The following is a 57,671-nucleotide window of genomic DNA, read 5'->3' as shown; positions in this document are numbered from 1 at the left end:
GTCACAGTCGACGGCGATGCCGCCATGCTGCGCGACAAAATCGTCGAGCACGTCGCGGTTGCGGCCACCGACGGCGACCGTGGCGCCTTCGGCCTGAAATCGGCGCGCTATGGCCTGCCCCATATTGTCGCGGCCCGCAGCGCCCACGATCAAAGCCCGCTTGCCTTCCAGCCGTCCCGCCATCCGCTCTCTCCTGTTGCTCGAACGCGCAGGATAGGGCGGCGATGCTTGCTGCCAAACTCGGTTTTCTGTCAGGTCAGTCCTTCGCCCCCAGCCCCAGGAACCCGGCGGCGAAGAAGGGCACCATCCGATCCATCATTGCGTCGAGATCCGACGATCGCAGGGCGCCGCCCGACTGCCGGTCCAGCATGCCGCTCTCGACCAGGATATGCGTGGTTGCCGCCTGAAAGAAGAAAAACCCCCATTGCACGTCCGGTCGCGGCATTTCGGGGTGAAGGGTGGCCAGCGCATCGACGAAATCGTGGATCACATGATCATAATGGATGCGGAAGGGGGAGACATATTCCTCCTCCTGCGGGTGATTGGCGACGAAGGCGAGCAGGCGGACATAGTTTTTCCAGCCTGGCCCCCCACGCATCACGCGATCGACGATGGGGGCGATCAGGCCGCGCAGGATCGCGGCGCGCCGTTCCGCCCGTTCGCCCTGCTGTGCCTGCGCCTTGACCAGTGCCGCCTCGATACCGGCGGCATGTTCCTGCGCCCGGCGTTCGATCACCGCGCCGAAAAGATTTTCCTTCGATCCGAAATGATAATGGGTCAGGGCCAGTTTGACGCCTGCTTCCGCCGCAATTTCCCGGAGCGACACGCCATAGAAGCCGCGCCAGGAAAACAGCATTTCCGCCGCGTCCAAAATCCGCGCCCCGGTTTCGGGCGCGCGGCGGCGATCGACCTTGGGCCGCTCCCGGGCCGCCCCTGTCATTTCCGATAGGTTTGTTTTCATCAGGGCATCGGGTGTGGCGCAGTTGTTGACACGTCGCAAGCCAGTGGTAAATTTTGGTCGATCGTTCAAGCAAATTGAGCCGGGAGAGGGCCATGACGGTAGAAGCGCTGATGGGTCGGCAAATTGCGGACTATGATCCGCCGGTGCGGGGCGACCCGATCACGGGCGAACGCTATTATGCGCAGCGATGGGCGGACGCGGAATGGGCGCATGTCTGGACGAAGGTGTGGCATGTCGGCGGCATGGCGGCCGACCTCATGGATGCGGGCGATTTCCTGACCCACAATCTGGGCCGCGAATCGGTCGTCATGGTGAAGCAGGCGGACGGATCGGTCCGCGCTTTCTACAATGCCTGCCTGCACCGCGGCTATCGCCTGGCCTGGGCCGAAGTAGGCGGCGCGCCGCAGCTCGTGTGCGGCTATCATGGCTGGCGCTACGATCCCGACGGGACGCTCGCCCATGTGCAGGACCCCGATGATTTTCCCGGCGGCAATCCTTGCGGCAAGCACAAGCTGTCGGAAATCCGGTGCGAGGTCTGGGGCGGTTTTGTCTGGTTCAACATGGACACAGACGCGGCATCGCTGCGCAACTGGCTGGGCGCGCAGGTCCACGATCATCTGGCGCAATGGGGCATGGAAAAGATGACCCGCGTCTATGCGGTGACGTCGGACGTGCCGTGCAACTGGAAGATCGTGCGCGACAATTTCAACGAGAGCTATCATCTGCCGACGCTCCATCCCGAAATCGCGACCGTCATCAACGACCGGGTGGAGGATTGCGAATTCCGGATCTATCCCGACACCGGCCATAACATGATGCGGATGCCCGGCCTTCAGCCATCGGCGCGCTATCCCACCCATCAAGTCCTCGACCTGCCGCTGGCGCAGGCGCTGGAATATTGGGAACTCGATCCCAAGGCTTATGAGGGCAATGCGATGGCGGCGCGGGACGCGATCGCGCAGCAAAAGCGCAAGCTGGGCGCGGCCAAGGGCTACAGCCATTATGACCATATGGGCGACACGGAGATTGTCGACTATTTCCACTTCACCCTCTGGCCCAACATCACCTTCACCATGTGGCCGGACGGCGTGCAATTGCTTCGGTCGGAACCGCATCCGACCGACCCGGAGCGCTGCATCTTCGACCACTGGTTCATGGCCCATCGCATCGGCGATACGGACGAGGTGATCGGCCCGAACGGCCCCACGCCCCTGGAGCCGGTCGATCGCGAACGCATCGTCTTTGGCGAAAAGACGCTGGGCGTGGTGGCGGACCAGGACCTGTCGGTCGCGATCGGCCAGCAGCTTGGCCTCCATTCCAAAGGGTTTCGCGGCGGCATTCTGGCCAACCAGGAAAAGCGCGTTCAGTTCTTCCATGAAAAGCTGAACGACGTGTGCGGCATCCACGATTGATCGGCGGGGCCGGGCGTTAGGACGTCCGGCCGGCCACCCAATGGAGCGCGTTGCGGATCAGCCGGCGATAGTCGGGCTGGTCATAGGCCGCAGGGCCATCGCCGGGTTGCAGATAGACCAGCCGCGCATTGAGCGCTTTTTTCGCCCAGCCAATAAGGTCGCTGCCCGCCGGATGGAGCCACCCGTCATTGCACTGCATCCGCCCGGCGAGTGCATGCTGCGGGCTGTAGAAGCGTTCCGCTGTAAAGCTGGCCGATGCGCGCAGCAGCGGCGTGACATCCTCCTCAAAAATTTCGGCGAGATACAGCTCGTCACGCATGGCAAAGCCGGCCGGGACGCCCGCCATCACCGGATGATCCGGCGCGACGTTCCTGGCCTCATAGGGAATGTCATGCGCATAGCCGCTATCGAGCCGCGACATACCGCGCACCATCGTCGGCTTGTAGAGGAAGCGGCCGCCCAGCCAGTCGCCATATTCTTCCCAGTCGGGCCAGCCGGCCAGGGCATGATGCAGGGCGACCACGCCGGTCCCCTGCTCCAGCAAGGCGCGAAAGCCGGCTTTGAGATCGGCTGATGGTGCGACGATGCCGGGGCGATCGGTCGGATGTTCGAAATCAAGGCCGGGCATGTCGTACAGCAGCAGCGCGTCGAAACCCCGCATACCATCGGGGTTCATCAACCGGGCGGCGGCGGGCTGGTCGACCATCGTCGCGCTGACGCCGGGCATATCCTGAAAGATCGCATCGAACGCCGTGCGATCGAAGGGATGGCCCCGCACGGACACCAATATGGTGAGGTCGGCATGATGATGGATGATCGGCATGGCGCTCGCGTCCTCTTTCCCTGTTCACCGCCTCTTCTTTTCGCCAGTGTGCAGCCGGGGCGTTTCGCGGCCAACTGCGACCAGTGACAGGAGAGGACAGGATGACGGTCAATCGACGCTTCACGCTGGCGGCCCGGCCCCAGGGACTGCCCAAGGACAGCGACTTCCTGCTGACGCAGGACATTGTGCCGCCGTTGCAGGAGGGGGAGTTCCTGATTCGCAACCATTATGCCTCGATTGACCCCGCCATTCGCGGCTGGCTGGAACCGGGGGGCAATTATATGCCCCCAGTGCCGATCGGCGATGCGGTGCGCGCATCCACCATCGGCGTGGTCGAACTGAGCCGCCATCCGGATTTTACCGCCGGCCAATGGGTGATGGGCCTCAACAAGATCGAGGATTATTCGATCGGGCGCGGCGATGGCTTCACCCAGCCCATCGACGTCGACGCCGTCCCCTCCCCCACCGCCTATCTGTCCGTTGCCGGCGCGGTAGGGCTGACGGCGTGGTTCGGGGTCGAGGATGTGATGCAGCCCGCAGCGGGGCAGACGGTGCTGGTGAGCGGCGCGGCCGGTGCGGTCGGATCGCTGGTCGGGCAATTGGCGAAACGGCGCGGCGCGCGCGTGGTCGGCATTGCAGGCGGCGCGGAAAAATGCGCGCGGCTGATTGACCGATACGGCTTTGATCAGGCGATCGACTATCGCGGCAAGGATGTAGAGGCCCTTTCGGCGGACATCGCTGCCGCCTGCCCCGATGGCGTTCATTTCGTCTATGAAAATGTCGGCGGCGCCTGCCTTGACGCGGCGCTGCTCAATCTGGCGCAAGGGGCGCTGGTGGTGATTTGCGGGCTGATATCGGAATATAACAGCGCACCGCAGGGCGCGCGCAACATCTGGCAATTGCTGGTCAAGACAGCGACGATGCGCGGCTATCTGATCAGCCAGTATCTGGACCGCTTCCCCGAAGGCGTCACCGCCATGGCAAAGCTCGCCGGCGAAGGGGCCATCGTCTATGACGAGCATGTGGAGGACGGGATCGACAATGCCTTGCCCGCGATGCTGCGCCTGTTCGACGGCAGCAATCAGGGCAAGATGATCCTGAAACTGATCTGAGGGCGCCGCTTCACGGCCGTAGGATAGGCTTGCTTCGGTTCGCGTCGGCGAACAATCGCATCAAGACGGCCGGGGCATTTACGAACCCCTGAACGAGATAGTGCCGGGCGTTCCGTGCAGAATCACGGTCCGCCGATCGCTGCTGCCCATGTCAGTCCTTTCGCTTGCGATACGGTCTTTGAGAGCCGCCGATTTTTCACCTACCCTGTGTAAAATCACAGCTAACGAAATCTGCGAAATCGACGAAAGTGACGGCGTGAGAGGACGCCCATCAGAACGCGTCCAGCCGCCGAGGGGAGAATGCCATGAACAGACGAATTGCGTTCGCGTCCACCATATTGTCGAGCGGCCTTGCGCTCTGCTTTGGCAGCCCCGCCCTCGCGCAGGATACCGAACCCCAGGCCGCAGCCGAACAGCCCGTCGGCGCAGGTGAAATCATCGTCACCGCCCGGCGTCGCGAGGAACGGTTGCAGGATACGCCTGTGGCGGTCACGGCCGTGAATGCCGCAATGCTGGAAAACAAGGCGGCAGTGAATATCGGCGACCTGACCGGGTCCGCGCCCAACTTGCTCATCACCAATCAGAATTCGGGCGCGGCGGCGGCCAATCTGGCCATTCGCGGCCTCACCTATGCCGACGTTGAAAAATCCGCCGAACCGACCGTGGGCGTCGTCGTCGATGGCGTGTTCATCGGGACCAGCACCGGACAGTTTTTCGACTTTTTCGATATCGAACAGATTGAAGTGCTGCGCGGTCCGCAGGGCACGCTGTTCGGGCGCAACACGATCGGCGGCGTCATCAACATTCGCCGGTCCAAGCCGACCGGTGAATTTGGCGGCAAGGTCGAGGTGTCCTATGGCAAGTTCGACACGCTGGCGACCCGCGCCGTGATCAACGCGCCGCTGTCGAGCGACGGCAGCGTGGGCATCAAGGGCTTCTATTTCCACAACGAAACCGATGGCTGGTACAAGCAGGCGCAGGACGGCAGCCCGCGCGGCTTTTCCAATAATGAGAATTTCGGCGCGGCCCTGCGCGTCGCGCCTGCTGGCAGCGGCTTTGAAGGCATATTGACCGTCGAAAAGCAGGTGCAAAAATATGATCCCGTGGTCGCCAGCCTGACGCGCACGGGCGAAGTCTTCTGCGGCCTCATCCCCGCCGAACAGTGCAACCGCAACAACACCACCGATCTCTACACCGTTTTCGGGCAGGCGAATGTCGGCCGCTACAGCGCGCCGGCGGCAACGTTGGAAATGAATTATGATACGGGCGACATCACGCTGACGTCGATCACCGGCTGGCGCAAGTCGAAGGAAAACCAGACGCAGGATTTCGACGGATCGTCGGTCGACCTTTATTATGTCCGCCGGCTCCAGGATTATGAACAGTGGAGCCAGGAATTCCGCGCCGCCGGCAAGATCGGCGACAGCCTGGATTATGTCGTCGGCCTCTATTATTTCAAATCAGACTATTATCTGGCGCAATATAGCCGCGTTTTCGCCTTTTCGCCCGATATCGACCCTCTGATATTCGATACCAACCCGCAGGAGGTCAATGGGCGCACTCGCTCCATCGCGGCCTTTGGCGACTTCAACTGGGCGTTCGCGGACCGCTGGCGCCTGTCTTTTGGCGGCCGGTTCACGCGCGACAAAAAGTCGCTCGACAACAGCTTTGGCGGCAACCTGATCGGCGCGGGGTCGGACACGTTCAAGAAGTTCACGCCTAAGGTCGGCGTCGACTTCCGCCCGAACGAAGAAACGATGATCTACGCCAGCTGGTCGCAGGGCTTCCGGTCGGGCGGCTTCTCCCCGCGCGCGGGAACGGCGGCCAGCGCCAGCCAGTCCTACCGTCCCGAAGTGGTCGACAGTTTCGAGATCGGCAGCAAGCTGGAATTGTTCGACCGCAAATTGCAGTTCAACGTCGCGGCCTTCTATTCCAAATACAAGAATTTGCAGCAGAACAACACGCTCAATTGCCCCAGCTGCGCCACCGGCAATGAAACGATCACGTCGAACGTGGGTTCGGCCAAGATCAAGGGCCTGGAGTTCGATTTCACCGCCCGCCCGACCACGCAGCTGACGATCACGGGATCGCTTGGCCTGCTTGATTCCAAGTTCAAGGATTTCATCGTCGGCGGCATTTCTCCAGTCAGTGGCGCGGTCGTGCCCTATGATTATTCCAAGAACGACCTGATCTATAATCCCGACATGACGGCATCGCTGGCGGCCGACTATACGGTCCCCACCAGCTTTGGCGAAATCATCGCCAACCTCACCTATCGCTATATCGGTCGCTATGATCAGCAGATTTCGCTGGGTCCGATCAGCGGCGACCTGGTGAACGGGCCGATCATCGTCAACGGCAATGATCCGCGTGTGCGCACGGACAAGCAGGGCCTGGTCGATGCGAGCCTGTCGACCAACTTCACGCTGGCGGGGAAAGAGGCGAAGCTGACGATCTTTGGCCGCAACCTCGCCAATGATCGGGGGCCGACCCACGGGTTCACCGTGGGGGGCTTGTGGGCCTTTGGCACCGCCCGCGAACCGCGCACCTATGGCGCAACCCTTGGCTTCAAATTCTGATCGCGCCTCCCCTTTCACAGAGCGCACGACCAGCAGCCGGGGCAGCGATGCCCCGGCTGTTTTCATGACAGGAGAATGTCTTGACCGACCATGCTGCAACGCTGGACATGCTCGCCGCCCGGGCGGCGATCCATGAGCTGGTGATGGCCTATTGCCGGGGCGTCGACCGCGCCGACGCTGCCCTGCTCGCCTCCATCTTCTGGGATGACGCGACGATGATATCCGGCCCGGTCAACGGTCCGGCCCATCAGTTCGCCCAGGACATCACGGCCTATTGCCGCAACACGATGGATCATTGCTCTCACACGGTCGCCAACCAGTGGGTCGAGGTCCAGGGGGACAAGGCGGTCGGCGAACATTATGTGACCGCGCAGGTGCGTGCTGACGGCCAGGATATGCTTACCGGCGGGCGCTATCTCGATCGCTATGAGCGACGCGACGGCGTGTGGAAAATCGCGCATCGCTGCTTCGTTGCCGACTGGACCATGAGCCAGCCGGCCGGCGCGCCGCTCGATACGTCCTATGAACCGGGGCGCACGCGCGGCGGCTGGGGGGACGCCGATCCCGTCTACGCCCATTGGGCAAGCCTGTAGCAGGGGCAAAAGGTAGGGCGCTGGTCCTGGGAGAGGCCGGACCAGCGCCCTTCGACGACCGCGCCAGGGCGATCAGAAGCGGGTCGTGATCTGCGCCATGACGGTACGCGGCACATTGCCAAAGCCCAGCTGGTCTGCGGGCGCGGCCACCAGCCCGCCCGATGCGCCGCCCGTCGACGGGCCATCGACGACGCCGGTGACATAGAAGCGGTTGGTCAGATTCTTCCCGATCAGCGCAAATTCCCAGCGATCATCGTCCGACCCGATGCGCACGCCGGCGTCCAGCGTCGCATAGCGCCCCTGACGCGACAGCGGATTGCCGAAGCCCGAGGCGAGATAGGAGGAGGAATAGCGCAGGTCCGCGTTCAACCCGATCTTCAGGCCATTGCCCAGGCTGCTGTCGTAGGCCGCGCCGATCGTCCCGGTCCAGCGAGGCGCGACCGACAAAGGCTTGCCCTCCAGATTCTGCCGCACGCCGCCATCGGCAAGGACGATGCTGCACCCCTGCGCAATGCTTTGCCCGGCATAGCAGGGCGCCTGCGGGAAGTCGGTATAGCGTGCGCGATTATAGTTGATCGACCCGTGCAGGTTCAGCCCCTCGACCGACCGGGGCGCATATTCGAACTCCAGCTCCACGCCCTTCGTCCGCGCGTCGGCCGTCAGCGTCTGGAAGGCGAAAATGGGGGAATTGAAGAAGTCGACCTGCAAATCCTTGTAGAGATAGGAATAGGCGCCGAGATTGAGGCGCAGTTGATTGTCCGCCAACGTCGTCTTGATGCCCGCTTCGAAACCGGCTGCCCGTTCAGGATCAAAGGTCAGGTCGTCGAAGGGGTTGGTCGACAGCTTCGAATTGATGCCGCCATTGGAAAAACCACCCGATTTGTAGGCGGTCTTATATGCGCCATAGACCAGAATATCGGACGTCGGCTTCCACGTCAGCGACACTTCGGGCGACCAATTGCGGAAAGTCTGGTCCGCATTGATGACGCCCAGGCCATCGGGGTCGTCCTGCGGCCGGAAAATCGCGGTGACACCGGGGTTATTATAGGGCTGGGTGAAGAAACTGTCCTTGGTTTCATGCGTGTAGCGCACGCCGCCCGCGAGTTCGAGCGTCGGCACGATCTTCCATGTCGCCTGGCCGAACAGTGCGATCGTCTCGCCATCGGTGAAGCTGGTCTTGCGCGTGGCGAGATACTGGTCTTCGGGCGCGGCCGCGCTGTTCACCAGTCCCGACAGGATGATATACTGGTCGAAATCCCGCTTCGTTTTCTGATACAGCCCGCCCAGCATCAGGTTGACCGGGCTGTCGAACGTCGTGAGCGCACGAAATTCCGATGAGAAGGCGTGATAGGTGGAATTTTCCGTCGCCCAGTTCGATGCCGGGCTGGACTGGAAATCGCAGGCGCACGCCCAGCGGTTGTTGTTCCAGTTGTAATTGGTGACGGACGTCAGCGTCACATTGTCGAGTTCATAATTGACGTTGGCCGTGACCGCCCAGCTCTTGTAGCGATTATAGAGGTCGCCATCGTCGTTGACGAACGGGGTCGGGCCGGCGAACGCGGCGGGAATGCGGTTCTGATGCGTCACGAAATCGCGGGCACAGGCATAGCCGTTGAGCTGGCTGACGCCGCCATTGGGGCAGTTGAAGGCGACATAGTTCCAGCTGTTATTATTGGTCTTGTTATAGGTGCCGGATGCCTTGAGCGTCGCGGTCAGGCGATCGGTGGGTTCCCACTTCAGCGTGACGCGGCCCAGAAACTCCCGCTCGCCCGGCTGGTCCACGGGCGCGGGGTTGGCCAGTGCCGTCCCGGTCGCGCCGGTCGCCACGTCGATGGTGGGATAATCGAAGGGCGCGGCGACGTTGCGATAATAGCCGCCCCACATTTTCGAGCCGCGCACGGCGACACGCAGGCCCAGCGTATCGGTCAGCGGGCCTGAGCCGACAAATTCCAGCTGCGCCTGCTGCGCCTTGAACTCGTAACCGGCCCGCGCCTTGAACTCAGGCGTCAATGTCGGGTCGGCGCTGGTGAGCGAGATGACCCCTGCCGTCGCGTTCTTGCCGAAGAACAGCGCTTGCGGCCCCTTCAAAATCTCGACGCGCGCCAGATCGAAAAAGCCTTCGTTGATGATGCGCCCCTGCCCGTAATAGACGCCATCGACGACAACAGCGACCGACTGTTCGATCCCGATGGACGTGGACGAGGACCCGATGCCCCGCAGCGTCAGCTGCGCGCCCGAACCGTTGGACGCGCGCCCGACGTTGAGGTTTGGCGTGCGCGCGGCGATCTTCTCGATCGAGGTCAGATCCTGGCGCTGCACCAATTCGGCGGAAATGGCGGTGACCGCAACAGGCACGTCCTGCACGCTTTCCTGACGCTTGCGGGCCGTGACGATGATATCCTCCAGACCGCCGGCCGTCGCATTGTCGGCCACCGCCGCGTCCTGCGCCATTGCGGGCATGGTCCAAAGCGCGGCGCTGACGGCAACGCCTGCCAGCAAAGATGATGTATTGCGGATCATGATCCTCCCTTTCGTCCCGACGGCGCGCGGCCATGGATGCTGTTCTACGGGTCGCGGCAGCGCCCGATTTCCCCTGCGAAATTGCGGGCTTGGGCATGATGATCCTACTGTGACAAGCCGCAGGTTGGACGGCGGGACGGGCGTTCCTGTCATTTGTCATAGTGTCGGCGCTTGCATTGGAACGGGACAAGTCCTGCCAGTGGCTATGCAATGGGAGAGCGGCATGGAACTGGAGCGGGAATTGCGCGACCTCATCGCGCGGCGCGATATCATCAAGGCGATCCACGCCTATATGCGCGGGCAGGATCGACTGGACCGCGACCTGCAACTGTCATCCTTTCACGCCGACGCCGATGTCGACTGCGGCCTGCTACGCGGCGGTCCGGAAGCCTATACCGATTTCGCGCAGGGCTTCCTGGCTGACCTGCACGGCAGCCAGCATATCATCGGGCAGATCGACATTGACGTCGATATCGACGCGGGCACGGCCAGCGGAGAGGTGTATTTCTTTGCCTGGCACCGTACGCGCAACGCGGACGGGACGGAAAAGGACCTGTTGATGGCGGGGCGCTATGTCGATGACTATGCGTATAAGGATGGACGCTGGGCGATCCAGCGGCGGCGCGAACTGATCGACTGGGCGCGGCATGACCGCGCGACCGACGCGATCCTGCACGAACAGGTCACGATCCACCTGGCCGGCCCGCGCGGCGCGGACTTTTCGCAGACGCGCGACTGGCATTCGGGAACGTCGGGAAGGGATTGAAGCCCCTCCCCGCGCCTGCCGTCACAGCTGGCCGTTCACATATTTCATCAGCGTGTTCTGGAACTGGCGGATCTGGATTTCCTGGTAATTGGCCAGCTCGACGCGATTGTTGGGGCTGGATTTGAGGCCCACCTGCACGAACGGCAGGTTCTCCATATCCTGTTCGAACACGTCGCCCAATATGCCCAGTTCCGGCGCTTCGGTCCATTTCTGGTCGAGCGACAGGAATTTCATCTTCGGCGCCTTGGGCGGGGTTTCGCCGGGCGGCACGCGGGTGATGATGCGCACCTCCATCAGGCAATGGTCGACATCATGCCAGGGACGCCAGCGATAGACGATATTGGGCTGAAACCCGCCCCACGGCGACCAGTTGGGAAAGACATTGTAGAGGATGGCGTCCATCATCTCGGCGTCCGACGCATGGCTGACGTCATGGCCGAACATCTTCGTCGTGGTCGCGCGCAGGCTTTCGCCCAGCGCCTCACGCGCGGTCTTCCCCTCGGGCACCTTAACATTATAGCCGCCCTCGGGCGACGCATCGCCTTCATAATTGTCCGAAGACCGGCCATTATATTTGACGAATTCATCGACGATCCACTGCTGCGACTTGCCCTGGGGATCGATATGCGGCGACATGGTGCCAAAGGGCGTGACCGTCAAATTCACATGGTCGCCATAGATATTGTACATCGAATTGGCGTCGCCGGTGAACGGCAGCAATTGGGGGTGCGTGACCACGGTGTGCCAGCTTTCCATGAAAGCCTCCATCACCACCTTCCAGTTTGCCTTGCACACTTTACCCACCCAGATGGCGGTCGCACATTCCTCATGCCGCCAGCGTTTGAAATGCTCGGGCATGGGGGCCAGAAATTCCTCCAGCGTGGGGCCATCCTTCGCCTCGCGCAGGAAGACATAACCGCCCCATCGGCCGACCGACACTTCGGCCAGATGCATCGCATCGTCATTCAGATGCGAAAAATCCCAGCGGCAGGGAATAGTCTTGACGCTGCCATCATTATTCCAGGTGAAGCCGTGAAACGGGCATTGCAGCTGGGCCGACCAGCCATCCTTCGTCTTCAACTGTCGCCCGCGATGCAGGCAGACATTGTAAAACCCCTTGATCGATCCATCCTGCTGCCGGACCAGCAGGAAGCTTTTGCCGGCATTGTCGTAGACGACATGATCGCCCGGCTCGGGCAGTTCCTCTTCCCGCGCGGCGAATTGCCAGATGCGCGGCCACATTTTCTCCTTTTCCAGTTCGAAAAAGGCGGGGTCGGTATAGCGGCTGGCCGGAATCGGCTCCGACCCCAAATTCTCATATTCGTCGGTGTAGAGAAATTCGGGCACCGGATTGGTGTCCGCCGCCATAAGGTCGCGCACCGATGGGCCGGGGCACCGGGCCAGGGGTTCGCCTTTGATGCGCGGATCGCTCTCGGCCATGTCTTGCTCTCTCCTGTGACGGCTTTCGCGCCATGCTAGGCTTTATGGCGAGCCGATTGACCTATGGTTAGCATCAGGTCGCGGTGCGGCGAAGGTCCTTCATTGCGCGACCATGCCGCCATCGACCACGAACTCCGCGCCGGTGATATAGGCCGCCTCGTCCGAAGCGAGGAAGGCGACCATATTGCCGATATCCTTGGGCTCGCCCAGCTTGCGCATCGGGATCGCGGCGACCAGCTGGTCATAGACGTCCTTGTTATCAGCGATCGCGACCTTTTGCATGTCGGTCCAGATCATGCCGGGATGGATGCTGTTGATGCGGATATTTTCGGCCGCCACTTCCAGCGCCACGCTCTTGGTAAAAAGGCGCACGCCCCCTTTGGACGCGCTGTAGGCGCCGCAGCCGGGCAGGCCGAACAGGCCGGCGACCGAGGACAGGTTGATGATGGACCCGCCCTGCCCCTGCGCGCGCATCTGTGCCATCGCCATGCGCGTGCCCAGGAATACGCTGTCCAGATTGACCGATATCTGGCGATGCCATTCGGCGGCCGTGATCTCGTTCATATGGCGCAGCACCGCGATGCCGGCATTGTTGACCAGAATGTCGATCTTGCCGAATTCCGCGAGCACTGCGTCGCGCACGCTGTCCCACTGCGCTTCGTCCGTGACGTCCTGCGCCATGGCCGCCGCCTTGTGCCCGGCAGCCCGCAACTCCGCCGCGCGCGCCTCCACGGCCGCTCCGTCAAGATCGGTCAGGAACAGGCTTGCCCCCTGCGCCGCCATGATGCTGGCCCCGGCAAAGCCAAGGCCGCCCGCCGACGCCGCCCCCGTCACCAGCGCCACCTTGCCCGATAGGTCGATCATGCCACTCTCCGTCCGTTTCTGTGAGGCGGAAGGCTAAGATCGCGCGCCGTTCCGGCAACTAGCCATAATCACAGAAAATGCGCCTGACCTATGACTGTCCAGAGTTCCGCCGCCGCGCCCGGCGCGCTAGCCTGCACCTCAAATCAGATCAGGGTAGAGGTGCGCATGGGCTATCATGAAACCATCGGCGACGAAGCCGCCAAGATGCTGGAATATGTCGAAAACGGCACGACCGACAGCGCCGAAACGCCGATGGAGGTGCCCGCGTCCGCCTATACCGATCCGGCCCATTTCGACCGCGAGATGGCGACCATCTTTCACAGGCTGCCCCTGCTGGCCGCGCTGACCGCCGAAATGCCCAATCCTGGCGATTACAAGGCGATGGACCTGATGGGCAAGCCCGTCCTAATCACTCGCCGCACCGACGGCAGCGTGGCCGCGATGCTGAACGTGTGCACCCATCGCGGCATGATCCTGACGCCCGAGGGCCATGGCAACAAGAAACGCTTTTCCTGCCCCTATCACGCCTGGACCTTCGCCAATGACGGCAAGCTCATCGGCGTCGCGGAACCCGGAAAGTTCGGCCCCGTCTGCAAGGAAGAACGCGGCCTCAAGACCCTGCCCTGCGCGGAAGCAGGCGGCATCATCTGGGTCAGCCTGTCGCCAGATGCCGACATGGACATCGAAAAGCATCTGGGCGGAATGCTGGACGACCTCGACGCCTATGACCTGGCCAACTGGCACTATTGCGGGTCGCGGCGCATCCATGGGGCGAACTGGAAAATCGCCTATGACGGCTATCTGGAAGGCTATCATTTCGCCGCCGCGCACCCGGAAACCATCCATCCGCGCACCTTTTCCAACATCATGCACTTCACCGCCTTTGGCCCGCACATGCGCGTTGGTTATCCGCAGGTGTCGATCAAGGAAAAACTGGGGGCCGAGCCGCGCGAACGCTGGGGGCATATCGAAAATAGCGGCTATGATTTCGTGCGGACGATCTTCCCCAACGTGTCGATCTTCTTTGCGCCGGAAATCACGCAGGTGGCGCAACTCATTCCCGGGCCGACCCCCGACCGGAACACCACGAACCTGCTGTTCATCCGGCGCGAACCGCCGCGCGATGCGGAGGACGCGGCGGGCATCGAAACCATGATGGACTGGCTGAGCGATGTCGTCGACCGGGAGGATTATGGCGTGGGGCTGCAAGTGCAGAAGGGGCTGGAATCCGGCGCGCTCTCATCGGTGATCTTTGGCCGGAACGAGCGCGGCAACCAGTATTTCCACAAATATGTCGACTATCTGATCGCAAACGACGCCGACGCCTCGCCGCCGGTTCTGTAACCCGCATCCCATCAAAAACAGGAACTATCCATGAAGAATCGCCGCATCGTTCTGGCATCGCATCCCCATGGCGTTCCTACGCCCGACAATTTCCGTCTGGTCGAAGAGGATATTCGACCCTTGGCCGATGGCGAGGTGCGCACGCGCAATCGGGTCTTTGCGATCGATCCCGCGATCCGCGGCCTGCTGGACGAAGGGGATGGCACCTATCTTCCCTCCGTGCCGCTGGGCGGCCTTATCCCCACGATGGTGCTGGGAGAGGTCGTCGAATCGCGCAACCCGGCCTTTGCCGTAGGCGACCATGCGCGCGGGTTCATCGGCTGGGAGGAACAGAGCATCATCGCGGCGGACAATTTCGCCTGCGAAAATGTGAAGATCGACCCGACGATGCCGCTGACCGCCTATATGGGGGCGCTGGGCTGGTCGGGGATCACCGCCTATGTCGGCCTCAAGCGGATCGGCGAGATGAAGGCGGGCGACACCGTCGTGGTAAGCGCAGCGGCGGGCGCGGTGGGCAGCGTCGCCGGACAGGTGGCGCGTCTGGCCGGGTGTCGCGCCGTCGGCATCGCCAGCACCGACAAGATTGCCGAAGTGACCGGGGATCTGGGCTATGACGCGGCGGTCGACTACAAGACCGCCGATGATCTGGGCGCGGCGGTGCGCGAAGCCTGCGGTGGCAAGGGCGCGGACATTTATTTCGACAATGTGGGCGGCCGCATCCTCGACACGATGCTGATGAACATGGCCGATTTCAGCCGCATCGTCGTGTGCGGCATGGTCGCCAATTACAACAGCCAGAATGATCCCTACCCTATCCGCAATCTGTGGCAGGTGCTGGTCAACCGCATCACCATGAGGGGATTCCTGGCCTATGAGCATCTCGACATGCTGGAGGAGGCCCAGCAGCAACTGGGTGACTGGATCAGGACAGGAGCGTTGCGGGCGACGGAAAATGTCGCGACGGGAATCGAAAGCGCGCCCGACGCCTTCATCCGGCTGATGTCGGGGCAGACGCGCGGCAAGACGATCGTGCGGCTGGACCCCGACGTCACGACGCTGGATGGCTTCGCCCCCGTTTGACTGGGGGCCAAGGCCGGCGCCTCAGGCGCCGCTCAGCCAATCGTCGATCACGGGCTTCAAGTCCGTCGACACCAGTTCGATCAGCAGCGCGCCGTCCGGGGACAGAAGATAGGCGATGACGCCATAACCCTGATCCGGCGCGGCATTGGCGGCCTTGACGCTCCATCCGGCCTCGACCAGACGGTCGGCATCACCCTTCAAATCCTGCGTCCACACGCCGACATGACGGGCATGGGTGGCGTTTGCAGGGTCGTAGAACGGCCCCTGCCCCTGCACCAGTTCCAGGTGCGGCGCCTGCCCCACCGAATAGGTCGCCCGCACGCGCAGCGTGTGCGCGCCCGCCTCCGGCGTCCAGAATGGCAGCGGATCGAAATCACGCACCGGCGCGAATTTCAGCCCAAGGTCTCGGCCATAATCGGCCACCGCCTTGTCGACATCCGCCACCGCAATGCCATTATGATGTATGTTCGTCAGATCGACCATGACCCTCTCCTGTCGCTATAGGGATGATGGCTTGTCACAGGGGCAGGCCGCAAGAGGCAAGCTGGCAGCTTTGGCAGGTGCATGCGCCGCCCCGCGGCGACATGACGAAGCTGGCAGCGAGACCTATCGGGAGAGAAAAGGCATGGAGAGCAGCAGATCGACGCCGGTTCGGCCGCATGGGGCCGCGTTGTGAGCGGGATCGGGCCGGAGCGCACCGCCACCCTTGCCGCAAAGGTCGAGGCTTTCGTGCGCGACACCGTCATTCCCTATGAACGCGATCCGCGCCGCGACCATCATGGCGCACCGACCGAGGAACTGGTCGAGGAACTGAAGGAAAAGGCGCGCGCGGCCGGCGTCCTGACGCCCCATATCCTGCCCGACGGCAGCCATCTGACGCAGCGTGAAACCGCCGTCGTGCTGACCGCTTCGGGCCTGTCCCCGCTCGGCCCACTCGCCTGCAACACGGCTGCGCCCGACGAGGGCAACATGTATCTGCTGGGCAAGGTCGGCAGCCCGGACATTCAGGCGCGTTTCCTCAAGCCCTTGGTCGAAGGGCGCGCGCGATCGGCCTTCTTCATGACCGAACCCGACGGCGGAGCGGGCTCCGACCCGTCGATGATGCAGACCCGTTGCCATCAGGACGGCAATCACTGGGTCATCAACGGACGCAAGACCTTCATCACCGGCGCGCAGGGCGCGAAGGTCGGCATCATCATGGCCAAATCGGACGATGGCGCCTGCATGTTCCTCACTGATTTGCCCCACCCCGCCATCCGCATCGACCGGGTGCCCAACACCATCGACAATTCGATGCCGGGCGGCCATGCGACCATCACCATCGACAATCTGCGCGTGCCCGCCGACCAGATGCTGGGCAACAGCGGCGAAGGCTTCCAATATGCGCAGGTGCGCCTCAGCCCCGCCCGCCTGTCCCACTGCATGCGCTGGCGCGGCGCGTGCATCCGCGCCCATGAAATCGCGATGGATTACGCCAACCGTCGCATGGCGTTCGGCAAGACTCTGATCGACCATGAAGGCGTCGGCTTCATGCTGGCCGAAAACATGATCGACCTCAAACAGTCCGAACTGATGATCGACTGGTGCGCCAGCGTCCTGGATGGCGGATCGCTGGGCACCGCCGAAAGCTCGATGGCGAAGGTTGCGGTGTCCGAAGCGCTGATGCGGGTCGCTGACCGCTGCGTCCAGGTGATGGGCGGCATGGGCGTCACCGCCGACACCATCGTCGAACAGGTGTTTCGCGAAATTCGCGCCTTCCGCATCTATGACGGCCCTACCGAAGTGCATAAGTGGAGCCTGGCGAAGAAGATCAAGCGCGACTGGAAAGCGGCGCAGGCCGGCTCGGGCGTGGCATGAGCGGCACTGGGCAGGACGCCAATGCCGGGACCATCCCCGTGCGCGACGCCCACCGCTTCGATGAGGCGGCTCTGGCGCGCTGGATGGAGAGCCATGTTGCAGGCTTTGCCGGTCCGATCCAGGTCGAACAGTTCAAGGGCGGCCAGTCCAACCCGACCTACAAGCTGACGACGCCGGGGCGAACCTATGTCCTGCGGCGCAAGCCGCCGGGCGAATTGCTCAGGGGCGCACATGCCGTCGAACGCGAAGCGCGCGTGCTGACCGCGCTGGGCCGGGCCGGCTATCCAGTCGCCCATGTCCATGGCCTGTGCACTGACGACGCGGTCATCGGCAGCTGGTTCTATGTCATGGACATGGTCGAAGGGCGCATTTTCTGGGACGCGGCCTTTCCTGAAATCCATGAGGACGAACGCGCGGCCTATTTTGCCGCCATGAACGAGACCTTGGCGCAGCTTCATCGTTTCGATCCCGAAACGGTAGGGCTTGGCGATTATGGCCGTCCGGGCAATTATTTCGAACGGCAGATCGCCCGCTGGTCCAGGCAATATCTGGAGGATAAGGCTGCCGGGCGCGATCCGGGCATGGACAGGCTGATCGAATGGCTCCCCACAGCGATCCCGCCCGGGGATGAAACCAGGATCGTTCATGGCGATTTCCGGTGCGACAATATGATCTTCCACCCGACGCAGCCGCGCGTGCTGGCGGTGCTTGACTGGGAATTGTCGACCCTGGGCCACCCGCTTGCCGATTTTGCCTATCATGCGATGATGTACCGCATGCCGCCCGACATCGTCGCGGGGCTGGGCGGCGCCGATCCGCGTCCCCTCGGCATCCCGACCGAGGAGGAATATCGTGCGGCCTATTGCCGCAATGTGGGCCGCGCGCCGATCCCGGATGCGGACTATGCCTTTTATATCGCTTTCAATTTCTTCCGGATGGCGGCAATCTTCCACGGCATAAAGGGCCGGGTGATCCGCGGCACGGCGGCATCGGTCCACGCGCGTGAGCGGGCCGAGCGCCTGCCGCAGTTGATTGCCCTGGCGGTGGAGATGATGGAGGCGTGCCGATGACCGATGGGTCTGAAACCGATGGGGCTGAACCTGTCCGGTTCCTTGTCGAAAATGGAATTGCCCATATCACGCTCAACCGGCCTGACGCCGGCAATGCCATTGACCTCCCCATGGCCCGCGCGCTGGCCGACATAGCGAACCGGTGCCAGATCGATGCCGCGATCCGCTGCGTCGTGCTGACGGGGTCGGGCCGGCTTTTCTGCGCCGGTGGCGACATTGGCGCGTTCCGCGCTGCGGGCGATGATGTGGAGGCCATGTTGCTGGATCTGGCCGGCACGCTGCATGTCGCCGTGGCCCGCTTCGCCCGCATGGCAAAGCCGCTCCTAACGCTGGTCAATGGCCCGGCGGCCGGCGCCGGCCTGAGCCTCGCCATCGCCGGCGATGTCGTCCTGTGCGGCGCGTCCACCCATTTCACCGCAGCCTATGGCGGGATCGGCCTGACGCCCGATGGCGGGATGAGCTGGCTGCTGCCGCGCCTCATCGGGTTGCGCAAGGCGCAGGAGATGATCCTGACAAACCGGCGCGTCAAAGCGGACGAAGCCGAGCGCATCGGCCTTGTCACCCGCACCGTCGGGGATGACGCGCTCGCCGCCGAAGGGGCGGCCATCGCGCAATCTCTGGCCCGCGCGGCCACCGGCGCTGTCGGCGCCGCCCGCGCCCTGCTCCGCGACACGTTCCAGACCAGCCTTGAGACACAATTGGAAACCGAGGCCCTGTCCATCAGCCGCGCCGGCGCGTCCGCCGAAGGCCGGGAAGGCGTCGCAGCCTATTTCGCCAAGCGTCCACCCGACTTCATCGGGGGCTGAACCGGCCTATAGGTCGGAAGACGCAAGATATCAGATGTCGTGATGTGGAGCGGGTGAGGGGAATCGAACCCCCGTCGTCAGCTTGGGAAGCTGCTGCTCTACCATTGAGCTACACCCGCATTTCAACAGCTTAGCTGAAAACTCGCCGAGTGTTTTACAACCCGTTTTACAGCAGCGTCGGAAAACCCATGGCATAGGCTTGAAAATTGGTCAATCCGCACGCCGTCCTGATGCGCGCAATTGAATCGAGCCCGCATTACCGTGCGATTTTGACATCTGGCCGCGACTTCGCAGCCAGATGGAAGACAAGCGGTCGTCAAAGCGCATCAGCTAGGCAGTCGCGCGAAAGAGTTCACCCCGCGTCCGAAAGCGCACATACTCGTGCAGATTTTTGCAGCGTGAACAGGTCATCTCAAACCCGAATTGCAAATCTGCTGGCCGCAGCCAATTTGTCCACGCCGCCTAGTGTTTTCCGGTTCCGGCTCCCACTTTTATGCAATTCTTACGACCGCCCTATTGAATCCACCGCGCTTCCTCACGGCCTGGCCGCCTACGTGATCGTGATCCAGGAGGTCACTTTCATGTCACTCGAACTTTGGCTCGGCGCTGCCGTCGCGCTTTTTGTGCTCATCTATCTCGTGGCCGTCCTCGTCCGACCCGAACGATATTGAGGAGGCGGCGATGACCTTATCCGGCTGGATGTTGATCCTCGTTTTCATAGGCCTGATTATCGCATGCGCACGCCCTGTCGGCGCAGTCCTTTTCAGGCTCTATGACGACCGTCCACTGCCGCTCGAAGCCGGCCTCTATCACCTCATCGGGGCTGGTCCGCGTGAGCAGAGTTGGATCGGCTATGCCGCAGCGGTGCTGGCGTTCAACGTCGCCGGGATTGCACTGCTTTTCACGATCCTGAAGCTCCAGAACGTGCTGCCTTTGAACCCCCAAGGGTTCGGCGGGATGGATAGCTGGCTCGCTTTCAACACGGCGGTGAGCTTTGTAACCAACACCAACTGGCAGAACTACGGTGGCGAAACGACGCTGTCGCACTTCAGCCAAATGGCCGGCTTGACCGTGCAGAACTTTCTCTCGGCCGCGACCGGCATCGCCGTGGCTTTCGCGTTCATCCGCGCTTTCGCGCGCCAAGGGGGTGGAACTGGCGTGGCGACGATCGGCAACTTCTGGACCGACGTGACTCGGGTGACGCTTTACCTGCTGCTGCCCGCCTGCATGGTCTTAACAATCGCCTATGTCGCGATGGGAGTGCCGCAAACGCTAACGGCGTCGGTAAACGCAACGACGGTGGAAGGCGCCCGGCAGACAATCGCTCTCGGCCCGGTCGCCTCGCAACTTGCCATCAAGATGCTCGGCACCAACGGCGGTGGCTTCTTCAACGTCAATTCCGCCCATCCCTTTGAGAATCCGACTGCGCTGTCGAACCTCCTGCAGATGCTGACGATCTTCGTGCTCGGTGCCGGTTTGACCCTGACTTTCGGAAAGGCAGTGGGCAACCTGCGACAGGGTTGGACGATTCTCGCCGCGATGCTCGCCCTGTTCCTGGTTGGCGTCACCGTGATCTATTGGGCGGAAGCTGCGGGCAACCCCGTCCATCATGCTCTCGGCCTTGCCGGCGGGAATATGGAGGGCAAGGAGGTCCGCTTCGGTCTTGCGGCGACCGCGCTGTTCGCCGCGGTCACCACCGCTGCCTCATGCGGTGCGGTGATTGGCATGCACGACAGTTTGGTGCCCTTGGGCGGACTGGTCACCATGTTCAACATGCAGCTCGGCGAAGTGATCGTCGGCGGCGTCGGAGCGGGATTCTACGGCATCCTCATTTATGCGATCCTTTCGGTTTTCGTCGCCGGGCTGATGGTTGGCCGCACGCCGGAGTATGTTGGCAAGAAGATCGAGGCGCGCGAGATGAAGCTGGCTGTGATCGCCATTGCGATCCTGCCGCTGTTCATTTTGGGGCTGACCGCCATCGCCACTGTCGCTGCACCGGGCCTCGCCGGTCCGCTGGCGAAGGGTCCGCACGGCTTCAGCGAAATCCTCTACGCCTATTCAAGCGCGGTCGCGAACAACGGCTCTGCTTTCGGCGGTTTGACCGGAAATACGCCGTTCTACAACATCACGCTCGCCATCGGCATGTTCGTCGGCCGGTTCGGCGCGATCCTGCCCGCGCTCGCCATTGCCGGTGGTCTGGCTGGCAAAAAGAAGCTGCCCGATGGCCCCGGTTCCTTCCCCACCACCGGGGTGCTGTGGATCGGGCTTTTGGCCGCGATCATCCTGATTGTCGGCGGCCTCACCTTCCTGCCCAGTCTCGCGCTCGGTCCGATTGCCGACCATTTTCAGGTCGCGGCCGGCACGCTCAATTGAAAGCCCCGTAGATGTCCACGCAGCCTTCACTGTTCACCGGACCCATCGTCAAGGCCGCCGCGCGCGATGCCTTCGTCAAACTCAACCCAGGAACCCTGATCCGCAACCCGGTGATGTTCGTCACCGCCATTGTCGCCACACTTTCATCCGTGCTCTGGATCAAGTCACTGGCGACCGGGGAAGGCAATCCCGTCTTCGAAGGCCAGCTCGTCTTCTGGCTGTGGCTGACCGTGCTGTTCGGCAATTTTGCAGAGGCCGTGGCGGAAGGTCGCGGCAAGGCACAGGCGGCAAGCCTGCGCGCCACCAAGGCAGAGCTCAAAGCCAGGCTACTGACAGGTGTTGGCGACATCTGGGAGTGGGTACCTGCGCATCAACTAGAAAAGGGAGACGAAGTACTGGTCGAAACGGGCGATCTGATTCCGGCCGATGGTGAAGTCATCGCAGGCATCGCCAGCGTCAACGAAGCGGCGATCACCGGTGAATCCGCACCGGTCATCCGCGAGGCAGGCGGCGACCGCTCGGCAGTGACCGCGGGCACCCGCGTTATCGCCGACGAGATCAGGGTTCGCGTCACGGCCGCCTCCGGACAGGGCTTCCTCGATCGCATGATCGCACTGGTAGAAGGGGCAAGCCGTCAGAAGACGCCCAACGAGATCGCGCTCACCATCCTGCTCGCCGGCCTCACGCTGATCTTCCTGATAGCGGTCGGGACGCTGCCCGCCTTCGCATCCTATGCGGGCGGCACCATGGCCGTGCCCGTGCTGGTCGCGCTGTTCGTGACACTGATCCCTACAACCATCTCGGGCCTGCTTTCGGCAATCGGCATCGCCGGGATGGATCGGCTCGTGCGGTTCAACGTGCTCGCCAAGTCTGGTCGCGCGGTCGAGGCGGCGGGGGACATCGATACGCTTCTGCTCGACAAGACCGGCACGATCACGATCGGCGACCGCCAAGCGACCGAGTTCAAGCCACTGCCCGGCATCAGTGAGGTCGAACTGATCGCCGCAGCCCGTCTAGCCAGCTTGGCCGACGAGACGCCAGAGGGTCGTTCGATTGTCGTCCTCGCGGACGAAAAGGCGCCTGGTGGCGAAGCGATGCCGACGAGCGCGGAACCGATCGCCTTCACCTCGCAGACCCGCGTTTCTGGCCTGCAGATCGGCGAACGGTCACTGGTTAAAGGCGCGGTCGATGCGGTATTGCGCCGACTGCCGGACGCCGCCGATGCCGAGGCGCTGCGCCGTATCGCAGATGACATCGCCCGCACCGGCGGCACGCCGCTCGCCGTCGCGGATGGCGCACGTCTGCTGGGCGTCGTCCACCTCAAGGACATCGTGAAGGCTGGCATTCGCGAACGCTTCGGTGAGTTGCGCAGGATGGGAATCAAGACGGTGATGATTACCGGGGACAATCCGCTCACCGCCGCCAGCATCGCGGCCGAAAGCGGGGTCGACGATTTCCTCGCCGAGGCGACGCCGGAGGACAAGCTGGCGCTGATCCGGCGCGAGCAGGATGGCGGCAAGCTCGTTGCGATGTGCGGCGATGGCACGAACGACGCTCCGGCGCTGGCGCAGGCCAACGTCGGCGTGGCGATGAACACTGGCACGCAAGCGGCGCGCGAGGCGGGCAATATGGTCGATCTCGACAGCGACCCGACCAAGCTGATCGAGATCGTCGGGTTGGGCAAGCAACTCCTGATGACGCGCGGCGCGCTTACTACCTTTTCGATCTCGAACGATGTCGCGAAGTATTTCGCCATCCTGCCTGCGATCTTCGTAGCGCTCTATCCGGGCCTTGGAGCACTGAACGTGATGGCGCTGACCAGTCCGGAAAGCGCGATCCTTTCGGCGATTATCTTCAACGCGATCATCATCCCGCTGCTGGTGCCGTTGGCGCTCAAGGGTGTGAAATACCGCGCGGCCGACGCCGGGTCACTGTTGGCGCGCAATCTCGGCATCTACGGCCTCGGCGGCCTCATCGCTCCGTTCGTCGGGATCAAGCTCATCGATCTGGCCGTCAGCGGCCTCAACCTCGCCTGAGGGAAAGACCATGCTCACCGAAATCCGCACCGCTATCCGCCCGGCGATCAGCCTGCTGCTGCTCCTCACGCTGATCACTGGGATTGCCTATCCCCTCGCCATGACCGGCGTCGCGCAGGTTCTGATGCCGGCGCAGGCGAACGGCAGCCTGATCCGCGAGGGAGATCGCGTGATCGGTTCCAAGCTGATCGGCCAGAACTTCGCGGCGCCGGGCTATTTCCACCCGCGCCCGTCGGCCGCCGGCGAGAATGGCTACGATGCCAGCGCCTCGGCCGCCTCCAACCTCGCGCCCGGATCGCAGGACCTGCGCAACCGTATCGCAAACGCCATCCCGGCAACGGGATCGACCAGCAACGTTCCTCCTGCTCTGGTCACGACTAGTGCCTCGGGGCTTGACCCCCACATCAGCCCCGAGGCAGCTTTTGCCCAGATCGCACGGGTGGTTCAGGCGCGCGGCATTCCGGGTACGCGTGTCGAAGCGCTGGTACGGGCGGAAACCGAGACGCCGTTGCTTGGCTTTATCGGCGAGCGCCGGGTGAACGTGTTGCTTCTCAATCGACAGCTGGACCGTATATCCGCTAATCCGCCCAGATGAACGCAAGCCCTGTCCGTCCGTCTCCCGATGCGCTCCTGAAGGCAGCGAAGCGGGAAGCGCGCGGGCGACTCAAGATCATCCTTGGCGCCGCACCCGGCGTCGGCAAAACTTATGAGATGCTGCGCGAAGGCGCGGACTTGCTGCGGCAGGGCAAGGATGTCGTCATTGGCATCGTCGAGACGCACGGCCGGGCCGACACGCAGGCACTGACCGCGCCGTTTGAAGCCCTGCCGCGCAAGCTGATCGAGCACGGCGGACACAAGCTATCCGAATTCGACATCGACGGAATGCTCGAGAGACGGCCACAAATCGCGCTGGTCGATGAGTTCGCCCACACCAACGCGCCTGGCAGCCGACACCCTAAGCGCTGGCAGGACGTGGAAGAACTGCGCGACGCTGGGATCGACGTGGTCACCACGCTCAACATCCAGCACCTCGAAAGCCTCAACGACGTCGTGGCGGGCTTTACCCGCGTGCGCGTGCGCGAAACGCTGCCCGATGCATTGCTCGACGATGCCGACATCGAGGTCGTCGACCTCCCGCCCGACGAGCTGATCGAACGACTGAAGGACGGCAAGGTCTACATTCCCGAGGAGGCCACGCGCGCGCTTTCTCACTTTTTTTCAAAGGCCAATCTTTCCGCCTTGCGCGAGCTGGCGCTGCGCCGTGCGGCGCAGACAGTGGATCAGCAGATGCTCGATCACGTTCGCCTGGTCGGTGAGCCGGGAAACTGGGCGGCGGGCGAGCGCATCGTAGTCGCCATTGGCGATCAACCGGGCGGCGAATTTCTTGTGCGAGCGGCCAAGCGATTAGCGGATTCCATGCATGCTCCCTGGACGGCGCTGACCGTCGAGACGCCCCGCAGCGCGCACCTGTCTGCGGCGGCGCAGGAGCGTATCGCTGCCGCGCTCAAACTGGCTGGCAGTCTCGGTGCAACGCTCACGACGGTATCCGCGCCCACCGTGATCGACGGCTTGCGCGGGCATGTCGCAGAAGCCCGCGCCACGGCTGTGGTCATCGGCAAATCGCGGCGCGGCTGGTGGTTCGAGCTGCGCCACGGCTCGATCGTCGATCAGCTGGTGCGCGGGAACGAGGGCATTGCCATCCACGTCATGCCCCTGCCGGTTCACTCCGAGAAAGAAGCGGGCGGCGCGACCTTGCTCAACACCAGGGGCGTCATAGCCGGCCTTGCGATGATCGCGGCGACTACCGCGCTCGGCGTCCTGGTTAATCCCTACCTCGGGATCAACGCGATCGACCTGCTCTACCTGATTCCGGTCGTCGCGACGGGGACGCTGTATGGCATGCGGGCCTCGTTGATCGCCAGCTTGACCGGCGCATTGGCCTATAACTTCTTCTTCCTCCCGCCGATCCACACCTTCACGATCACCAATCCCGAAAACGTCGTCACCTTCGCCATCCTCGCGGGGGTCGGCCTTGTGGCCGCGCAGCTCGCGGGGCGGCTTCGCCGTGAAGCGAACGTCGGTGCAAGGACCTCCATCGAGAACGCGGCCCTTGCGGCGTTCGGCCAGCGTCTCGCGGCGATCTCCGATGAGAAAGGGACGGCATCGGTCACCTGCGCCGAGATCGCCAGCGTTCTCGATGTCCGTACGGTCCTGCTACTGCACAAGGACGGAAGGCCGACGGCGGTCGGAGGCGCACCGGACACCCCTCAGCTCGGGCCCATTGACATGACGGCCGCGGAATGGGCGTTTGATCGCAACGAGCCGGCGGGACGCGACACAGCGACGCTCACCGCCAGCGACTGGCAGTTTCACCCGCTGGCCACGTCGCTCGGCGTCCTCGCCGTTCTTGGCATTAGCCATGACGAGCGTGGCGATCCCCTTCCGGCCGGCAAAAGCGTCCTTTTCGCCACGCTGCTCGGTCAGGCGGCGCTCGCGCACGAGCGCTTGAAGCTAGAGGGCGAGGCGCGCGAGATGGCTGTGCTCAAGCAGCGCGACGATCTTCGCGCGACGCTCGTGTCCTCGCTCGGACACGATCTCAAGACCCCGCTCACTTCCGTGCTGGCGGCAGCTGACGTCGTTGCGAACGAGAACCCGGCTTCGGCGGCGGTCGCAACATTGAAGGCCGAGACGCAGCGCCTCGCCCGACTGTTCGACGATCTCGTCGAAATGACCCGGATCGAGTCCGGCGCCTTGGCGATTAGGCCCGAACCGATCGACCTCACCGACGCCGTCGCCTCTGCGGTCCATGGGCTGGCCGCCGCGCTCGCCAGGCACCCGGTCAAGCTCGACGTACCGGTGTCTCTTCCGCTGGTCATCGCGGACCCGCGAATGCTGCACCACATGCTGATAAACTTGCTCGATAATGCTGCCAAGTTCTCGCCTCAAAACGCGCAAATCACCCTATCCGCACGTCGCGAACCGCAGCGACTGATCCTCTCGGTCATCGACGAGGGACTTGGTTTGCCTGGCGGCTCGGCGGGCGACTTGTTTCAGAAGTTCGCTCGCGGCCAAGGCAGCGATGGCGCCGGCGGGACCGGGCTTGGCCTTGCAATCGTGAAAGGGTTCGCCGATGCGATGGGCCTCGTAGTACGGGCGCTCGACCGGGACGATGGACCGGGCTCACGCTTCGAGATCGAATGGCCTGAGGCGATGATCCGCAGCCTCAAAGCCGAGGTGGAGCCATGACGAGCCCGGCCATCCTGATCGTCGACGACGAATCCGCTATCCGCCGCCTGGTGCGCGGTGCGCTGGATCGCAGCGGCTACGCCTGCGCCGAGGCCGGAAGTGCCGGCGAGGCGCTTGCGATGGCAGGGCGGCCCGGCTGCCAGCTCGTCCTGCTTGATCTTGGCCTTCCGGACCGTGACGGCATCGATTTGATCCCACTCATCAAGGCGATGGACCGAGCCGTGCTGGTCCTCACCGCACGCGACGCGAGCGCGGAAAAGGTCGCCGCGCTCGATCTCGGTGCGGATGACTATGTCACCAAACCCTTTGACACCGACGAATTGCTAGCTCGGGTCAGGGTCGCGATGCGCCACCGGACGGGGACAACGACCGACGGAAAATTGAGGGCCGGCCCGGTTGAAATAGATACCGGGGCGCATCGGGTAGCCAGGAACGGCGCCGCCGTGCACCTGACGCCGAAGGAGTTCTCGCTCTTGCTCGAACTCGTCCGCCATGCCGGAAAGGTTTTGACTCACCGTCATCTTCTTCAGACGGTCTGGGGCGAGGCGCACCTGGGCGATATCGAATACCTTCGTGTGACGATGCGAGGGCTGCGCCAAAAGATCGAAAGTGATCCTGGTCGCCCGACGCTTTTGATCAATGAGCCGGGAATAGGCTATCGATTCGGGGCTTGAGCCGCGCCGAGGCAAGTCGCAACGATCCGAATGCCAATCATCCGCATCGCTATTTCGCGCGCGTCTACAATACTTCCGGAACGGACGATGATCGCGAAACTCGAATGCAAATACGCAGCGTACCGGATCCAATCCAACTGTCGCTCCGTTCCCTACCGCCTACGATGCAGATCTATTCGCACACCGCCCGTAGATGGCCGACCTGGGCGAAAGCCGACATTCAGCTCTACCAACGGAACGACATAGTGGGGTCGGCAGGGGACAGCGTCCAAAGATACACCTTTTCGCCGATGCTGCGATCCAACTCAGCCTTTCGAGCAGACCAGATTGATTGCTGTGCAAATTTCACTGGTCGAAGGTAAGCAACTGAAGACAAGCCGCGCTAGTCAGCTGTGCTTTACAGCTAAGTCCATGGAAAAGTTATCGGGATACTAGTTTGGCAAGCTGCGTCCTTCGCTCTCGCCGCCCGAACAAAAGCATTTACGACACTGCCCATTCGATGGTAGCGCTATCTTAACAGATGCAATCGGGAGAGGATGCACGATGCGCAAATCCATATTGACCTTGGGCGCGGTGGGCGCGCTCGCGCTGACGGCGGGCTGCCAGCAGCAGTCCGACACCAGCGCCAATGCCGCGAACGCCCAGCAGGCGGCGGGGAAGCGTCCGGCCTCAGACTATCTCTCGCAACCGCTGGTGACGGACATTTTCACCGCCGATCCATCCGCCCATGTCTGGAACGGCAAGATCTACGTCTATCCCAGCCATGATATCGACGGCCCGACGCCAGAGGATGATCTGGGCAGTCATTTCGAAATGCGCGACTATCGCGTGCTGCGCATGGACCGCATCGGCGGCCCGGTGACGCTTGGCCCGGTCGCGCTCGACGTTGATGACGTGCCTTGGGCGGAAAAGCAGATGTGGGCGCCCGACGCCGCGAAGAAGGGCGACACCTATTATCTCTACTTCCCCGCGAAGGACAAGGAAGGCGCCTTCCGCATCGGCGTCGCCACATCGAAGGACCCGATGGGTCCGTTCAAGGCACAGCCCCAGCCGATCAAGGGCAGCTATTCGATCGACCCGGCCGTCTTCACCGACGATGACGGGCAAAGCTACATGTATTTCGGCGGCATCTGGGGCGGCCAGCTGCAACGCAATGTCAACGGCACCTATGATCCCAACGGGTCCAAGACCGACCTTGGCCAGGATGACAAGCCTGCGCTCGCCCCGCGCGTCGCAAAGATGACCGGCGACATGCTGGAATTTGCCGAAACGCCCCGCGCCGTCCAGATCGTCGATGACCAGGGCAAGCCGCTGCTGGGCGGCGACCATGACCGCCGTTTCTTCGAGGCGTCGTGGATGCACAAATATAAAGGCAAATATTATTTCAGCTATTCGACCGGCGACACCCATTACCTGGCCTACGGCATAGGCGACAGCCCCTATGGCCCCTTCACCTATAAGGGGCGGATCATGGAGCCGGTGGAAGGCTGGACCACCCATCATTCCATCGTCGAATGGAATGGCAAATGGTGGCTCTTCTATGCCGACACGCAATTGTCGGGGCAGACCCGCCTGCGCAACGTCAAGGTCACGGAACTTCATTATAATCCCGACGGCACGATCCAGACGATCAACCCGTTCGTGACCAAGGCAACGCAGGGCGCCGCCAAGCCCTGATGTGGCTTTTCCCGGTCGCCGGCCTTGCCTCTGCGGGCTGGCGACCATAGAGGGAAGGCGCAAGGCCGATCGTTGGCCTTTTCAGCCGAACCGCGGAGCAGCCAGTGGCCCAGCCCACCCCCCTCGTCGCCCCTTCTTTCCCTTCTGACGGGAAGACTCTCTGGGCATGAGCAACACGGGCCGCCGATGGACGATGCGCCGCGTGCGCGCGCTGATCCGCCACACTGGTCCCACGTCACTCCTCTTTCGCCGCCGCCTCGCGCTGATGGGCGGGGCCATCCTGGTCGGCCTCGCCGCGCTGCTGTTCGCGCGCGCGGCCGACGCCAGCAGCGAAGCCTTCGACCATCTCGCCCGGCAATGGCCCTGGCTGCCGCTGCTGCTGACGCCGCTCGGTTTTGCCGGCATCGCCTGGATCACTCGGCGCTATGCGCCCTTTGCCGGCGGATCGGGTATCCCGCAGGTCATCGCCGCCACCCGCCTGCCCGAACAGATTGGCGGGCGGCTGGTCGACCTGCGCACCGCACTGCTCAAGGTCGCGCTGACGCTGGCGGGCCTGCTGGTGGGCGCATCGGTCGGCCGCGAAGGACCGACGGTCCAGATTTCCGCCGCCATCCTCGCGCGCGTCCATTCGGTGCTTCAGGTGCCCCTGCGCGCATCGGTGATGGTCGCGGGCGGCGCGGCGGGCGTGGCGGCGGCCTTCAACACCCCACTCGCCGGGATCAGCTTCGCGATCGAGGAACTGGCGTCGGCCTATGAACAGCGCATGACGTTGCTCGTCATCACCGCCGTCATCATTTCAGGCATGGTCAGCCTGGGGCTGGCGGGCGATTATGTCTATTTCGGCGTCGTCGCCGCGCATCTGCCGCTCGGGTCAGCCATGGTGGTCGCGCTGTTCGCCGGCGTGCTGGGCGGCCTGTCGGGCGGCCTGTTCGCCCGGCTGGCGCTGGCGGCGGCGACCAGCCGCAATCGCCTGACCGATTTCAGCCGCGCCCATCCGATCCGCTTTGCCGCCTGCTGCGGCGCAGTGGTCGCGCTGATCGGCGTGCTGACGGGCCTTACCTGGGGCACCAGCTACGCGCCAGCCCGCCACCTCATCACCGGGGGCCAGGAACCGCTCTGGTTCGCGCCGGCCAAGTTCGTCAGCACGCTGGCGACCAGCATTTCCGGCATTCCAGGCGGCATCTTCGCGCCGTCGCTGGCGACCGGCGCGGGCTTCGGCAACCTGCTGCGCTGGATGTTCCCGGAACAGCAGGGCAGCGCCGTCGTGCTGCTGGGCATGGTCGCCTATTTCACCGGCGTGGTTCGCGCGCCGCTCACCGCCGTCATCATCATTTCCGAAACCACCGGCAGCCGCGGCTTCATGCTGCCCTTGCTCGGCGCGGCGCTGGTGGCGGACGGCGCGGCGCAGCGCGTGTGCAAGGAACGTCTCTATCACGGTCTGTCGCGCAATTTCCTCGACCGCGCGAAGGCGGCCCCACCCGGCTGAACAAAAGCGGTGCGGCATGTGTTGGCCTCTTTTGCGAAGGAGAGCCCCCATGAGCCATTATGAAGACATGATCCGCGAAGACGGCCTGCCCGGCCATGAGTCAGGGCTTGATCCCAAGCCCGAATGGGAACCGCGCTATCCCGGCTCGGGACGGCTGGAAGGCAAGGTGGCGCTCGTCACCGGCGCGGACAGCGGCATCGGCCGCGCCGTCGCCGCGCTCTACGCCCGCGAAGGCGCCGACGTCGCCATCCTCTATCTGTGCGAACATGACGACGCGCGCAAAACCGCCGACATCGTCGAAGCCGAAGGACGACAGGCGCTCACCATCGCCGGTGACGTCGGCGACAAGGCTTTTTGCGACAGCGCCATCGCCCAGGTCATCGACCGTTTCGGCAAGCTCGACATTCTGGTCAACAATGCCGGCGAACAGCATCCCGATCAGGACATTACCGACATTACCGAGGATCAGCTGCGCCGCACCTTCCAGACCAACATCTTCGGCATGTTCTTCCTGACGCAGGCCGCGCGCCCGCATCTCAAGGACGGCGCGGCGATCGTCAACTGCACGTCCGTCACCATGTATCAGGGCGCGTCCGAGCTGCTCGACTATAGCAGCACCAAGGGCGCGATCACGGCCTTCACCCGCAGCCTGTCAGAAAATCTGATCGACAAGGGCATCCGCGTCAACGCGGTCGCGCCCGGCCCGATCTGGACCCCGCTCAATCCCTGCGGCGGCGCGAGCGAGGAAAAGCTCGAACATTTCGGCGAATCCACCCCCATGGGCCGGCCGGGCCAGCCCAATGAAGTCGCGCCCGCCTTTCTCTTCCTCGCCTGCCAGGACGCCAGCTATATGAGCGGGCAGGTGCTCCACCCCAATGGCGGCATGATCGTCAACGGTTGACGATGCCCTCCTCGCCCAAAGGCGCCACGCACCAGAAAAGGCCCGGATCACCTCCGGGCCTTTTTCCTTGCTGCGCGGGGCACCGCGTCAGTTACCGACGATCGCCCGCCTTTCCTTGAGCGTCTCGCCGCCCGCATCGGCATAGCGTTCGCCGGTTTCGGCGCGGGCGATGGCGGCGGCCATCGGCGCTTCGACATGGGCGATCGCCTTGGACTTGCAGGACAGCGCCGTCATCCGGTCGCTCGAGGAACAGACGCGGGCGGCGGCGCGGGCGATGCGGCTGCGCAGCGTCCTCTGCTGCGCGGCATCGGCCAGGTTCAGGTCGCCATGATAGACCTGGGCGGTGCGGCCATTGGACACAAAATCCTCCGCCTGGGCGGTGCCGGCGGTCAGGGCGAAAGCGGCGATGGCGGGTGCGGCAACCGCGAACATACGGAACATGGGCAAATCTCCTCATATCTCTGTCATGACCCGCGCCGCCTGTTAGGGGGGCGTCGCGGCGCTGGGTGCGACCGGGCGGAGCCTGTCGGGGTCTGGTGGGGTTTGACGGCTCCTCTCCCGTTCGCCTCATCCTTCTAGGCCCGGCATGATCCGGCCGCGCGCCCGCTTCGACCGGGCGCACGCCAGGTCGGCGAACGGCGCTGCCATCGACAAAGGGGGGACAGGCGGGGGACGAACGGTGCGACGAACGACATGGCCCGGGCTGCAAACGACAGGGCACCGTAAGGGAATATCCGAATCGTAACGAAACCGTCCCGCAAAGGAAAACGCCCCCGGCGCAAGGGAAGGCCGGGGGCGTATCCAGGCGCTGTCGGGCACTCCGGATCGGGATAAACTGTCGAAAGGCAGACGACGCTATCAGCGGTGAACCGTGCCTTAACATGATCGATCATAGTGGACGGGCCGTGCATGGCAGCCGTCCTTCGACGATCCGCCGCCCGATCCCGCCCGGCGGCATCCCTCGCCGACCAGGGGGCGGCCAGCGCCGACCAACGACATGGAGGCAGGCGCGCGCCCCCGCAACGGCTTACAGCGGCGGCAACCCCGCCTCGCGCAACGCCCGGGCGACATAGTCGGCGAAGGCCGCGTCCCGCGCCGGCGCACGCTGGCGCATCCAGGCCAGCGCCACCAGCGCTTGCCACGCGATCAGCGCCTCCTTGTCTAGCCCGGTGCGCGCGCGACAGCGCCGCAGATACCAGGCCGCCGCCGCGTCCCGCATCATCGCCTCCCCCCGCGCCACGTCGCCACCCCCGCGCGCCGGGCCAAAGCGCATCACCATTTCGGTGCGCACCAGATCGGTGGCGATCGTCCCGCACGCCGCGCGCGACCAATCGATCACGGCGACCCCCGCCTCTGTCACGATCAGGTTGCCGGGATGCAGGTCGCCATGGGTCAGCCGGTCGCCTTCATTCAGCAGGTCCAGCCGCGCGATCGCCGCCTCCCGCAGCGGCTCGCTTATGTCGGCGGCGGCGATATCCTCCGCCAGCACGCCCTTGCGACTGCGCAGCGTCGGCGCATGGCACTGATGGATACGCGCCTGAAGCTGCGCCATCTGCTCCAGCGCCCAGGCCGCACGGTGCGGATGGCGCGCCATATAAGTCAGCAGATTGGGGCCGCGCATCTCGGCATAGATGATCGCCTGCCGCCCCTCGACCCGCGCTTCGCCGAACACCGTAGGCACCGGCAGGCCGCTCGCCTGCACCACCCGCGCGATCGCATATTCGCGCGCGACGATGGACGGGTCGATCCCGGCATGAAACAGCTTGAGCACCCGCCCGCCGTCGATCCGATACACCTGCGCGCTCGCGCCCGCGGCGATGAAGGCGGAAGGATCAGGCGCACGCATCACCCGCCCCTCTGCCCGCTGCGCGCCCGCTTGGCCAGCCCGTTTGTCGACGGGCTGGCCCCATGCGGCTTTACACCACGACGAAATCCGCGCCGGTCAGCGGCGGATGCCCCGCGACCACGCCGAACAGCACGGCCGCGCCGCCCAGCGACCCGTCCGCGTCGTAGAAGAGCTGCCCGCTGTCCGTGTCATAGATGATGCGCTGATCGGCCGAGGTCGCCGTGCCGCTGGCATTGGCCACGAACGCGCTCGCATCCAGCTTGCCAAGGTTCAGCCCGGCAAACACGGCATCGTCCAGTTCGATGACATCCACGCCCTTTTCAAAATCCAGGATCGTGTCGACATTGGTCGCCGCGTTCAGCACGTCGCCGAAATGGAATCGATCCGCGCCGCCGCCGCCGGTCAGCCTGTCCGATCCCGTCCCGCCATCCAGCAAATCGCCATAGCGCGACCCCAGCAATGTGTCGTCACCGCCATGGCCGAGCAGGCTGATGCTGGCCGACTTGTCGACCCACACCGCGTTCAGCGAGTTGTTGAGGTCATTGCCCTGCGCCACCACGCTCGCCCCTTCGGCCACGCCCACCAGCCTCAGCCCTTCGACATTGGCGCCCAACCGATAGCCGACGCTGCTGGTGATGACGTCATAGCCCTCACCCGCCTGCTCATAGACCAGATCCGTCATGCTATCGACGACATAGCTGTCATTGCCACGCCCGCCGCGCATCGTGTCGCCCCCGGTGCCGCCGTCCAGCAGGTCGTCATAGCGCGATCCCAGCAGCCGGTCGTTGCCACCCCCGCCCAGCAGGCTGATCTTCGCCTGCTGATCGACATATACAGCGTTCAATTCATTGTTGAGGTCGTTGCCCTGCGCCACCACGCTCGCCCCGGCCGCCACGCCGACCAGCCGCAGCGCCTCGACATTGGCGCCCAGTGCATATCCAACGCTGGACGTTATGACGTCATAACCCGCGCCCACCTGTTCGACGACGACATCGCCTGCATTGTCAACGACATAGCTGTCATTGCCGTATCCACCGGCCATCCGGTCCGCGCCGGTCCCGCCATCCAGCAGGTCATCATAACGCGATCCCTGCAGATCGTCATTTCCTCCGTCGCCATAGAGCCGGATTTGCGTGCCAGCAGCCGGCGCGACATTGACCCACACGGCGTTCAGCCAGTTGTTGCCCGCATTGCCGTGCGCGTCGACCGCCCCGGTCACGCCCATCAGGCGCAACGCTTCGACATTATCGCCCAGCCTATAGCTGATGCTGGTATCGACCGTGTCGAACCCCTGGCCCGCCTGCTCGATCACCATGTCGGCGGCGTTGTCGACGATATAGCGGTCATTGCCAGCACCGCCCGTCATGCTGTCGACGCCCGTGCCCCCATCCAGCAGGTCGCCATAGCGCGAACCGAGCAGATTATCGGCGCCGCCCTCGCCATAGAGCCGGATTTGCGTGCCAGCCGCCGGCGCGACATCGACCCATGCTGCATTCAACCAGTTGTTGCCCGCATTGCCATGCCCATCAACGGCGCCCTTTGCCCCGATGAACCGTAACGATTCGACATTGGCGGACAGCGTATAGCTGATGCTGGCATTGACTGTGTCGAAACCTTCGCCGGCAAATTCAATGGCTTGATCGCCCATCGCATCGACAACAAAGGTGTCATTGCCCAAGCCGCCAAACATGCGGTCGGCACCGACACCGCCATCCAACAGGTCATTGCCAGCGCCGGCGAACAGATTGTCGTCGCCACCCAGGCCGCTCAGCCAGTCGTCGCCATCCGACAATATGGAGCTGACGTCATTATCCAGATCATTACCGACACCCCGGAAATTCCCGGAGCCGATAAAATAGAGCTTTTCGAGATTTGCGCCAAGATTGTACGAAGAAGCGTAAGTCGACAGGGTATCGATGCCCTCGCCAGCAGCCTCGATGATGACATCCGTGCCATCGCTATCGAGATACAGGTCGTCGCCCTGTCCCCCGATCAGCGTATCCAGCCCGTCGCCACCATCAAGCACATCGTTCCCGAATCCGCCGTCGAGATAATCTGCCCCCTCGGCCCCGATCAGCGTGTCGTTGCCTTCGCGGCCATAGATTTCGTCATCGCCGGCGCCACCGTTAATCTGGTTGTCGAGTTCATTGCCCGACATTTCGTCATTAAATCGCGATCCATTCAGATTTTCGACATTCTTCAACCAGTCGACGCCAGAGCCGCCACCTCCGAAATAACCCAGCCTGATGACGATACGACTGGCCGCCTGCACATAGCTCACCGTATCGACGCCTTCTCCGCCATCGAACATATCAGGGGACGTGCTGCTGAACAGCAAGTCGTTACCGGCACCGCCCATCACCATGAAGACGTTACCATTGGTAGTGATCACGTCATCGCCCGCGCCAGCATCGATGGTCAGTTGACCGATATTTGCCGTGGCGACGATGGTATCGCCAAATTCGCTGCCACGTAATCGTGACAGATACTCGAAATTCTGAATCGTGCCCCCGCCGATGACGAGCGAAGACGTTTGAAACATCGACGTATTAATGTTGATGGCTTCCTGCGCGCCACCAAAGGAGTAGGACAGATAGTCCTCACCGTCTCCCCCATCCGCGCTATCGCCATAGCCCGCCCAAATCGTGTCCGTACCGTCGCCACCGGAAAGATGATCGACCTCGCGCCCCATGTCGTGGCTAGGTCCGTCCACATTGAGGCTCGCCGAATAGAGAATGTCGGACCCTGCACCGCCAGTCAGTCGATCCGCGCCATCGCCACCGATCAGAGTGCCGCCGTCACTTGCGGCCCTCAGATCATCATTGCCCGCGCCACCATCTGCAAAGCCCCCTCCCCATGAGTAGGAATTCATGACGATCAGGTCGTTGCCGGCGTCACCATATGCTACCGAAGCGCCGTAGATTTGATCATCTCCGTCACCACCATATGCCGTGCCGTCCCGACCCATGCGAATCACGTCATTTCCCGCATCCCCATAAGCATTGCCACCATAGCTGCTCGCCGTTGCGTCGATCAGGTCGTCGCCATTCCCGCCATGCAGACTGCCATTGGCCCAGCCCGAATAATAGGTGCCGACAATGGTGTCGTTGCCATCTCCTCCGAAAATGGCGTCGCCGCTTGGGTAAAATGTATCTAGGCCTACCAGATAGTCGTCGAACGCGCTGCCCAGTATATAGCTGACACTCTGGATATTGGTGATGACGCCGCCGCCGATGGTGATCGAAGTCTCCGTTTGCAGACGGCTGAAATCGGCGACAACACCTGCGGTGGCGCCGGAAAAGTTGATATAAAGGCGATTGCCGTAACTATCCTGCTCGCCGCCATCGACATTGTCGCCATAGCCTGCGAACAGGTAATCGTCGCCCGCCCCTCCACGCAATGTATCGACGTCGGTAAAGCTGTCGTCGGAAACAGCATCATTAAGGTTTGGGAAATAAGGATCGATCAGGTCGCTGGTTCGGCCATGGGAAAACAGAACGTCATTCCCGTCTCCCCCATCCAGAATATCCGCACCCCCGCCGCCCGCGATATTGTCGTTGCCCGTGCCGCCGTTTAGCCAATCGGCACCGTCCGTTCCTGTCAGAACATCATCGGCAACTGTGCCCAGCATATTTTTACGCTGCGGAACGCCTTTAAGTTTAGCCACCCAAACCCCCTGTGAAAAAAGGAGAAATGTAAGGAAATAAAAAGTCCGTCAACAACTATTGCTGGCATCTGAAAAACTGCGCGCAAATAGCATCGCACAGACAACTTTGCAGCTTTGCACCCTCTCCCATTGCGACGTCGCGCCGTGTCCAAACACCCTCCTTTCGCTTCATGGATCGGGCACCTATCTATCGGCTCGACGGCGCGTCAGCGCTTGCCCGAACAGAACAAATCTGGAACAACGCCTTCATGAGCCTTACCCATATCTCCGTCCGCGGCGCGCGCGAGCATAATTTGAAGGGCGTGGACGTCGATCTGCCCCGCGACTCCCTCATCGTCATCACCGGCCTGTCGGGATCGGGGAAGTCGAGCCTCGCCTTCGACACCATCTATGCCGAGGGGCAGCGCCGCTATGTGGAATCGCTCTCCGCCTATGCGCGCCAGTTCCTTGAGATGATGCAGAAGCCCGATGTCGAGCATATCGAAGGCCTCTCCCCCGCTATCTCCATCGAGCAGAAGACGACCAGCCGCAACCCACGCTCGACCGTCGCGACCGTCACCGAAATCTACGACTATATGCGCCTGCTCTGGGCGCGGGTCGGCATCCCCTATTCGCCCGTGACCGGCGAACCCATCAGCGCCCAGACGGTCAGCCAGATGGTCGACCGCGTGATGACGCTGCCAGCGGGCACGCGCTTCTACCTGCTCGCCCCGGTGGTGCGCGGCCGCAAGGGCGAATATCGCAAGGAACTCGCGGAGTGGCAGAAGGCGGGCTACACCCGCGTCCGCATCGACGGCGAAATGTATCTGATCGAAGACGCCCCCGCGCTCGACAAGAAGTACAAGCATGACATCGAAGTCGTCGTCGACCGCCTCGCCGTCGATCCCGACATGGGCACGCGCCTCGCCGACAGTTTCGAGCAGGCGCTGAAACTCGCCGACGGCCTCGCCTATGTCGACCTGGCGGATACTACTGTTGCAGAGGCTCAGAAAAACCAAACTCCGTTCGCTTCGAGCGAAGTCGAGACGCCTTTGGGGCATGGTGTCTCGACTGCGCTCGACACGAACGGCGGCGGTGAAAAAGGCAAGATGAAGGGCGCGGGCGTCCCCGCCAACCGCATCGTCTTCTCCGAAAAATTCGCCTGCCCCGTCAGCGGCTTCACCATCCCCGAGATCGAACCGCGCCTCTTCTCCTTCAACGCCCCCATGGGCGCGTGCCCCGCCTGCGATGGCTTGGGCGAGCGGCAGGAGTTCGACCCCGAACTCGTCGTCCCCAACGAAGCCCTGTCCTTGAAAAAAGGCGCGGTCGTCCCCTGGGCCAAATCCAACCCGCCTTCGCCTTATTATATGCAGGTGCTCGGCTCCCTCGCCAAGGAGTTCGGCTTCTCCCTCGACACCCCCTGGGCCGACCTGCCCGGCGAGGTGAAGCTCATCATCCTCCACGGCACCGGCGGCAAGCCGGTCACGCTGCGTTTCCAGGACGGCCGCAAAAGCTATGAGGTGAAAAAGGCGTTCGAGGGCGTCATCGGCAACCTCAACCGCCGCCTGCTCCAGACCGACAGCGCCTGGATGCGCGAGGAGCTTTCCAAATATCAGCGCGCCCAGCCCTGCGAAACCTGCCACGGCGCGCGCTTGAAGCCCGAGGCGCTGGCCGTGAAGATCGCGGGCGAGGACATCTCCATCTCCACCCGCCGCTCGGTGGTGGACGCCTTGGGCTTCTTCTCCACCCTCCCCGCGCAGCTCAACGACCAGCAGAACCAGATCGCCAAGGCCATCCTCAAGGAAATCGTCGAGCGTTTGGGCTTCCTCAACAATGTCGGCCTCGATTACCTCAACCTCGACCGCACCAGCGGCACCCTGTCGGGCGGCGAAAGCCAGCGCATCCGCCTCGCCAGCCAGATCGGCAGCGGCCTCTCGGGCGTCCTCTACGTCCTCGACGAACCCTCGATCGGCCTGCACCAGCGCGACAATGACCGGCTGCTCGTCACCTTGAAGCGCCTGCGCGACCTCGGCAACAGCGTCATCGTCGTCGAACATGACGAGGATGCGATCCGCGCCGCCGACTATATCGTCGACATGGGGCCGGGCGCGGGCGTTCATGGCGGCACCATCGTCGCGGAGGGCACGCTCAAGCAACTGCTCAAGAACAAGAAGAGCCTCACCGCCGATTATCTCAACGGCACCCGCCGCATCGACGTGCCCGCCACGCGCCGCAAGGGCACCGGCAAGAAGCTCACCGTCCACAATGCCCGCGCCAACAACCTCACCGGCGTCACCGCGTCGATCCCCCTGGGCACCTTCACCTGCATCACCGGCGTGTCAGGCTCCGGCAAGTCCAGCTTCACCATCGACACCCTCTACGCCGCGTCGGCCCGTGCGCTCAATGGCGCGCGCATCATCGCCGGCCCGCATGACAAGGTGACGGGCCTAGACCATTGCGACAAGGTGATCGACATTGACCAGTCGCCCATCGGCCGCACCCCGCGCTCCAACCCCGCCACCTATACCGGCGCCTTCACCAACATCCGCGACTGGTTCGCCGGCCTCCCCGAAGCCCAGGCGCGCGGCTACAAGCCCGGCCGCTTCAGCTTCAACGTCAAGGGCGGCCGCTGCGAAGCCTGTCAGGGCGACGGCGTGCTCAAGATCGAGATGCACTTCCTCCCCGACGTCTATGTCACTTGCGACGTGTGCCACGGCGCGCGCTACAATCGCGAGACGCTGGAGGTGAAGTTCAAGGGCAAGTCCATCGCCGACGTGCTCGACATGACGGTCGAGGATGCGGTCGAATTCTTCAAGGCCGTCCCGCCCATCCGCGACAAGATGGCGATGCTCGCCGAAGTGGGCCTTGGCTATATCAAGGTCGGCCAGCAGGCGACGACCCTCTCGGGCGGCGAGGCCCAGCGCGTCAAGCTCGCCAAGGAACTCTCCCGCCGCGCCACCGGCAACACCCTCTACATATTGGACGAGCCCACCACCGGCCTCCATTTCGAGGACGTCCGCAAGCTCCTCGAAGTCCTCCACGCGCTGGTCGACCAGGGCAACAGCGTGGTCGTGATCGAGCATAATCTCGACGTCATCAAGACGGCGGACTGGATCATCGACATGGGACCGGAGGGCGGCGTGAAGGGCGGCGAGGTGGTCGCTGAAGGCACGCCGGAGAAGGTGGTGAAGGAGCCGCGCAGCTTTACCGGGCGGTATCTGGCGCCATTGTTGGGGCTAGAGGCCGTGGCAGCGGAGTGATCCGCCCCATCAAATTGGCCATTCGAAAGGCTTAAACTTCACCGATGCTGCCCCGCTGTAACCCAGTATGGCCGCCGCCAAAGCCGGCGGCTGTCGATCGGCTAAGTCTTGAGCCTTTTGCGCGTAACCGAGATAAATCTCATGCATTTTGGCATCGATATCTTTGACTGTCTGAATATCGTTACAAAAAATGTAGTGCTGCGCCCAACCCTTAGCCATTCCAGCTATTCTATTTAATGTTTTAGGAATGCTATAATTTTTATCAAAATCCCCAATATTCTCTGAAGATTTTGCCTGCAACAGAGAGGCAGCCGCAGCCTCTCTTGCCCTTTGAACAATAGACTGCCGCGATTTTTTCGTCGGACGCATTAGCCCGTTGGAGAACTCGATACCCAAATATTCGAATTTCTGGATTACTTCTACGGGATGCGCACTTGTTTTATCATCGACAAAATTCATCCCTAGAGCGCCCAGCAATTGCTGTGCTTTTCTAAAGCGCGCAGAAGCTGCCCGACCCGAGGGAGCAAGAATAACCACGTCATCGATGTAGCGAATACATCGGCAATCACCTTCATTCATCTGCTGATCAAATTCAGATAGAATAAGGTTCCCGATAAAAGGAGACAAACAATTTCCTTGGGCGACGCCGATATCACCCACGGGGAATGATGATTTATACTTCCAAATCATTCGCGAGGATTCAAGGTCGACCGAAATAGCCTTTTCAAATAAATCTAGAAATAATCTATCTTTAGTAAATTTTGCTACCTGCGCAATTGCATCTGATTTTTTTAATTTCGTAAAGAAACCCTCAATATCGGCAATCATAACATGGGTTGCCCCATTCCCTATGCTGCACAAAAGGGCTTGAATAGCAGCAGGAACACCAGCCAAGTCCTGTCCGGCTCGCCTCGGTATCCCACCATAGCTATTAGGCTGAAACGCCTTTTCTCTAACGGCGTCGTCACTCATCAATGCGTCCAAGACGCACCTTTGGACCACGCGATCTTCGACATTCGAAATTACAATTGGACGTATTTTATTTGCCTTTCCCGGTTTGGGAATGGCCACACCACGCGCTTTGGAAAATTTATAGCTATTCCTTTGAAGGCGCGTCGATATAGATCTTATTTTTCTCTGCTCTTGACTCAAAAAAGCTGCGGCTTCATCCTGCACGAAAGGTGAGGACGAAGCGCGAGAGTTGGATTTGACCGCTTGCCAAGCTGAATTGAGATTCCCGTGTTTTCTAATGAATCTACTGAAACGGTCTTCCAAGTCTCTGGGCCCCCGCTCTTGTTCTCCCTTCCGACAACGCCTTATCCTCTCGGGCCTCGGCATCGAGCCTAAACCCCGCGATGCGCCGAGTGCTTACACACACAGCCACATCGCCGCTCCGCTCGCTCGTCACACCGAGAGTATCGACTGACAAAGCGGGCCTCGCAAGAGTCAAACACAGCAAAGCGATAAGAATCGCCGCACCGCGCCGCACCCATTTGGCACGTTTTTGCATGCCCCCCAAATACCGCGCCAATTGCCGGAGATTTCGACTTCAGCCCGAAATTCGTCTTGCATGTCCGCGCCCCCTTCCTTGTAAAATATCCTAATAGCTGCCGAGCAGGGTGCCCGATTGGACTGAACAGCAGCATTGTTCTTGTTATTGCCGGAAAGGATCGCCTTATCCTCTCGGGCCTCGGCATCGAGCCTAAACCCCGCGATGCGCCTAGTGCTTACACACACAGCCACATCGCCGCTCCGCTCGCTCGTCACACCGAAATACTCGACTGACAAAGCGGGCCTCGCAAGAGAACGACCTTAATATTGCATGCGAAACCTTGCGTTTCAAGAATTGAGCTGTCGAATCTTGGAGTAACAGCAAAAAAAATCGCACGTTGGCACTGCCGTGCACTGATGATACGTTGTTTAGATGACCAAACTCACCCCCATCGAGTCCGAGTTCGCGACGACCGAGGAAGCGGAAGCCTATGACGCCTGGTTTCGCGCGACCATTGAAGCGCGCATGACCTCGGACAACCCGCGCATCCCACATGATGAAGCGATGGCACGGATGCAGGCGATCATTGACCGGCGCAAGACCGCCTGATGCTGCCGCTCGTCTGGCTGGAAGAGGCGCTGGACGATCTCGAAGGCATCGTCGACTTCATCGAAACGCAGAACCCTGCCGCCGCTGAACGCACCGGTCAGGCTATCCGTCACACCGCCGATTGCCTGACCGATCATCCCTATATGCACCGGACCGGCCGAGTCCCCGGCTCGCGCGAAGCGTTGGTGACGCCCAATTACGTCATCATCTACCGCGTCGGCGCTGACGCCATCGAAATCCTTGCCGTCAAGCACACCCGCCAGCAATATCCCTAGCGCCCATCCCCCACGCCCGCTAACCCCTTGTCCCACGGCCCCGACTCCCGTCGCGCGCCGTAAAGGGGGGACTTTCATGAAATCATTTGCCGCCACTGCCGCGCTTTGCGCCGCCTTGCTGATCGCCGCGCCGGCCGCCCAGGCCGATGACGGCGACGACAACGCCTTCGTCCTCGTCAACAAATCGACCGTCGACGCCATCCAGTTCTTCACCAAGCGCAAGGATGGCACTTGGTCGAAGGACTGGCTCAAAATGCCGGTCAAGCCCGCCACCAGCCGGTCGCTCAAATTCTTCGAAGGGGACGAACGCTGTGAGGTGCAGACCCGCATCGTTTTTGCCGACGCCAGCGAATTTGACAGCCCGGTCGATTATTGCGGCGTCACCAATCTGATCGTCACCGACAAGAATATGTTCACGCAATAATCGCCTGCGATCCTGCCCGGCCCCCGCGATGGGACGCGCCGGGCAGGAAAAGGCGGCATCGCGCCGCCGCCCAAAATCCTATTGCCCTGTCCTACACGCGCCCGATCTGCCTACCCTCATGGCAAAGCCTCATTTCTGGAAACAGGAGCCTTGCCATGACCGCGATTGTGCCGCCGACCGTCCCCTCGCTCCCGCACGACCTGCCCACCCCCGCCGACGCGACCCGTGCCGATGGCTGGACGCCCGCGCGGCAGCGGCGCTTCCTGGAAACGCTCGCCGCCACAGGCGTCATCAAGCTCGCCTGCGAAAGCGTGCGCATCACCCAGCGCAGCGCCTATAACCTCCGCATCCGCCATGACGGCGCGGCCTTTCGCCTGGGGTGGGACGCGGCGATCCTGATCGCGCGCGACAGGCTCGCGACCGATCTGCTCGCCCGCGCGCTCACCGGGCAGGAGGAGGTCATCCGCAAAGATCCCGACAATCACGAAATCCGCCGCCACCGCCATGACAATCGCCTCGCCATGTCGATGCTCTCCCGGCTCGATCGCATGGCCGACGCCCCGGCCGAAGGCTCCGACGCCGCGCTCGCCCGCGTCATCGCGCAGGATTTCACCGCCTATTGCGACATGATCTGCCCCTATGCGGTCATGCTGAACGAAGTGGCGCGCGACGACCTGCCCCTTGCCGGACGGGAGCCGTCCGCCCGCACCAGCGCCGACGCGCAGACCTGGCTGGGCGAACGGCCGAACGATCCCGAACCGGTCGAGGGCGACGCGGCCGCCTTGGTCACGTCCGCCGCCTCCGTCGCCATGTTCATCGCCGTGCGCCGCAACCTACTGTCCACCACCGCGCGGGGCGGCGCGCTCGGACCGGTCGGCCATGGCGAAACCGGGCTGAACCCGCCTGTTTCCGCCGCGCATGAACGGTGTGAACTTCGCTCGGCTGAGGCCTTTCCCCACCTCATGGACCTGCCGCCCGAGGAGGCCGCCGCCGGGCTGCGCGGCGTGTGGTGGGACACGCTCTACAATGCCTGGCGCACCGATTTCCCGCCGCCGCCCGATTTCACCGGCGAGGAATCCGACGAGATGTATGATCCCGACGATTATCAGCGCGAACTGACCATCGACGAGGAACAGGCCGTCGCCCGGCAGCTGGAGGCGGAATATCTGCCCTATAAGGAAGCGGCGATCCGCGCGCGCGACGCCTATTTCGGCTTCGACGCGGCGGCGGCCGATGCCGGTGACGCGCCCGATCCCGCCGACGCGAGCCGCGCGGCCCACGCGGAGGCGCCTCCGACCTGATGCTCGGGGCCATGCCGCCCCGCGCGCCGCCCTCACCGCCCCTGCGATTTGCAATTTCGCGCCCCATGCCCTACATGGGGCAAGCTACAGTCGCAAATCGACGGTCTTCGGCGCTTTGCGGCACCTACTTCCTTCTTTCCCTGCCCCTTTAGCCCTTGGCCCGTTCACTCGGGACGGGCCGCAACGAAAGAAGGACTCATTATGAGCATCACTGGAACCGTCAAATTCTTCAACGCCGACAAGGGCTACGGCTTCATCGCCCCCGATGACGGCAGCCCGGACGCCTTCGTCCACATCACCGCCGTCGAGCGCGCGGGCCTTGCCACGCTGCGCGAAAAGGACCGCGTCTCCTATGATCTGGAGCAGGATCGTCGCGGCAAGATGGCCGCGGTGAACCTCACCCACGCCGAATAAGGCGTCCGGGCGGATCGCGCGCGTCGCTCTCCGCCCGCGCCACTGCGAAAGGCCCCTGCCCGCCGGCGCTCGCGCCGCACGGGCAGCGCGGGCCGGCCGGGCGTCCATCCCATGACGCCCGGCCCTTTTCCGCCCAGGGATGCGAAGGACTATTTTCCGTGGCCAATCCCGACTATCGCGCGCTCGCTGACAAGGCCCAGGCCGAAGCGGACGCCGCCCAGCTCGACAATGTGCGCGACCGCTGCCTGCGCTCGGCCGCCGCCTTCCTCGCCATGGCCCAGCGCCAGGATCTGGGCGATCGCAACCGCGCCCGACGCGAAGCCGAACTCGCCGCCGCCGCCGCCGATACCGATAGCGCGACCCCCGACATCCCGGCCTGACGCCATAAACGACGCGAAATGTAAGAAAATGGTGCCGCTTACGTGACTCGAACACGTGACCCCATCATTACGAAGGCGACTCAGCGCCCGACGGAAAGGCCAAGTTTTCCGCCAAATTTCGGGCCAATCTGGGTGGCACTTTCGCCCTTCCCCACGCCGTACCCAAATGCAACACTGTTCCGGTTTGGGCAGTTCCCTACTGAAAGCACTTTGGTAGGGGACGATGCTGGAATGCGACCTGCGCTATACCCCTCTCAAATCGCATATGCTGCGGACGTTGTTCCCTGATAAGCCGACTTGGCACTAGCCGCTGCATAGATCGCTGCGCTTACATCCGGCTTTTGAAGGTCAAGCACCCGGCATCGGCCTTCAATCTCTGAAACCGCCTCACCCGCCCATACAGATGCCCATTCGCCTCCGCATAGCAGGCAAGGCCGTGAAGCTTGGGCAGAGAGTCGGCTAGGTGATGCCCATGCGGGTCAACAATGTCGGCAACAATGCTCCCATCGGCCTGTCGGCTGAAAAACACGAAGTGGGGCCGGACAATGCGCTTATCGTCCACATCATCATAAACGATGCCCGATGAGTCCTGACTGGCGCGGGCCGGGTTACTATACCATGCTACCCTGCCATCCTTCGCGGCCTCGGCCTCCAGGACCACTCGCTCCCATATGTTCAATTCATCGGGAAACAGCCCGTCCGCGTCGCAAAGCATATGCTTCCCGTAGCGAGCGAGCGGAGTTTCAGTACCGTTGGCTTTGCGTGCCATCGTCGGCTGCAGCCATGCTTTCGGGCGGGCAAGGAACACGTCCAATGGATTGGCGCTCAGTTCCCGGGTTTGGCGATAGGCTTCCTGCCGTTCGTCTGTCAGGGCTGCAATCGCGACTCGATACTCATTCAACCAATGGTTTGAAAGGGCTTCGCCAGCAGCCTCTAGCACGTCCTTGATTTCCGGGATCAGGCCCCATGCCGCAACATCGGTATGGGCGTTGATCAGGGCATCCTCTTCGTCCTCTGCATTCTCATCCTTCGCCGCTAGATGTCGGCTACCTCAACGAAGTCGTTGAACGTCATGCCTTGGCTGGCAACGTCGGCTTTGAGGGTTTGCCCTTCAGCTTTTCATCACGGCGGCGCGCATGGTGGCAATCTGGGCGGCAAGGTCGGTTCGCACCTGATCAAGAACTTTGTGCATTTCGGCATGGGCCTTCTTCCCCGCATCGGGAAGCAAGCCATCGTAGGCTATTTCATGGGCAAGTGCCGTCAACCGCTTGACCGGGCGGGCAAGCCGCTTGGGTAAGGTCTGCGACGGCAACGACAACAGCTTGTCCCATACCGTCTCGGGAATGTCGGGGTTTGGGTGAACCTCAATCGGACGAAGAAGCACACGGCACAGCGGCAAATCTTCCCCCGTCTCGCCAGCCGACATAAGGCAGTGACGACCGCAGTAACCGACTCCTTGTCGAATTTAGGCAACAGGCAACCCACTGCATTCAAGCGATCATTGCCGGCAATGCGTCGGGCAAGCGGGGAACGCACCATGCGCCCCAGCAACTGCGTGATATGCATCCGGTCCGTGGCGGCGCGAAGCGAAACCATCACCTCGGGGCGGGGCAATCCCAACCGATGCTGATCGCGTCCTTCGCTATCAGAATGCGGACCCAATCGGAATCCTGCACCCGCTCCGGCTCGATGTAGGGAACTGAACGACTGCCAAACGTCTCAGTCCTATGTTCGCCCAGTACGTTGGCAATGCAGTCAGGTCGGGCCATTCCGCGTATATCGCGTCCAGCCAAATGCTGATCTCCTTTGGATCGCGCGAGTTGGGCATCTGTAGGCCCATCAAGGGCTTGACCGTATCCGGCTCCCCCTGTTCCTTGGCATAGTTGGCCCATGACGGCCCGTCGGGTTAGTCCCGCCCGAAACTCTTGGGGTCCAGCCGCTGCTTGTCGGCGAACATCTGGTCGCTTTCCGCCGAAAGATAGCTCGGCACAAAGGTGCTGAATGCCCGCCGCGGCTTGGTCAGCAGCACGGCATCTAGGTCGATGGCCTGCAGAAACTGCACGCCCGCCTGCCCGTTCTTCACCCACCGCACCTCGGCATCCAACGGAGCAGCAAGGCCAATATCCAGCGCGATCCGCTCCCCCACCTCCAGGGTCAGGCCAGTCTCGACCATCGCCCCGGTGCGGGACATGTTGCGCAGCCGAACCGCCTGGCTCGCCGACCGCGCCATAATCTGGCCAGTGCGCATGATCCGCCGCCGTTCCGCCCGTTCCCGTCGATGCCCCATGGCCTGCGCGCTCGACTGCCGGCTTCTCTCCAGCGCCGACTGCGGATCGAGCGGGCGGCCGTAAATATACCCCTGAATGAGCGTGCAGCCCAGCGAACGGACCAGAGCCAACTGGTCATCCGTTTCCACCCCTTCCGCCGTGGTGATCATGCCCAGGTCGGCGGCCAGTCCGACAATGGCCTTGATAATTGGCGCATTGTTGTTTCCCGGCAGCGTGGCCCCCTTGATGAAGGACTGGTCAATCTTGATCTTGTCGAAGGGAATGCTTTTGAGATAGCTCAGGCTCGAATAACCGGTGCCAAAATCGTCCAGGGCGATCTTCACCCCAAGACCCTTGAGCGTGCCGATCGCCGCCCGGGTCTTGGCGGTTTCATTGAGCAAGGCTCCCTCGGTAATCTCCAGTTCCAGCCTGTCGGCAGGGAGCCCGGCATAGGCAAGGGCGCTGGCGACGACGGAAGGAAGCGCCTGATGCGCAAACTGGATCGGCGATATGTTGACCGCCACGCTGACGGGAGCGGGCCATTTCGCCGCCTCCATGCAGGCAGTACGCAACACCCACTCGCCGATCTCGGCAATTAGGCCCGCCTCCTCGGCCACCGGGATGAAAATGGCGGGCGACACGGCTCCTCTGGTGGGATGCGTCCAGCGCACAAGCGCTTCAAACCCTGTAAGAGCGCCGCTCACCGTATGCACCACGGGCTGATAGGCGACGTGGAACTCTCCGCGTTCCAGCGCGCGCTGCATGTCCTCCTCTATCTGTTGCCGGACACGCGCCTGCTCATGCATGTCGGGCGCGAAAAAGCGGTAGGTGCCCTTCCCCGCGGCCTTTGCCGCATACAGCGCTAAGTCCGCGTCCCGGACAAGGTCGACCGCCGACCGATCGTCATAGTCGGACGTCGCGATGCCGACCGACGCGCCGATTGACACGAGATGGGACTGAATCAGATAGGGCTGCGAGAGGGCGTGAATGATGTCGCTGGCTATGGCGGACAAAGCGGCACCATCGCATATGTCCGCAAAGACGAGCTGAAATTCGTCCCCGCCCAAGCGACCGACTTTTCCCCTGTCCGCGACGATCTTGACCAGGCGACCGGCTACCTCCTTCAGCAGCTGATCCCCGACAGGATGTCCCAGCGTGTCATTGACCAGCTTGAATCGGTCGAGGTCTAGCATCATCGTCGCGCATCTTTGGCGGCGGTGCATCGACGACACGAGGCTGTTTTCCAACGTTTCCCGCATCGTGTCGCGGTTCGGCAAGGTCGTCAGCGAATCATATCGGGCCAGCTGCAACAGCTTGATTTCCGATTTCTTCTGGTCCGTCAGGTCGAAGGCAAAGCCAACAAAGCCTTTGTACCGCCCGGCATCATCATAGACAGGCTCACCCGTCAGGGACCACCAGAGGTCGTCATGTCCTTGTGCCTTGAGCACAAGTCCCTCAAATGGCAATCGTGAGGTCAGGTAGAAGCTGAGGCTGCGTTCGGATGCTCGCTCGGCCAGGCTCGCGTCATTGTCGATCAGGTCCGGGAGACTGATGGGCATCCGCTCGTGGCGTTCTCTGGCCGACAGGATGTTCGGGCTGACATAGGATAATGAGCCATCGACGCCCGTTTCCCAGAACCAGCCCTTGCCGCTCCCCTCATATTTGGTGAGCAGCCGTCGCGCCTGACCATCAGTCAACGCGGATTCATTGGCAAGGGCAGGTCGGGCTGGTCGCAATATCATGGTCCCGGTTTGGGCAAGGAAAGGAGCTGACGGGATGCCGCGTCAGCCATCCGCCTGGAAACGGTCGCTGATGACCTTGCCGCCAAGATCCTCCGCGCGCGGGATGGGATTGACCGGGGGCGGTAATGCTGCCGGACCGGTGTCGGCGCGGTCCGCGTCGACAGACCAGCCCATACCGGCCGCACTGCTCCCTTGGGGCGCTAGGTTCTGCGGATCATTCTGCCCCGCCTCGGCGACAGTCTCACCGGATTCGCTGTCACCGCCCTGATCGACGGCGGCCACGATCATCACGCCAACGCCTAGGACGAAGAGGAGAGATTTATCCACGAGCCAAGGTCCTTTTCAGCATGTCGAAGGAACGACATTTTCATTATTGTAAATGCCGTTCGTGCCCCCGCCATAATCGCGCTGATCGCGGACAGTCATCGCCGCAACGGCGGAAATCCGGTCCTGCGGAATGAAGATGCGTGCGATCATCGGCTGATAGTCATAGGCGACTTCCACGAACATCAACGCGCCATCATCGGGGGCCGTGGCGGTCTGTCCCTTGACGGTAACGCCCGTCAAATTGGTGTCCCCCGCCTTGCCATGCGAAGAAGGCCAGGATTTGGACCCGCGGCATCTCTGCCACCGGATGCGGTAGCGATTGGTGGGATTGGGATTGGCCACCGGTTCGATGCTGCTCAAAATCACCCTACCGTGCCCATAGACATTCAGCCGCCCGGCCTGCAGGCCAGCGCCGGTCAGAAGGTCATTGATCTGGGCTTCGGTGATCTGCTTGTTCGCCAGGACAGTGCCCGTTCCGATCCGCGCCGCATTGTCCGCGACATGCAACGCCAGCTGGCTGATCCGCATCTTGGTGGTCACGAAATTGGTCAATTCCGCGCCGGTGAGCGCGACCGCCGTCATCAGTGGTAGCGCAAGCCCGAATTCCACGGCGGCCACCGCGCGGCGATCCAGCAGGAAGCGGCGAAAGCGCACGCGCAGGCTCATTTGCAATGTCCCACGGTCGGCGCGCCATATTCGCCCTGTTCGCCAAAGGGCTGATTTTCCAGCACGGTGCGCGCTTCGACCGTCACGTCCTTGGACAAACCGATGAGTTCTGCCATCGGGAACAGCCGGGGATAGGTGATCGTCACCGTGTAGACGACATCGTCCTTCGCGCCGCCTTGCCCCCTGTCGCCTCCATCACGGTCCCATATGGTGTTGTTATTGTTGTCCTGAAACGGCTCGTCATTGTCGCAGCGTCCGTTGCCGTTGATGTCCTGAAAGGCTTCGGCCGTCGCCTGCGCCGCCTTGGTAAAATCCCGGAAGTAGCGGCGAGAAAAATCCACTTTGGAATTGGCCGCCAGATGCTGGACTTTTTTCCGTACAGCGTCATCCAGCAACTGCTGCTGCACTTCGGCCTTGCCGCTTTCAAGCGTGGAATCCCGCGCGCTCTTCTGCACCGCGCCCTGCAGGACCGACTGCATATAGAGACTGTGGGCGAGATCCATGAAGCCAAGCAGGGTGGAAAACAGGACCGTCGAAATAAGTCCGAATTCGACGATCGTCGCGCCGGCCTGGTCAGCCGCCAATGTCTCGCGGGCGCGCTTGTCCCGCCTCATCGGGTAAGCCTCAGCTGCGAAATTTCGTCGGCGATCTGTTGAAAGTTCGAAATCAGCGTGGCGCTGTTGGCCGCGACGTAAAAGCGATTGGGCGACGCACAGGATTGCAGCAATGCCTGCGCGCTGGAACTGACACCCGTGCCAAACGACACCACCCACAAGGTGATGTTTTTCGACTTGATGGCTGAACATAGCGCTTTGGTGCGCTCATTGACGATGCCGTTCAGCAGCGTGTTGCTGGGCCCGGCGTTGCTGCGCGTTTGCCGCCTGTCCCACCAGGCGATGCCATGAGCGGTATAGCCCTGATTGGCGGTGACGGTATCGCCATCCGTCATGAAGACGATATGCCGCTCAATTTCGCCGCCAGCGGGCGTGAAGGCATTTTCCGATGCGAAGAGCCCGGTCGGAGACATCAGGCGCGCGCCCCATAACAGGCCGATGTCGTGATAGGTGTTGCCGTTCGCGACCAGCGTGTTGACGTAGGATTCAAAGGCGTTAGCCGCCGGATAAGCCTTCAGCTTCGACGCGGCGCTAGGGCAGGCATAGGTGTAGTTGCGCGCAAGGTCGGATGTCGTCTTGACCTTCGCCGTGGTCCAGTTGCCAGAAGCATCATAGCGCCCCCAGACAAGATCGGGCAGCAACGGCCTCCAGCGCGAGGCATCGTTGCTCGGCACCATGTCGATATCCATGTCCAAGGCGCTCGCCGGAACAGGCGAGAATTTGCCTACCGGGTCGTCATTTGTCAGCTGGTAGGTCTGCCGTTCCTCGATACAGCCATTCCAAGCCACCGTCGCACTCTGCCCATAGGGACCGACCGGGGCGGTGATGCTGCTGTTCCAGTTGCTACCACCGGCTTTCAGACCCGACACATCGAACGTCAGCTGATCATATTCATATTCCTTGAACCCGCTTGCGTCCGACCGCGTATAGTTTCGTTTGAGATAGCCCGAAATGTAGCGCCGCTGGATCTGGCATTTGCCGCTCACGATCACGCCCTGATAGGTATAATAGCGGCCGTCCTGATTGGTCGACCAGGTCACGACGCGGTTCTGCCCGGTCACGGTCGACTGCTGATTATAGGGCGCGCTTTCGGAGCCGGTCATTTCGATCCCGTCGGCTGGCACCTTGCCGGCACAACTGGTCCCGCTGGCCGCGCCATGATTTTCCCACGCGCTCCAGTTCATGTTGTAGGGAATTTGCTCGCTGGAGGCGACTTCCGCCTTGCCCTCCTTGAAACCATCCACGTCAGTGTTGCCGGTCGTCTTGGCCTTGCGGGACTGGTAAGATGCGCCGCTTACCATCCATTCATTGCGCAGCAGGCGGCCGACATTGACGTTGGACGAATAGGGCACGAAGCCGAAGCGCAGCTGAACATTATTGTTTTGCGCGCCGGACGGGTTGCTGCCGCAATCAGCGGTCGTGTTGATCTTGGCCAAAGCCTCGTAAAAACATTTGACCGCCTTTTTAAGGCCGTTGAGCTTCGTGTCGCTGTCCCCCGGATTGATGGAACCCATGGAACCAGTGGTGTCGAGCACGAACATCACGTCCGTATTGGGGATGCGCATTTCCGCATCGCATGTGACGCCCACGGTTTTGGTCGAATAGCCGAATATGACCATGATCGTCATGGGGATCGTGACGGACGCCGATCCAGTGACTTTCCCTTTCAGTTCCGTGAAGGATTTGGTGAGGTTGCTGGAACCGTAAGAGCCGGGCACATAATTGATATTGAAAATGCCGTCAGCGGTGGTGCGCGCCTTGTTGTTGCTGGCGTTCCACGCGCCGCCACCCATCTGCTTGCGTCCCGCCAGAGCGCCGGCGTCGCAGGCATGTTGCAACCTCGTCTTGACCAGATAGATGCGCGCCATATCGACGCCGCCACCGATAAAGCCGAGAAGCGGAATGAACCCCGCCGCAACGAGGACCAGCACATTGCCCGCCTGATTGTCGCGTAAACGCGCCAGAAAACCCATGAATCACCCCTAAGTTGGGGCTCTTGTGGGACAATCTGATTGATTATGGATTAAGTTAGGCGAACAATCTGCCTGATCCAGATCAACCGAGTTACGAGCACCTATGGACAGGCTTGGAGCAGCAACGGCAATTCTGCTTGGGGTCAAACGCTTGCAAATCGCGAAGTTCCTTTTGACGATCAGGTGACGCTGGAACTGAGCGACGATGGGAAAGGCCGCATCCGGATGCCTCGCGCAATGCTTCCTCCGATCCGTGGCGGCAAGGACGGGTGGTTTGAAGTTAGGGATATAAGGATGGGAGAAAACGAGATTACCGGCACTGTCCAAGTCAATGTCTTTAACTCGCCGAAAATGAGAATTGATCGAATTGCTGGGCATATCAGCCTAAGTGGCAAAGCGGGTGACTATGCAGGGGTATGTCAGCCTTTCGCCCCCTCCACTGTTAAGCGAGCCTTCTAAAAAAAGCTCGCGGTAGGAAGCTTTCATGCGGCACTTTGCTGTAGTCGTTGCTCTATTTCCGCTGGCCTGCAGTCCAGCGATCGCGCATCCAGGCGGCCTGAACGCTCAAGGCTGCCACCATAATCGTAAAACCGGAGACTACCATTGTCACAGACCCCCGGCCGCGAAGACCGGGCAACCAATGACAGCTTCAGGTTCCAGTCGTCCCTTTGCTAACTGCGCTGCCGCTCGGGCGGCCGGTGCAGCTCCTGTTCGTCTTGGCGATCGAGGTTACGGAAGACATCTTGATCGCGACGGTGACGGGATTGGCTGCGAGTAGACTAGCGGCACGGGCAAGTTACTGTATTAGTCAAGAATGCGCTTCTTAGTTTGTCTCTTCGCTGCCCTGCCCTGCATCACCCCCGCGTATGCGTGGGGACCAATCGGTCATCGCATCACCGGCGCGATCGCTGATGAAAACCTGAGCGGCCTTGCCCGCGCCAATGTCAGGCTGCTGTTGGGTGTCGAGGACTTGGCGGAAGCGGCGACATGGCCGGACGACATGAAATCCGATCCTTCGCCTTACTGGCAGAAGCAGGCCAGCCCGTGGCACTATGTCACGGTTCGCGAAGGAGACGAGTACAAGCCGTCGGACGCGCCAGCCGAAGGCGATGCCATGTCCGCCCTATCCAGGTTTACTGCGACCCTGCGCGACCCCAAGGCCTCAATTGAAAATAAGCGCCTAGCCCTCCGGTTCATCGTCCACATCGTCGGTGATTTGCACCAGCCGCTTCATGCCGGTGGTGGCGATGATCGCGGCGGCAATGACTTCAAGGTGACGTGGTTCAACCGATCAACCAATCTACATTCCGTCTGGGACTCCGCCATGATTGAACAGCGGTCCCTTTCCTACTCGGAATATGCTGGATGGCTGTCCAGGGCGATCACCCCGCAGCAGACGATCGCATGGAGTGACGTCAATCCTTCGACATGGGTTCGAGAGAGCATCGCCCTGCGTAAGACGATCTATCCCTCCGATCCTGCCCTCTCGTGGGACTATACGTATCAGCACCGCGCAGAAATGGACGATCGCCTCAAGCGTGCCGGAGTTCGGATCGCAGCCTATTTGAACTGGGTGTTCACCACGCCCGACGACAAGCGCAAGTGACATGCCCAGGGGCACCCATCACGATCTGACGGGCCTGCTGCTGGACGGCACTCCCTATCCGGTCCTGCGGACAGATGATGGCGGGGAATGGCGGTTGGAACTGTTGCAGCGGCATCGGCATCTATTTGGCACCAGAGTCCGGCTAGGCGGAACTCGCAGCGGATTTGACCTCATCGCGGTAGATCGCATCGGCCCCGTATGACGCGGGATCAGGAACTTTGGGGCGTCGCAGGCATGATGCTGAGCCGCTACGGGCAAGATGCTCCAGTGAAGGTTGCAGAGCGGCTCGGCGCGTTAGCGATGGCTGGCGAAGCTGGAGGCGTTGCCATGTGGCAGGACATAGCCAGACGCCTACAGACACTGATGGCCGACCAGCATCACGCCTAAGCGGCCCATCGGTCGAGGTCAGGAAATAGTGGCAACCGTGGCGGCATAGGCGGCTCAATCACATTCGGGTCATAGGCCGATACCGTCACCCACTCCACACGCCAGTCCACAATGATGCTGCGGCCTTCCACCCTTATCAAGCCAGCCCCATAGCGAGCGACCTCCCATTTGCACTCAAGCCGATCATCATATGCGCCTTGAAGCAATGTCCCGTCACTAAGGCCAATCAGAAAGCGGTCATCATCCTCATAGGGAACGGACAGCGTGGTTTCGATGTCGCCGCTGACACGCAGGCGCACGCTTTCCGGCACAGGTTCAATTTTGACGGTCATCGCACAATCACCCTTTCCTACATGAGAACATATAGCGAACATAGCGGCTGAAAAGGAGTCGGCAAAGATGGATATTGATGGATCGCTGCTGGTGGGCGTGTCCGCGCTGATCACCAGTCTTGTGAATGCTTGGCGGACATTTCGCGTCACTACGAACGAAAGTATCGACCAGATGCCTCAGAAGCCCGCTGGGAACGCTCGCCGGAGCAGGACGAGGATTGCCATGCGCAAGCGCGGATCGGCGCTCCTGCATTGGCGCAAACGGCGTCTCGGGACGTCTCGCGCTGGAACCGTCCTTTAGCGGGTCGACATAGGTGGTGCCCCACCCGCATTGTGCGAGAGTGGGGCACTTCTGCTCAGGTCAGAACGCTGTATCGGCAGTCAGGATCAATTTGCCAATCATGGCCTAGCCTCTCTTTAAGCATGATAGCCAGGTGCGAGTGCGTGAAGCCAAGATGTTTCAGGACAGCGACCAAACGGGCACGGGTGTTGACGCCCCGCTCCATGCAGGCGGCGAGCAAAACAATGGCCCGGTCGTTCTTACTGGTGTCATGGCCGCAGGCTTTGTCCAACGCACGGAGATCGTCGAACAGGGTAGGATCATTATCAGACATGGGTTTTTCTTCGAAAAATAAATAGGTGGTGGCCCCCGCCCGCTTTCGCGGGCAGGGAGTAGTTTGATTTAGATGGCCATCTTGCGGGCACCTGCCTCCACAGCGGCCAGCAGAGTGTCATTGGCCAAATGGCTGTACCGCATCGTGCTCTTGTGATCGGCATGCCCCAACACCCGCCCCACAGCGAACAGGTCGATCCCTGCATTGATCATGAACGATGCGGCAGAATGCCGAAGGTCATGGATGCGAAGATCGGGCAGTAATGCCGCCTTCCGCGCCGTCTGCCACCCATGCTTGATCGACACGAAAGGCTTACGGGTTTCCGGGTTCGGCAGGACGTAGGTGCATTTGTCGAACCTCGGCACCGCCCTAAGAATTTCGATCGCGGATGCTGACAGTGGAACATGCCTTGCCCGCCCGGTCTTCGATGTCGGGATCAACCATTGCCGCTTGTCCAGGTCCACATGCCGCCATTCCGCCTTGAGCAGTTCCGACACGCGCGCCCCTGTCAGAAGGAGCAGCGCCACAATATGCTTCAGCTGCGGATTGTTCGAAGCTTCCACGGCCGTGATTAGCCGCTTGGCCTCGGCGGCACTGAGAAAGCGGTCACGCGCGTTGTTGATCGGCTTGCGAGGGATCCCTTTCACCGGATTTTTCACCACACCCGGCATGTTCCAGCGAAGGGCCAGTTCGAAGGACCGATTGAAAAGCACACGGATCTTCTCGACCGTAGCTGGAGCCAGCCCCTCCCCTTGTTTTTCCGCCAGCCACTTAGCGATGGCAGGCTGCGTGATCTCGTCCAGCCGGAGCTTACCCCAGCGAGGAACAAGGTGCAGCCGGATGATGCGTTCCGTGTTTGCCGGGTTCTTCTGGTAGGTTCTTGCATAGTCCAGATGTTGGCCAGCAAGTACCGCGTAGCTGGGAATAGCCCGTTTCTCGGTGCGTTGAGCGGCAGGGTCGCCGCCAAGTACAACTTGGGAACGAAGGCGTTGCGCCTCCTTACGGGCCTTATCAAAGGTGATGTCGCTATAGGCCGCGATCTTATGGGTGCATTGGCGGCCATGTTCGTTTTGATAGCGGAGATAATAGGTCTTCCCCCCGGAGTTTCGGCATTCAAGCACGAAGCCGGTGGTGACGGTGTCATAGTAGTCGGTCTTCTTCTTGCCCGGTTCGCACTGGGCGAGCAGGCAGAATGACGCATCAAGTTTGCACTTTGGCATGAATGTTTCCTTTTCGAATAAAATGGGAGCGTGAGCTTCGCCAGCGCGCAGAAGGCGGCGCGATGGGGACAGGCTCGGGTTGGGGCGATCGGTGCTGTGGGATTACCCAAATCGCCCGGAACGTGCCTCGCCCCCGAACGGGGCGACGTCACTGCAGTAGTCCAAGGGACAGCAGCAAGATTTTGGTGGGGGGAAGGGAGGCAGCACGAGCCACTTTTCCGTGATATATGGTGATCTTCTTTCAGCCATTTTCAGAGGTTTCCCCTACCCCTCCCCCCACCTGAGGGTCAGTATTCGTCTTCTTCGATGATCTTGCTGTTCAGCAGTTTGATCGCTTCGGCATCCAGATCGATGAGGGGCACCCGCCATTTCTCCCGACCGTTAATCCGCCTGGGTGCACCAAGCTTTTCTCGCAACACCGAGCCGCATTCACGGCATTGGTTGTTCGTCGGCTTGTCCAGGCCGACAATCTTGAGCATTTCACTGGCGGTCAGTTGCATGTTTGACTTGTGCCCCAGCCGGTCGAGGTCGATCCATCCCATAACCATGTCGGCAACGGCACTGACTACCTTGTGGCGATCATTCCAGGCTTCGAGTTGCTCTTCCTCTGGCTTGGTCAGCCACCACTGTCCGCCCTCGTTAAGTTCGACGGTGTT

The 57,671-nt window shown here is 62.1% G+C and carries 52 protein-coding genes and 1 tRNA gene (1 of these 53 running past the window's edge); 30 read left to right on the top strand and 23 right to left on the bottom strand.

The genetic code is table 11. The features are described 5' to 3' along the window. Positions 1-183, bottom strand: partial view of an SDR family NAD(P)-dependent oxidoreductase gene (locus SAB01S_RS00260; RefSeq protein ID WP_062731216.1) — the 5' end (the start) only. Its footprint begins 621 nt before the window's first position; only the first 183 of its 804 coding nucleotides appear in the window; the start codon lies at positions 181-183; the stop codon falls past the left edge of the window. Positions 184-256: 73 nt separating this feature from the next. Next, positions 257-961, bottom strand: coding sequence for a TetR/AcrR family transcriptional regulator (locus tag SAB01S_RS00255; protein ID WP_062731215.1), 705 nt, complete (start codon positions 959-961; stop codon positions 257-259). A gap of 92 nt (positions 962-1,053) precedes the next feature. Between SAB01S_RS00255 and SAB01S_RS00250 the strand changes: the two genes are divergently transcribed. Beyond that, the gene (locus SAB01S_RS00250) at positions 1,054-2,373 is read left to right on the top strand and encodes an aromatic ring-hydroxylating oxygenase subunit alpha (RefSeq protein WP_062731214.1); all 1,320 of its coding nucleotides are present in this window, start codon (positions 1,054-1,056) and stop codon (positions 2,371-2,373) included. 16 nt (positions 2,374-2,389) lie between these two features. Here SAB01S_RS00250 and SAB01S_RS00245 read toward each other — a convergent pair whose 3' ends face one another. Then, complete coding sequence (locus tag SAB01S_RS00245) at positions 2,390-3,196, bottom strand: ThuA domain-containing protein (RefSeq protein WP_062731213.1); 807 nt, start codon at positions 3,194-3,196, stop codon at positions 2,390-2,392. Between the two features lie 101 nt (positions 3,197-3,297). Here SAB01S_RS00245 and SAB01S_RS00240 point away from each other — a divergent pair, with 101 nt between their 5' ends. The 3 genes from SAB01S_RS00240 to SAB01S_RS00230 all read left to right on the top strand — a co-directional run bounded on the left by SAB01S_RS00240 (position 3,298) and on the right by SAB01S_RS00230 (position 7,480). Further along, positions 3,298-4,308 carry an NADP-dependent oxidoreductase gene (locus SAB01S_RS00240; protein ID WP_062731212.1) on the top strand — a complete coding sequence of 337 codons (1,011 nt, stop codon included), beginning with the start codon at positions 3,298-3,300 and terminating at the stop codon, positions 4,306-4,308. 305 nt (positions 4,309-4,613) lie between these two features. Then, a complete protein-coding gene (locus SAB01S_RS00235) occupies positions 4,614-6,887 on the top strand; it encodes a TonB-dependent receptor (protein WP_062731211.1) in 2,274 nt (757 codons plus the stop codon). A gap of 80 nt (positions 6,888-6,967) precedes the next feature. Further along, the gene (locus tag SAB01S_RS00230; protein WP_062731210.1) at positions 6,968-7,480 is read left to right on the top strand and encodes a nuclear transport factor 2 family protein; all 513 of its coding nucleotides are present in this window, start codon (positions 6,968-6,970) and stop codon (positions 7,478-7,480) included. Positions 7,481-7,552: 72 nt separating this feature from the next. Here the strand turns inward: SAB01S_RS00230 and SAB01S_RS00225 are convergent, their stop codons facing one another. Further along, positions 7,553-10,000: a TonB-dependent receptor gene (locus SAB01S_RS00225; protein WP_062731209.1), complete on the bottom strand. Its 2,448-nt coding sequence runs from the start codon at positions 9,998-10,000 to the stop codon at positions 7,553-7,555. Positions 10,001-10,205: 205 nt separating this feature from the next. Here SAB01S_RS00225 and SAB01S_RS00220 point away from each other — a divergent pair, with 205 nt between their 5' ends. Then, the gene (locus SAB01S_RS00220; protein WP_062731208.1) at positions 10,206-10,766 is read left to right on the top strand and encodes a nuclear transport factor 2 family protein; all 561 of its coding nucleotides are present in this window, start codon (positions 10,206-10,208) and stop codon (positions 10,764-10,766) included. Positions 10,767-10,787: 21 nt separating this feature from the next. On the opposite strand, the gene SAB01S_RS00215 is transcribed toward SAB01S_RS00220, so the two are convergent. Both SAB01S_RS00215 and SAB01S_RS00210 read right to left on the bottom strand, forming a co-directional pair. Further along, positions 10,788-12,206, bottom strand: coding sequence for an aromatic ring-hydroxylating oxygenase subunit alpha (locus tag SAB01S_RS00215; protein ID WP_062731207.1), 1,419 nt, complete (start codon positions 12,204-12,206; stop codon positions 10,788-10,790). A gap of 99 nt (positions 12,207-12,305) precedes the next feature. Further along, the gene (locus SAB01S_RS00210) at positions 12,306-13,070 is read right to left on the bottom strand and encodes an SDR family NAD(P)-dependent oxidoreductase (RefSeq protein ID WP_062731206.1); all 765 of its coding nucleotides are present in this window, start codon (positions 13,068-13,070) and stop codon (positions 12,306-12,308) included. 90 nt (positions 13,071-13,160) lie between these two features. Between SAB01S_RS00210 and SAB01S_RS00205 the strand changes: the two genes are divergently transcribed. Next, on the top strand, positions 13,161-14,414 hold the full coding sequence (locus tag SAB01S_RS00205) for an aromatic ring-hydroxylating oxygenase subunit alpha (protein WP_369405235.1): 1,254 nt from the start codon (positions 13,161-13,163) through the stop codon (positions 14,412-14,414). Between the two features lie 30 nt (positions 14,415-14,444). Then, positions 14,445-15,494: an NADP-dependent oxidoreductase gene (locus tag SAB01S_RS00200; RefSeq protein ID WP_062731204.1), complete on the top strand. Its 1,050-nt coding sequence runs from the start codon at positions 14,445-14,447 to the stop codon at positions 15,492-15,494. 21 nt (positions 15,495-15,515) lie between these two features. Here SAB01S_RS00200 and SAB01S_RS00195 read toward each other — a convergent pair whose 3' ends face one another. Further along, the gene (locus SAB01S_RS00195) at positions 15,516-15,977 is read right to left on the bottom strand and encodes a VOC family protein (RefSeq protein ID WP_062731203.1); all 462 of its coding nucleotides are present in this window, start codon (positions 15,975-15,977) and stop codon (positions 15,516-15,518) included. A 189-nt stretch (positions 15,978-16,166) separates the two neighbouring features. Between SAB01S_RS00195 and SAB01S_RS00190 the strand changes: the two genes are divergently transcribed. The 3 genes from SAB01S_RS00190 to SAB01S_RS00180 are packed head-to-tail and all read left to right on the top strand — an operon-like array spanning position 16,167 to position 19,227. Next, the gene (locus SAB01S_RS00190) at positions 16,167-17,351 is read left to right on the top strand and encodes an acyl-CoA dehydrogenase family protein (protein ID WP_083951058.1); all 1,185 of its coding nucleotides are present in this window, start codon (positions 16,167-16,169) and stop codon (positions 17,349-17,351) included. Then, complete coding sequence (locus tag SAB01S_RS00185; RefSeq protein WP_062731464.1) at positions 17,348-18,421, top strand: phosphotransferase; 1,074 nt, start codon at positions 17,348-17,350, stop codon at positions 18,419-18,421. The genes SAB01S_RS00190 and SAB01S_RS00185 overlap by 4 nt, the downstream gene beginning before the upstream one ends. After that, positions 18,418-19,227 carry an enoyl-CoA hydratase/isomerase family protein gene (locus tag SAB01S_RS00180; RefSeq protein ID WP_062731202.1) on the top strand — a complete coding sequence of 270 codons (810 nt, stop codon included), beginning with the start codon at positions 18,418-18,420 and terminating at the stop codon, positions 19,225-19,227. The genes SAB01S_RS00185 and SAB01S_RS00180 overlap by 4 nt, the downstream gene beginning before the upstream one ends. Before the next feature lie 45 nt (positions 19,228-19,272). On the opposite strand, the gene SAB01S_RS00175 is transcribed toward SAB01S_RS00180, so the two are convergent. Continuing rightward, a tRNA-Gly gene (locus SAB01S_RS00175) sits at positions 19,273-19,346 on the bottom strand. A gap of 462 nt (positions 19,347-19,808) precedes the next feature. On the opposite strand from SAB01S_RS00175, the gene SAB01S_RS18350 reads away from it, so the two are divergent. From SAB01S_RS18350 to SAB01S_RS00130, 9 genes are all read left to right on the top strand, one after another. Next, the gene (locus SAB01S_RS18350; protein ID WP_157078234.1) at positions 19,809-19,898 is read left to right on the top strand and encodes a potassium-transporting ATPase subunit F; all 90 of its coding nucleotides are present in this window, start codon (positions 19,809-19,811) and stop codon (positions 19,896-19,898) included. Positions 19,899-19,908: 10 nt separating this feature from the next. Then, positions 19,909-21,600: a potassium-transporting ATPase subunit KdpA gene (gene kdpA / locus SAB01S_RS00165; RefSeq protein WP_062731200.1), complete on the top strand. Its 1,692-nt coding sequence runs from the start codon at positions 19,909-19,911 to the stop codon at positions 21,598-21,600. Positions 21,601-21,611: 11 nt separating this feature from the next. Next, on the top strand, positions 21,612-23,636 hold the full coding sequence (gene kdpB, locus SAB01S_RS00160) for a potassium-transporting ATPase subunit KdpB (RefSeq protein WP_062731199.1): 2,025 nt from the start codon (positions 21,612-21,614) through the stop codon (positions 23,634-23,636). 10 nt (positions 23,637-23,646) lie between these two features. Then, positions 23,647-24,231 carry a potassium-transporting ATPase subunit KdpC gene (gene kdpC, locus SAB01S_RS00155; RefSeq protein ID WP_062731198.1) on the top strand — a complete coding sequence of 195 codons (585 nt, stop codon included), beginning with the start codon at positions 23,647-23,649 and terminating at the stop codon, positions 24,229-24,231. Beyond that, positions 24,228-26,882: a DUF4118 domain-containing protein gene (locus SAB01S_RS00150; RefSeq protein ID WP_062731197.1), complete on the top strand. Its 2,655-nt coding sequence runs from the start codon at positions 24,228-24,230 to the stop codon at positions 26,880-26,882. The genes kdpC and SAB01S_RS00150 overlap by 4 nt, the downstream gene beginning before the upstream one ends. Next, positions 26,879-27,556 (top strand): response regulator, encoded by a 678-nt coding sequence (locus SAB01S_RS00145; protein ID WP_062731196.1) that lies wholly within the window; start codon positions 26,879-26,881, stop codon positions 27,554-27,556. The genes SAB01S_RS00150 and SAB01S_RS00145 overlap by 4 nt, the downstream gene beginning before the upstream one ends. Before the next feature lie 543 nt (positions 27,557-28,099). Next, entirely contained in the window at positions 28,100-29,233 is a 1,134-nt protein-coding gene (locus SAB01S_RS00140) for a glycoside hydrolase family 43 protein (protein WP_157078233.1), read from the top strand. A 166-nt stretch (positions 29,234-29,399) separates the two neighbouring features. Further along, complete coding sequence (locus SAB01S_RS00135) at positions 29,400-30,719, top strand: chloride channel protein (RefSeq protein WP_021228330.1); 1,320 nt, start codon at positions 29,400-29,402, stop codon at positions 30,717-30,719. Between the two features lie 49 nt (positions 30,720-30,768). Beyond that, the gene (locus SAB01S_RS00130) at positions 30,769-31,620 is read left to right on the top strand and encodes a glucose 1-dehydrogenase (protein ID WP_062731195.1); all 852 of its coding nucleotides are present in this window, start codon (positions 30,769-30,771) and stop codon (positions 31,618-31,620) included. An 87-nt stretch (positions 31,621-31,707) separates the two neighbouring features. Here the strand turns inward: SAB01S_RS00130 and SAB01S_RS00125 are convergent, their stop codons facing one another. From SAB01S_RS00125 to SAB01S_RS00115, 3 genes are all read right to left on the bottom strand, one after another. Further along, positions 31,708-32,061 carry a UrcA family protein gene (locus SAB01S_RS00125; RefSeq protein WP_062731194.1) on the bottom strand — a complete coding sequence of 118 codons (354 nt, stop codon included), beginning with the start codon at positions 32,059-32,061 and terminating at the stop codon, positions 31,708-31,710. A 586-nt stretch (positions 32,062-32,647) separates the two neighbouring features. Next, positions 32,648-33,466 carry a phosphotransferase family protein gene (locus tag SAB01S_RS00120; RefSeq protein ID WP_062731193.1) on the bottom strand — a complete coding sequence of 273 codons (819 nt, stop codon included), beginning with the start codon at positions 33,464-33,466 and terminating at the stop codon, positions 32,648-32,650. Positions 33,467-33,536: 70 nt separating this feature from the next. Next, positions 33,537-37,133: a calcium-binding protein gene (locus tag SAB01S_RS00115; protein WP_157078232.1), complete on the bottom strand. Its 3,597-nt coding sequence runs from the start codon at positions 37,131-37,133 to the stop codon at positions 33,537-33,539. Positions 37,134-37,381: 248 nt separating this feature from the next. Here SAB01S_RS00115 and uvrA point away from each other — a divergent pair, with 248 nt between their 5' ends. After that, on the top strand, positions 37,382-40,372 hold the full coding sequence (gene uvrA, locus SAB01S_RS00110) for an excinuclease ABC subunit UvrA (protein ID WP_062731462.1): 2,991 nt from the start codon (positions 37,382-37,384) through the stop codon (positions 40,370-40,372). A gap of 9 nt (positions 40,373-40,381) precedes the next feature. Here uvrA and SAB01S_RS17970 read toward each other — a convergent pair whose 3' ends face one another. Beyond that, positions 40,382-41,710 (bottom strand): reverse transcriptase domain-containing protein, encoded by a 1,329-nt coding sequence (locus SAB01S_RS17970; protein WP_083951052.1) that lies wholly within the window; start codon positions 41,708-41,710, stop codon positions 40,382-40,384. A gap of 586 nt (positions 41,711-42,296) precedes the next feature. On the opposite strand from SAB01S_RS17970, the gene relB reads away from it, so the two are divergent. From relB to SAB01S_RS00075, 6 genes are all read left to right on the top strand, one after another. Then, positions 42,297-42,473 (top strand): type II toxin-antitoxin system RelB family antitoxin, encoded by a 177-nt coding sequence (relB, locus tag SAB01S_RS00100; protein WP_062731190.1) that lies wholly within the window; start codon positions 42,297-42,299, stop codon positions 42,471-42,473. Continuing rightward, a complete protein-coding gene (locus tag SAB01S_RS00095) occupies positions 42,473-42,748 on the top strand; it encodes a type II toxin-antitoxin system RelE/ParE family toxin (protein WP_174525593.1) in 276 nt (91 codons plus the stop codon). The genes relB and SAB01S_RS00095 overlap by 1 nt, the downstream gene beginning before the upstream one ends. A 76-nt stretch (positions 42,749-42,824) precedes the next feature. Continuing rightward, the gene (locus SAB01S_RS00090) at positions 42,825-43,172 is read left to right on the top strand and encodes a hypothetical protein (RefSeq protein WP_062731188.1); all 348 of its coding nucleotides are present in this window, start codon (positions 42,825-42,827) and stop codon (positions 43,170-43,172) included. Positions 43,173-43,327: 155 nt separating this feature from the next. Next, positions 43,328-44,473, top strand: coding sequence for a hypothetical protein (locus SAB01S_RS00085; protein WP_062731187.1), 1,146 nt, complete (start codon positions 43,328-43,330; stop codon positions 44,471-44,473). 201 nt (positions 44,474-44,674) lie between these two features. Continuing rightward, a complete protein-coding gene (locus SAB01S_RS00080) occupies positions 44,675-44,887 on the top strand; it encodes a cold-shock protein (protein ID WP_021225578.1) in 213 nt (70 codons plus the stop codon). Between the two features lie 158 nt (positions 44,888-45,045). Further along, positions 45,046-45,267, top strand: coding sequence for a hypothetical protein (locus SAB01S_RS00075; protein ID WP_062731186.1), 222 nt, complete (start codon positions 45,046-45,048; stop codon positions 45,265-45,267). Between the two features lie 328 nt (positions 45,268-45,595). Here the strand turns inward: SAB01S_RS00075 and SAB01S_RS00070 are convergent, their stop codons facing one another. From SAB01S_RS00070 to SAB01S_RS00040, 7 genes are all read right to left on the bottom strand, one after another. Continuing rightward, positions 45,596-46,207: a hypothetical protein gene (locus SAB01S_RS00070; protein ID WP_157078231.1), complete on the bottom strand. Its 612-nt coding sequence runs from the start codon at positions 46,205-46,207 to the stop codon at positions 45,596-45,598. A 171-nt stretch (positions 46,208-46,378) separates the two neighbouring features. Then, positions 46,379-46,693: a hypothetical protein gene (locus SAB01S_RS00065; RefSeq protein ID WP_062731184.1), complete on the bottom strand. Its 315-nt coding sequence runs from the start codon at positions 46,691-46,693 to the stop codon at positions 46,379-46,381. 480 nt (positions 46,694-47,173) lie between these two features. Continuing rightward, positions 47,174-49,231, bottom strand: a complete 2,058-nt coding sequence (locus SAB01S_RS00060) for an EAL domain-containing protein (RefSeq protein ID WP_169802535.1) — start codon at positions 49,229-49,231, stop codon at positions 47,174-47,176. 87 nt (positions 49,232-49,318) lie between these two features. After that, complete coding sequence (locus SAB01S_RS00055) at positions 49,319-49,603, bottom strand: hypothetical protein (protein WP_157078230.1); 285 nt, start codon at positions 49,601-49,603, stop codon at positions 49,319-49,321. 15 nt (positions 49,604-49,618) lie between these two features. Further along, the gene (locus SAB01S_RS00050) at positions 49,619-50,269 is read right to left on the bottom strand and encodes a TadE/TadG family type IV pilus assembly protein (protein ID WP_062731181.1); all 651 of its coding nucleotides are present in this window, start codon (positions 50,267-50,269) and stop codon (positions 49,619-49,621) included. Continuing rightward, on the bottom strand, positions 50,266-50,883 hold the full coding sequence (locus tag SAB01S_RS00045) for a TadE/TadG family type IV pilus assembly protein (RefSeq protein WP_062731180.1): 618 nt from the start codon (positions 50,881-50,883) through the stop codon (positions 50,266-50,268). Before SAB01S_RS00045 ends, SAB01S_RS00050 begins: the two co-directional genes overlap by 4 nt. Continuing rightward, a complete protein-coding gene (locus tag SAB01S_RS00040) occupies positions 50,880-52,856 on the bottom strand; it encodes a pilus assembly protein (protein WP_062731179.1) in 1,977 nt (658 codons plus the stop codon). Before SAB01S_RS00040 ends, SAB01S_RS00045 begins: the two co-directional genes overlap by 4 nt. Before the next feature lie 484 nt (positions 52,857-53,340). Between SAB01S_RS00040 and SAB01S_RS19005 the strand changes: the two genes are divergently transcribed. Genes SAB01S_RS19005 through SAB01S_RS19050 form a run of 4 tightly spaced genes read left to right on the top strand, consistent with a single transcriptional unit; the run spans position 53,341 to position 54,849 of the window. Continuing rightward, positions 53,341-53,634: an excalibur calcium-binding domain-containing protein gene (locus SAB01S_RS19005; RefSeq protein ID WP_083951050.1), complete on the top strand. Its 294-nt coding sequence runs from the start codon at positions 53,341-53,343 to the stop codon at positions 53,632-53,634. 36 nt (positions 53,635-53,670) lie between these two features. Further along, entirely contained in the window at positions 53,671-54,462 is a 792-nt protein-coding gene (locus SAB01S_RS00035) for a S1/P1 nuclease (RefSeq protein ID WP_062731178.1), read from the top strand. 1 nt (position 54,463) lies between these two features. Next, positions 54,464-54,664 (top strand): DUF5818 domain-containing protein, encoded by a 201-nt coding sequence (locus SAB01S_RS18760; protein WP_062731177.1) that lies wholly within the window; start codon positions 54,464-54,466, stop codon positions 54,662-54,664. Next, positions 54,661-54,849: a DUF6961 family protein gene (locus SAB01S_RS19050; RefSeq protein WP_062731176.1), complete on the top strand. Its 189-nt coding sequence runs from the start codon at positions 54,661-54,663 to the stop codon at positions 54,847-54,849. Before SAB01S_RS18760 ends, SAB01S_RS19050 begins: the two co-directional genes overlap by 4 nt. Here the strand turns inward: SAB01S_RS19050 and SAB01S_RS00020 are convergent. The 4 genes from SAB01S_RS00020 to SAB01S_RS18565 form a co-directional block, all read right to left on the bottom strand. Then, a complete protein-coding gene (locus SAB01S_RS00020; RefSeq protein ID WP_062731175.1) occupies positions 54,846-55,181 on the bottom strand; it encodes a hypothetical protein in 336 nt (111 codons plus the stop codon). The two genes, SAB01S_RS19050 and SAB01S_RS00020, sit on opposite strands and share 4 nt — an antisense overlap. A gap of 356 nt (positions 55,182-55,537) precedes the next feature. After that, positions 55,538-55,795, bottom strand: coding sequence for a hypothetical protein (locus SAB01S_RS00015; protein ID WP_062731174.1), 258 nt, complete (start codon positions 55,793-55,795; stop codon positions 55,538-55,540). A 68-nt stretch (positions 55,796-55,863) separates the two neighbouring features. Continuing rightward, positions 55,864-57,015, bottom strand: a complete 1,152-nt coding sequence (locus SAB01S_RS00010; RefSeq protein ID WP_062731173.1) for a site-specific integrase — start codon at positions 57,013-57,015, stop codon at positions 55,864-55,866. A 287-nt stretch (positions 57,016-57,302) separates the two neighbouring features. Then, positions 57,303-57,671 (bottom strand): hypothetical protein (locus SAB01S_RS18565; protein ID WP_169802534.1); only part of this gene is annotated, 369 nt, incomplete at its 5' end.

This window comes from Sphingobium abikonense NBRC 16140, from assembly GCF_001598335.1.
GTDB classification, from domain to species: Bacteria; Pseudomonadota; Alphaproteobacteria; order Sphingomonadales; family Sphingomonadaceae; genus Sphingobium; species Sphingobium abikonense.
The sequence above is the reverse complement of the archived record's forward strand: the minus strand, read 5'-3'. Positions and strand labels throughout refer to the sequence as shown.

Bases quoted from the DNA above. Each gene is read 5' to 3' on its own strand.
- SAB01S_RS00255 (WP_062731215.1), bottom strand. From the start codon at position 961: ATGAAAACAAACCTATCGGAAATGACAGGGGCGGCCCGGGAGCGGCCC.
- SAB01S_RS00250 (WP_062731214.1), top strand. From the start codon at position 1,054: ATGACGGTAGAAGCGCTGATGGGTCGGCAAATTGCGGACTATGATCCG.
- SAB01S_RS00245 (WP_062731213.1), bottom strand. From the start codon at position 3,196: ATGCCGATCATCCATCATCATGCCGACCTCACCATATTGGTGTCCGTG.
- SAB01S_RS00240 (WP_062731212.1), top strand. From the start codon at position 3,298: ATGACGGTCAATCGACGCTTCACGCTGGCGGCCCGGCCCCAGGGACTG.
- SAB01S_RS00235 (WP_062731211.1), top strand. From the start codon at position 4,614: ATGAACAGACGAATTGCGTTCGCGTCCACCATATTGTCGAGCGGCCTT.
- SAB01S_RS00225 (WP_062731209.1), bottom strand. From the start codon at position 10,000: ATGATCCGCAATACATCATCTTTGCTGGCAGGCGTTGCCGTCAGCGCC.
- SAB01S_RS00220 (WP_062731208.1), top strand. From the start codon at position 10,206: ATGCAATGGGAGAGCGGCATGGAACTGGAGCGGGAATTGCGCGACCTC.
- SAB01S_RS00215 (WP_062731207.1), bottom strand. From the start codon at position 12,206: ATGGCCGAGAGCGATCCGCGCATCAAAGGCGAACCCCTGGCCCGGTGC.
- SAB01S_RS00210 (WP_062731206.1), bottom strand. From the start codon at position 13,070: ATGATCGACCTATCGGGCAAGGTGGCGCTGGTGACGGGGGCGGCGTCG.
- SAB01S_RS00205 (WP_369405235.1), top strand. From the start codon at position 13,161: ATGACTGTCCAGAGTTCCGCCGCCGCGCCCGGCGCGCTAGCCTGCACC.
- SAB01S_RS00200 (WP_062731204.1), top strand. From the start codon at position 14,445: ATGAAGAATCGCCGCATCGTTCTGGCATCGCATCCCCATGGCGTTCCT.
- SAB01S_RS00195 (WP_062731203.1), bottom strand. From the start codon at position 15,977: ATGGTCGATCTGACGAACATACATCATAATGGCATTGCGGTGGCGGAT.
- SAB01S_RS00185 (WP_062731464.1), top strand. From the start codon at position 17,348: ATGAGCGGCACTGGGCAGGACGCCAATGCCGGGACCATCCCCGTGCGC.
- SAB01S_RS00180 (WP_062731202.1), top strand. From the start codon at position 18,418: ATGACCGATGGGTCTGAAACCGATGGGGCTGAACCTGTCCGGTTCCTT.
- SAB01S_RS18350 (WP_157078234.1), top strand. From the start codon at position 19,809: ATGTCACTCGAACTTTGGCTCGGCGCTGCCGTCGCGCTTTTTGTGCTC.
- kdpA (WP_062731200.1), top strand. From the start codon at position 19,909: ATGACCTTATCCGGCTGGATGTTGATCCTCGTTTTCATAGGCCTGATT.
- kdpB (WP_062731199.1), top strand. From the start codon at position 21,612: ATGTCCACGCAGCCTTCACTGTTCACCGGACCCATCGTCAAGGCCGCC.
- kdpC (WP_062731198.1), top strand. From the start codon at position 23,647: ATGCTCACCGAAATCCGCACCGCTATCCGCCCGGCGATCAGCCTGCTG.
- SAB01S_RS00150 (WP_062731197.1), top strand. From the start codon at position 24,228: ATGAACGCAAGCCCTGTCCGTCCGTCTCCCGATGCGCTCCTGAAGGCA.
- SAB01S_RS00145 (WP_062731196.1), top strand. From the start codon at position 26,879: ATGACGAGCCCGGCCATCCTGATCGTCGACGACGAATCCGCTATCCGC.
- SAB01S_RS00140 (WP_157078233.1), top strand. From the start codon at position 28,100: ATGCGCAAATCCATATTGACCTTGGGCGCGGTGGGCGCGCTCGCGCTG.
- SAB01S_RS00135 (WP_021228330.1), top strand. From the start codon at position 29,400: ATGAGCAACACGGGCCGCCGATGGACGATGCGCCGCGTGCGCGCGCTG.
- SAB01S_RS00130 (WP_062731195.1), top strand. From the start codon at position 30,769: ATGAGCCATTATGAAGACATGATCCGCGAAGACGGCCTGCCCGGCCAT.
- SAB01S_RS00125 (WP_062731194.1), bottom strand. From the start codon at position 32,061: ATGTTCCGTATGTTCGCGGTTGCCGCACCCGCCATCGCCGCTTTCGCC.
- SAB01S_RS00120 (WP_062731193.1), bottom strand. From the start codon at position 33,466: ATGCGTGCGCCTGATCCTTCCGCCTTCATCGCCGCGGGCGCGAGCGCG.
- uvrA (WP_062731462.1), top strand. From the start codon at position 37,382: ATGAGCCTTACCCATATCTCCGTCCGCGGCGCGCGCGAGCATAATTTG.
- SAB01S_RS17970 (WP_083951052.1), bottom strand. From the start codon at position 41,710: ATGCCGAGGCCCGAGAGGATAAGGCGTTGTCGGAAGGGAGAACAAGAG.
- relB (WP_062731190.1), top strand. From the start codon at position 42,297: ATGACCAAACTCACCCCCATCGAGTCCGAGTTCGCGACGACCGAGGAA.
- SAB01S_RS00095 (WP_174525593.1), top strand. From the start codon at position 42,473: ATGCTGCCGCTCGTCTGGCTGGAAGAGGCGCTGGACGATCTCGAAGGC.
- SAB01S_RS00090 (WP_062731188.1), top strand. From the start codon at position 42,825: ATGAAATCATTTGCCGCCACTGCCGCGCTTTGCGCCGCCTTGCTGATC.
- SAB01S_RS00085 (WP_062731187.1), top strand. From the start codon at position 43,328: ATGACCGCGATTGTGCCGCCGACCGTCCCCTCGCTCCCGCACGACCTG.
- SAB01S_RS00080 (WP_021225578.1), top strand. From the start codon at position 44,675: ATGAGCATCACTGGAACCGTCAAATTCTTCAACGCCGACAAGGGCTAC.
- SAB01S_RS00065 (WP_062731184.1), bottom strand. From the start codon at position 46,693: ATGTCGGCTGGCGAGACGGGGGAAGATTTGCCGCTGTGCCGTGTGCTT.
- SAB01S_RS00050 (WP_062731181.1), bottom strand. From the start codon at position 50,269: ATGAGCCTGCGCGTGCGCTTTCGCCGCTTCCTGCTGGATCGCCGCGCG.
- SAB01S_RS00045 (WP_062731180.1), bottom strand. From the start codon at position 50,883: ATGAGGCGGGACAAGCGCGCCCGCGAGACATTGGCGGCTGACCAGGCC.
- SAB01S_RS00040 (WP_062731179.1), bottom strand. From the start codon at position 52,856: ATGGGTTTTCTGGCGCGTTTACGCGACAATCAGGCGGGCAATGTGCTG.
- SAB01S_RS19005 (WP_083951050.1), top strand. From the start codon at position 53,341: ATGCGGCACTTTGCTGTAGTCGTTGCTCTATTTCCGCTGGCCTGCAGT.
- SAB01S_RS00035 (WP_062731178.1), top strand. From the start codon at position 53,671: ATGCGCTTCTTAGTTTGTCTCTTCGCTGCCCTGCCCTGCATCACCCCC.
- SAB01S_RS18760 (WP_062731177.1), top strand. From the start codon at position 54,464: ATGCCCAGGGGCACCCATCACGATCTGACGGGCCTGCTGCTGGACGGC.
- SAB01S_RS19050 (WP_062731176.1), top strand. From the start codon at position 54,661: ATGACGCGGGATCAGGAACTTTGGGGCGTCGCAGGCATGATGCTGAGC.
- SAB01S_RS00020 (WP_062731175.1), bottom strand. From the start codon at position 55,181: ATGACCGTCAAAATTGAACCTGTGCCGGAAAGCGTGCGCCTGCGTGTC.
- SAB01S_RS00015 (WP_062731174.1), bottom strand. From the start codon at position 55,795: ATGTCTGATAATGATCCTACCCTGTTCGACGATCTCCGTGCGTTGGAC.
- SAB01S_RS00010 (WP_062731173.1), bottom strand. From the start codon at position 57,015: ATGCCAAAGTGCAAACTTGATGCGTCATTCTGCCTGCTCGCCCAGTGC.